The organism is Microvirga brassicacearum (assembly GCF_008757455.1).
Classification (GTDB): Bacteria; Pseudomonadota; Alphaproteobacteria; order Rhizobiales; family Beijerinckiaceae; genus Microvirga; species Microvirga brassicacearum.
This window is the reverse complement of record NZ_VCMV01000026.1, coordinates 1-55,762: the sequence shown is the minus strand read 5'-3', so window position 1 is coordinate 55,762 and position 55,762 is coordinate 1. Positions and strand designations below refer to the sequence as shown.

The 55,762-nt window shown below is 63.1% G+C and carries 57 protein-coding genes; 37 read left to right on the top strand and 20 right to left on the bottom strand.

Going from position 1 to position 55,762, the window contains the following annotated elements:
- Positions 1–347: 347 nt before the first annotated feature.
- The 4 genes from ogt to FEZ63_RS16730 form a co-directional block, all read right to left on the bottom strand.
- A complete protein-coding gene (gene ogt / locus FEZ63_RS16745) occupies positions 348–890 on the bottom strand; it encodes a methylated-DNA--[protein]-cysteine S-methyltransferase (RefSeq protein ID WP_150946544.1) in 543 nt (180 codons plus the stop codon).
- Position 891: 1 nt separating this feature from the next.
- The gene (locus FEZ63_RS26060; protein WP_150946542.1) at positions 892–2,376 is read right to left on the bottom strand and encodes a DNA-3-methyladenine glycosylase 2; all 1,485 of its coding nucleotides are present in this window, start codon (positions 2,374–2,376) and stop codon (positions 892–894) included.
- Positions 2,377–2,457: 81 nt separating this feature from the next.
- Positions 2,458–3,903: a xylulokinase gene (xylB, locus tag FEZ63_RS16735; protein WP_150946540.1), complete on the bottom strand. Its 1,446-nt coding sequence runs from the start codon at positions 3,901–3,903 to the stop codon at positions 2,458–2,460.
- Complete coding sequence (locus tag FEZ63_RS16730; protein ID WP_150946561.1) at positions 3,900–4,862, bottom strand: sugar-binding transcriptional regulator; 963 nt, start codon at positions 4,860–4,862, stop codon at positions 3,900–3,902. Before FEZ63_RS16730 ends, xylB begins: the two co-directional genes overlap by 4 nt.
- A gap of 184 nt (positions 4,863–5,046) precedes the next feature.
- Here FEZ63_RS16730 and FEZ63_RS16725 point away from each other — a divergent pair, with 184 nt between their 5' ends.
- From FEZ63_RS16725 to FEZ63_RS16700, 6 genes are all read left to right on the top strand, one after another.
- The gene (locus tag FEZ63_RS16725) at positions 5,047–6,459 is read left to right on the top strand and encodes a sn-glycerol-1-phosphate dehydrogenase (RefSeq protein ID WP_150946537.1); all 1,413 of its coding nucleotides are present in this window, start codon (positions 5,047–5,049) and stop codon (positions 6,457–6,459) included.
- Complete coding sequence (locus FEZ63_RS16720; RefSeq protein WP_244622838.1) at positions 6,456–7,778, top strand: extracellular solute-binding protein; 1,323 nt, start codon at positions 6,456–6,458, stop codon at positions 7,776–7,778. Before FEZ63_RS16725 ends, FEZ63_RS16720 begins: the two co-directional genes overlap by 4 nt.
- A 70-nt stretch (positions 7,779–7,848) precedes the next feature.
- Positions 7,849–8,760 (top strand): ABC transporter permease subunit, encoded by a 912-nt coding sequence (locus FEZ63_RS16715; protein ID WP_150946535.1) that lies wholly within the window; start codon positions 7,849–7,851, stop codon positions 8,758–8,760.
- Between the two features lie 2 nt (positions 8,761–8,762).
- Positions 8,763–9,683 (top strand): ABC transporter permease subunit, encoded by a 921-nt coding sequence (locus FEZ63_RS16710; RefSeq protein WP_150946533.1) that lies wholly within the window; start codon positions 8,763–8,765, stop codon positions 9,681–9,683.
- A 10-nt stretch (positions 9,684–9,693) separates the two neighbouring features.
- A complete protein-coding gene (locus FEZ63_RS16705; protein ID WP_150946532.1) occupies positions 9,694–10,437 on the top strand; it encodes a glycerophosphodiester phosphodiesterase family protein in 744 nt (247 codons plus the stop codon).
- 245 nt (positions 10,438–10,682) lie between these two features.
- Positions 10,683–10,976, top strand: a complete 294-nt coding sequence (locus FEZ63_RS16700) for an HU family DNA-binding protein (protein WP_150946531.1) — start codon at positions 10,683–10,685, stop codon at positions 10,974–10,976.
- Between the two features lie 82 nt (positions 10,977–11,058).
- On the opposite strand, the gene FEZ63_RS16695 is transcribed toward FEZ63_RS16700, so the two are convergent.
- Entirely contained in the window at positions 11,059–11,841 is a 783-nt protein-coding gene (locus FEZ63_RS16695) for an IclR family transcriptional regulator domain-containing protein (protein WP_150946530.1), read from the bottom strand.
- Positions 11,842–12,025: 184 nt separating this feature from the next.
- On the opposite strand from FEZ63_RS16695, the gene FEZ63_RS16690 reads away from it, so the two are divergent.
- From FEZ63_RS16690 to pobA, 14 genes are all read left to right on the top strand, one after another.
- A complete protein-coding gene (locus tag FEZ63_RS16690) occupies positions 12,026–13,204 on the top strand; it encodes an ABC transporter substrate-binding protein (RefSeq protein WP_150946529.1) in 1,179 nt (392 codons plus the stop codon).
- 81 nt (positions 13,205–13,285) lie between these two features.
- Complete coding sequence (locus FEZ63_RS16685) at positions 13,286–14,149, top strand: branched-chain amino acid ABC transporter permease (protein ID WP_150946556.1); 864 nt, start codon at positions 13,286–13,288, stop codon at positions 14,147–14,149.
- A 37-nt stretch (positions 14,150–14,186) separates the two neighbouring features.
- Entirely contained in the window at positions 14,187–15,158 is a 972-nt protein-coding gene (locus FEZ63_RS16680) for a branched-chain amino acid ABC transporter permease (RefSeq protein ID WP_420846293.1), read from the top strand.
- The gene (locus FEZ63_RS16675; RefSeq protein ID WP_150946528.1) at positions 15,155–15,919 is read left to right on the top strand and encodes an ABC transporter ATP-binding protein; all 765 of its coding nucleotides are present in this window, start codon (positions 15,155–15,157) and stop codon (positions 15,917–15,919) included. Before FEZ63_RS16680 ends, FEZ63_RS16675 begins: the two co-directional genes overlap by 4 nt.
- Positions 15,900–16,616: an ABC transporter ATP-binding protein gene (locus tag FEZ63_RS16670; RefSeq protein WP_150946527.1), complete on the top strand. Its 717-nt coding sequence runs from the start codon at positions 15,900–15,902 to the stop codon at positions 16,614–16,616. The genes FEZ63_RS16675 and FEZ63_RS16670 overlap by 20 nt, the downstream gene beginning before the upstream one ends.
- A gap of 8 nt (positions 16,617–16,624) precedes the next feature.
- Complete coding sequence (gene pcaD / locus FEZ63_RS16665; RefSeq protein ID WP_150946526.1) at positions 16,625–17,419, top strand: 3-oxoadipate enol-lactonase; 795 nt, start codon at positions 16,625–16,627, stop codon at positions 17,417–17,419.
- Positions 17,412–17,804 carry a 4-carboxymuconolactone decarboxylase gene (gene pcaC, locus FEZ63_RS16660; protein WP_150946525.1) on the top strand — a complete coding sequence of 131 codons (393 nt, stop codon included), beginning with the start codon at positions 17,412–17,414 and terminating at the stop codon, positions 17,802–17,804. The genes pcaD and pcaC overlap by 8 nt, the downstream gene beginning before the upstream one ends.
- Before the next feature lie 30 nt (positions 17,805–17,834).
- On the top strand, positions 17,835–18,560 hold the full coding sequence (gene pcaH / locus FEZ63_RS16655) for a protocatechuate 3,4-dioxygenase subunit beta (RefSeq protein ID WP_150946523.1): 726 nt from the start codon (positions 17,835–17,837) through the stop codon (positions 18,558–18,560).
- A complete protein-coding gene (gene pcaG / locus FEZ63_RS16650; protein WP_150946521.1) occupies positions 18,560–19,186 on the top strand; it encodes a protocatechuate 3,4-dioxygenase subunit alpha in 627 nt (208 codons plus the stop codon). Before pcaH ends, pcaG begins: the two co-directional genes overlap by 1 nt.
- A 17-nt stretch (positions 19,187–19,203) precedes the next feature.
- On the top strand, positions 19,204–20,049 hold the full coding sequence (locus FEZ63_RS16645; RefSeq protein ID WP_150946519.1) for a CoA transferase subunit A: 846 nt from the start codon (positions 19,204–19,206) through the stop codon (positions 20,047–20,049).
- Between the two features lie 2 nt (positions 20,050–20,051).
- The gene (locus FEZ63_RS16640) at positions 20,052–20,837 is read left to right on the top strand and encodes a CoA-transferase subunit beta (RefSeq protein ID WP_150946517.1); all 786 of its coding nucleotides are present in this window, start codon (positions 20,052–20,054) and stop codon (positions 20,835–20,837) included.
- Between the two features lie 2 nt (positions 20,838–20,839).
- Positions 20,840–22,045, top strand: a complete 1,206-nt coding sequence (gene pcaF / locus FEZ63_RS16635; protein ID WP_150946515.1) for a 3-oxoadipyl-CoA thiolase — start codon at positions 20,840–20,842, stop codon at positions 22,043–22,045.
- A 12-nt stretch (positions 22,046–22,057) separates the two neighbouring features.
- The gene (locus FEZ63_RS16630; RefSeq protein ID WP_150946513.1) at positions 22,058–23,113 is read left to right on the top strand and encodes a 3-carboxy-cis,cis-muconate cycloisomerase; all 1,056 of its coding nucleotides are present in this window, start codon (positions 22,058–22,060) and stop codon (positions 23,111–23,113) included.
- Between the two features lie 37 nt (positions 23,114–23,150).
- Entirely contained in the window at positions 23,151–24,320 is a 1,170-nt protein-coding gene (gene pobA, locus FEZ63_RS16625) for a 4-hydroxybenzoate 3-monooxygenase (protein ID WP_150946511.1), read from the top strand.
- Between the two features lie 27 nt (positions 24,321–24,347).
- Here pobA and FEZ63_RS16620 read toward each other — a convergent pair whose 3' ends face one another.
- Positions 24,348–24,593: a hypothetical protein gene (locus FEZ63_RS16620; RefSeq protein WP_150946509.1), complete on the bottom strand. Its 246-nt coding sequence runs from the start codon at positions 24,591–24,593 to the stop codon at positions 24,348–24,350.
- A 529-nt stretch (positions 24,594–25,122) separates the two neighbouring features.
- On the opposite strand from FEZ63_RS16620, the gene FEZ63_RS24850 reads away from it, so the two are divergent.
- Positions 25,123–25,299, top strand: coding sequence for a hypothetical protein (locus tag FEZ63_RS24850; protein ID WP_153245863.1), 177 nt, complete (start codon positions 25,123–25,125; stop codon positions 25,297–25,299).
- A 39-nt stretch (positions 25,300–25,338) separates the two neighbouring features.
- Here FEZ63_RS24850 and FEZ63_RS16615 read toward each other — a convergent pair whose 3' ends face one another.
- From FEZ63_RS16615 to FEZ63_RS16605, 3 genes are all read right to left on the bottom strand, one after another.
- Positions 25,339–25,563: a DUF6894 family protein gene (locus tag FEZ63_RS16615; protein WP_150946507.1), complete on the bottom strand. Its 225-nt coding sequence runs from the start codon at positions 25,561–25,563 to the stop codon at positions 25,339–25,341.
- A 149-nt stretch (positions 25,564–25,712) separates the two neighbouring features.
- Entirely contained in the window at positions 25,713–27,017 is a 1,305-nt protein-coding gene (locus FEZ63_RS16610) for an alpha/beta hydrolase (RefSeq protein ID WP_420846292.1), read from the bottom strand.
- A gap of 139 nt (positions 27,018–27,156) precedes the next feature.
- Positions 27,157–29,199, bottom strand: a complete 2,043-nt coding sequence (locus tag FEZ63_RS16605) for a sensor histidine kinase (RefSeq protein WP_150946506.1) — start codon at positions 29,197–29,199, stop codon at positions 27,157–27,159.
- Positions 29,200–29,345: 146 nt separating this feature from the next.
- Here FEZ63_RS16605 and FEZ63_RS16600 point away from each other — a divergent pair, with 146 nt between their 5' ends.
- Positions 29,346–29,795, top strand: a complete 450-nt coding sequence (locus tag FEZ63_RS16600; RefSeq protein ID WP_150946504.1) for a GNAT family N-acetyltransferase — start codon at positions 29,346–29,348, stop codon at positions 29,793–29,795.
- A 61-nt stretch (positions 29,796–29,856) separates the two neighbouring features.
- Positions 29,857–31,668, top strand: coding sequence for an ATP-binding cassette domain-containing protein (locus tag FEZ63_RS16595; protein WP_150946501.1), 1,812 nt, complete (start codon positions 29,857–29,859; stop codon positions 31,666–31,668).
- 31 nt (positions 31,669–31,699) lie between these two features.
- Here FEZ63_RS16595 and FEZ63_RS16590 read toward each other — a convergent pair whose 3' ends face one another.
- Together FEZ63_RS16590 and FEZ63_RS16585 are read right to left on the bottom strand one after the other, a co-directional pair.
- Entirely contained in the window at positions 31,700–32,485 is a 786-nt protein-coding gene (locus tag FEZ63_RS16590) for a tellurite resistance TerB family protein (RefSeq protein ID WP_150946498.1), read from the bottom strand.
- 74 nt (positions 32,486–32,559) lie between these two features.
- Positions 32,560–33,579, bottom strand: coding sequence for a fumarylacetoacetate hydrolase family protein (locus FEZ63_RS16585; protein WP_150946496.1), 1,020 nt, complete (start codon positions 33,577–33,579; stop codon positions 32,560–32,562).
- A gap of 79 nt (positions 33,580–33,658) precedes the next feature.
- Here FEZ63_RS16585 and FEZ63_RS16580 point away from each other — a divergent pair, with 79 nt between their 5' ends.
- The 3 genes from FEZ63_RS16580 to FEZ63_RS16570 all read left to right on the top strand — a co-directional run bounded on the left by FEZ63_RS16580 (position 33,659) and on the right by FEZ63_RS16570 (position 35,893).
- A complete protein-coding gene (locus FEZ63_RS16580) occupies positions 33,659–34,747 on the top strand; it encodes a TRAP transporter substrate-binding protein (protein ID WP_150946550.1) in 1,089 nt (362 codons plus the stop codon).
- Entirely contained in the window at positions 34,744–35,508 is a 765-nt protein-coding gene (locus tag FEZ63_RS16575) for a hypothetical protein (RefSeq protein ID WP_201274186.1), read from the top strand. The genes FEZ63_RS16580 and FEZ63_RS16575 overlap by 4 nt, the downstream gene beginning before the upstream one ends.
- Before the next feature lie 106 nt (positions 35,509–35,614).
- Positions 35,615–35,893 (top strand): hypothetical protein, encoded by a 279-nt coding sequence (locus FEZ63_RS16570; RefSeq protein WP_150946494.1) that lies wholly within the window; start codon positions 35,615–35,617, stop codon positions 35,891–35,893.
- A 13-nt stretch (positions 35,894–35,906) separates the two neighbouring features.
- Here the strand turns inward: FEZ63_RS16570 and hmgA are convergent, their stop codons facing one another.
- Entirely contained in the window at positions 35,907–37,271 is a 1,365-nt protein-coding gene (gene hmgA / locus FEZ63_RS16565) for a homogentisate 1,2-dioxygenase (protein WP_150946492.1), read from the bottom strand.
- Positions 37,272–37,389: 118 nt separating this feature from the next.
- Between hmgA and FEZ63_RS16560 the strand changes: the two genes are divergently transcribed.
- The 4 genes from FEZ63_RS16560 (at position 37,390) to FEZ63_RS16545 (ending at position 41,558) form a co-directional block, all read left to right on the top strand.
- Complete coding sequence (locus FEZ63_RS16560; RefSeq protein WP_201274185.1) at positions 37,390–37,887, top strand: MarR family winged helix-turn-helix transcriptional regulator; 498 nt, start codon at positions 37,390–37,392, stop codon at positions 37,885–37,887.
- Positions 37,884–38,516 (top strand): maleylacetoacetate isomerase, encoded by a 633-nt coding sequence (maiA, locus tag FEZ63_RS16555; RefSeq protein WP_150946490.1) that lies wholly within the window; start codon positions 37,884–37,886, stop codon positions 38,514–38,516. Before FEZ63_RS16560 ends, maiA begins: the two co-directional genes overlap by 4 nt.
- A 91-nt stretch (positions 38,517–38,607) precedes the next feature.
- Positions 38,608–39,723 carry a 4-hydroxyphenylpyruvate dioxygenase gene (gene hppD / locus FEZ63_RS16550; protein WP_150946488.1) on the top strand — a complete coding sequence of 372 codons (1,116 nt, stop codon included), beginning with the start codon at positions 38,608–38,610 and terminating at the stop codon, positions 39,721–39,723.
- 491 nt (positions 39,724–40,214) lie between these two features.
- Entirely contained in the window at positions 40,215–41,558 is a 1,344-nt protein-coding gene (locus FEZ63_RS16545; RefSeq protein ID WP_150946486.1) for a porin, read from the top strand.
- Between the two features lie 231 nt (positions 41,559–41,789).
- Here the strand turns inward: FEZ63_RS16545 and FEZ63_RS16540 are convergent, their stop codons facing one another.
- Both FEZ63_RS16540 and FEZ63_RS16535 read right to left on the bottom strand, forming a co-directional pair.
- Positions 41,790–42,686 carry an alpha/beta fold hydrolase gene (locus FEZ63_RS16540; protein WP_150946484.1) on the bottom strand — a complete coding sequence of 299 codons (897 nt, stop codon included), beginning with the start codon at positions 42,684–42,686 and terminating at the stop codon, positions 41,790–41,792.
- A 45-nt stretch (positions 42,687–42,731) separates the two neighbouring features.
- Positions 42,732–44,840: a lytic transglycosylase domain-containing protein gene (locus FEZ63_RS16535; RefSeq protein ID WP_150946481.1), complete on the bottom strand. Its 2,109-nt coding sequence runs from the start codon at positions 44,838–44,840 to the stop codon at positions 42,732–42,734.
- Positions 44,841–45,015: 175 nt separating this feature from the next.
- Between FEZ63_RS16535 and dapA the strand changes: the two genes are divergently transcribed.
- Entirely contained in the window at positions 45,016–45,900 is an 885-nt protein-coding gene (gene dapA, locus FEZ63_RS16530) for a 4-hydroxy-tetrahydrodipicolinate synthase (protein WP_150946479.1), read from the top strand.
- Between the two features lie 4 nt (positions 45,901–45,904).
- On the top strand, positions 45,905–46,396 hold the full coding sequence (gene smpB, locus FEZ63_RS16525) for an SsrA-binding protein SmpB (RefSeq protein WP_150946477.1): 492 nt from the start codon (positions 45,905–45,907) through the stop codon (positions 46,394–46,396).
- Between the two features lie 165 nt (positions 46,397–46,561).
- Here the strand turns inward: smpB and FEZ63_RS16520 are convergent, their stop codons facing one another.
- The 6 genes from FEZ63_RS16520 to rpoZ form a co-directional block, all read right to left on the bottom strand.
- Positions 46,562–47,221, bottom strand: coding sequence for a LabA-like NYN domain-containing protein (locus FEZ63_RS16520; protein ID WP_150946475.1), 660 nt, complete (start codon positions 47,219–47,221; stop codon positions 46,562–46,564).
- Between the two features lie 244 nt (positions 47,222–47,465).
- On the bottom strand, positions 47,466–48,050 hold the full coding sequence (pyrE, locus tag FEZ63_RS16515; RefSeq protein ID WP_150946473.1) for an orotate phosphoribosyltransferase: 585 nt from the start codon (positions 48,048–48,050) through the stop codon (positions 47,466–47,468).
- Positions 48,051–48,154: 104 nt separating this feature from the next.
- Positions 48,155–48,859 (bottom strand): gamma-glutamyl-gamma-aminobutyrate hydrolase family protein, encoded by a 705-nt coding sequence (locus FEZ63_RS16510; RefSeq protein WP_150946471.1) that lies wholly within the window; start codon positions 48,857–48,859, stop codon positions 48,155–48,157.
- Between the two features lie 6 nt (positions 48,860–48,865).
- Positions 48,866–51,037 carry a RelA/SpoT family protein gene (locus tag FEZ63_RS16505; RefSeq protein ID WP_150946469.1) on the bottom strand — a complete coding sequence of 724 codons (2,172 nt, stop codon included), beginning with the start codon at positions 51,035–51,037 and terminating at the stop codon, positions 48,866–48,868.
- Between the two features lie 86 nt (positions 51,038–51,123).
- Positions 51,124–51,669 carry a TolB-like translocation protein gene (locus tag FEZ63_RS16500; RefSeq protein WP_150946467.1) on the bottom strand — a complete coding sequence of 182 codons (546 nt, stop codon included), beginning with the start codon at positions 51,667–51,669 and terminating at the stop codon, positions 51,124–51,126.
- A 281-nt stretch (positions 51,670–51,950) separates the two neighbouring features.
- Positions 51,951–52,358 carry a DNA-directed RNA polymerase subunit omega gene (gene rpoZ / locus FEZ63_RS16495; protein WP_150946465.1) on the bottom strand — a complete coding sequence of 136 codons (408 nt, stop codon included), beginning with the start codon at positions 52,356–52,358 and terminating at the stop codon, positions 51,951–51,953.
- 160 nt (positions 52,359–52,518) lie between these two features.
- Here rpoZ and FEZ63_RS24845 point away from each other — a divergent pair, with 160 nt between their 5' ends.
- The 5 genes from FEZ63_RS24845 to FEZ63_RS16475 all read left to right on the top strand — a co-directional run.
- Positions 52,519–52,677, top strand: a complete 159-nt coding sequence (locus tag FEZ63_RS24845; RefSeq protein ID WP_153245862.1) for a hypothetical protein — start codon at positions 52,519–52,521, stop codon at positions 52,675–52,677.
- A gap of 63 nt (positions 52,678–52,740) precedes the next feature.
- The gene (fabD, locus tag FEZ63_RS16490; RefSeq protein WP_150946462.1) at positions 52,741–53,688 is read left to right on the top strand and encodes an ACP S-malonyltransferase; all 948 of its coding nucleotides are present in this window, start codon (positions 52,741–52,743) and stop codon (positions 53,686–53,688) included.
- 10 nt (positions 53,689–53,698) lie between these two features.
- On the top strand, positions 53,699–54,436 hold the full coding sequence (gene fabG / locus FEZ63_RS16485) for a 3-oxoacyl-[acyl-carrier-protein] reductase (protein WP_150946460.1): 738 nt from the start codon (positions 53,699–53,701) through the stop codon (positions 54,434–54,436).
- Positions 54,437–54,672: 236 nt separating this feature from the next.
- Positions 54,673–54,909 carry an acyl carrier protein gene (locus FEZ63_RS16480; protein ID WP_150946458.1) on the top strand — a complete coding sequence of 79 codons (237 nt, stop codon included), beginning with the start codon at positions 54,673–54,675 and terminating at the stop codon, positions 54,907–54,909.
- A 174-nt stretch (positions 54,910–55,083) separates the two neighbouring features.
- On the top strand, positions 55,084–55,762 hold a 679-nt coding region (locus FEZ63_RS16475; RefSeq protein ID WP_275552355.1), incomplete at its 3' end, for a beta-ketoacyl synthase N-terminal-like domain-containing protein.

The window sequence follows — 55,762 nt, the reverse complement described above, 5'->3', positions numbered from 1 at the left end:
AATTTTATCTTATTTTGGTCCAATTGACGCTTGGTTGTTTTCATTCCTGCGTCGCGATTATGCTAAGGCTCACAAGAACTTAGCGTGGCCGTAAGCTACCTCTTTGGGGGTAGGTGGCAGCACCCGACCGTGCCGCTCGAATAAGCGAATGACGCAATGAAATAAAGATGCATCACGCAAGGATCCGGGCCGAGGGAGCGGCAATCGGCGAGTTTTCATGTCGACGATTCGGCGATCCCTTTACGGCAGCATGCCTGACCATCTCTGCTTGCTTGCAAACAAGCAGAAAAAATGGCGGGTTTTCTGGAATCTCTTGCACCCGCGCCGTGACCGGGGCGCTATCGTGTTCAGGTGAGATCAAACTGTCCCTGGCCGGCGATCCCCTCATGGGCGAGCAGCCAGCGTTTCCGCTCGATGCCGCCACCATATCCGGTGAGGGTGCCGTTGGCGCCGATCACCCGGTGGCAGGGAACGACGATGCCGACCGGATTGGCGCCGTTGGCCAGTCCGACGGCCCTGACCGCGGCCGGCCGGCCAATTCGTCGGGCCAGTTCCGAATAGGAGATGCTGGTGCCGCACGGAATGCGCCGGAGTTCACTCCACACGATGCGCTGGAATTCCGTGCCGCCGGTCGCGACCGGAAGGGTCTCGATGGCGGCGAGTTCGCCCTCGAAATAGGCTGCCAGCGCCGCCGTGAGGCCAGCGGGGTTGCTGGCCGGTTCGAGACTGTACCGACCGGGGCCGTAATGGCGCCCGAACAGGCGGTGCAGACGGTCGTCGTGGTCGCTCCAGTCGACGGCGCGCAACTGCCCCCCGGTGTCAGCCACCACGGCAAGTTCGCCCAATGGCGTGGGAATGCGGTCGACGAGCAGCCGGAGAGGATCGGACATGTCAGTTTTTCCAGTTGAGGGCGGCGTCTGCGGCCCACAGGTGTTGCGCCGCATAGGCACGCCACGGCCGCCATAGCTCCGCGCGTTCGAGAAGTTGCTCGGGACGCGGCCGCGTCCCCGCCGCATCCGCCGCGCCTCTGAGGAGGCCGATATCGGTCGCCGGAAAGGCGTCGGTCTCGCGTAAGGCGCGAAGGGCAATGTAATGAGCAGTCCAGTCGCCGATTCCACGAATGACGCGCAGGCGCGCCACCGCCGCCTCGATGCTGCCGAGGGAGTGAAAAAGCGACGGATCGGCGATCGCCGCCTCCGCGACCGCCTTCAGGGCCGTCCGCCGGGCGCCGGGCATTCCGAGGGTGGACAGGTCGGCCGCTGCCACTTGTTCGGCCGATGGGAAACAATGGGTCAGGGCACCGGTCGTGGGCGTCGTTGCCGCGCCGCAGAGCGCGACCAGCCGCTCGGCCAAGCGCCGCGCCGCCGTGACGGTGATCTGCTGGCCCAGCACCGCCCGAACGGCCAGTTCGAAGCCATCCCAAGCGCCGGGCGCACGCAGGCCGGGCCGTTGCGCCACCAGCCCCGCGAGCGAGGGGTCGCGCGACAGGTGCGCGCCGATTGTCGCGATATCGGCACCGACATCGAAGACCCGACGCACGCGGGCGAGAATGTGGGGCAGCGCGCGCACGCAGGGAAAGCGGATTGTCACCGCAAGATTCTGCCGCGCCGGTTCGTGCCGCACCTCGACGATTCCGTAGCGATCGCCATGGGCCACCGTCCGGCGATAGATCCCATCCGTCACCTCCTCGACACCCGCAATGACCCGGGCGTCCAGGTAGGCCAGCATCGAATCCCAATCGTAGGGCGCGCGGTAGCGCAGCCGAAGCGTGACGCCCGCCTCGCCGACCGAGCCCGCGGGCAGGGCTGTGGCGGAAGCGCGGCGGAGCGCCCCAGGCGGGCGCTGATAGAGCGCCTGAAAGGTCTCGTTGAAACGCCGGACGGAGCCGAACCCGGCCGCGAATGCGATTTCGGTCATCGGCATGCGGGTTTCCTGGATCAATTGCTTGGCAAAAAGCACGCGCCTCGTCTGCGCAACGGCGACCGGAGAGGCGCCAAGGTGCTGCTTGAAAAGGCGCCGCAATTGCCGCTCGCCGACCCCCAGACGATCGGCGAGGGTCTCGACCCCGGAATTGCTGTCGAGGCGACCCTCGGCGATGAGCGCAAGCGCGCGCGAGACCGTGTTGGAGGTGCCCCGCCAGACCGCGAGATCAGGCGCGGTTTCGGGGCGGCAGCGGAGGCATGGGCGCAGCCCGCTCTCCTGCGCTGCGGCGGCGGAGGGGAAGAACCGGCAATTCTCGAAATTGGGCGTCCGCGCCGGACAGACCGGGCGGCAATAGATGCCGGTCGAGGTCACGCCCACGAAAATGCGGCCGTCGAAACGAGGGTCGCGGCTCTGCAGGGCACGGTAGCAAATCTCAGGGTCGATCATGAACATGCCGAAGAATTATTACCGGAGGCGAAGTGGCGCTCGCGGTTTTCGGACATTACCATTGGGGTGCGGTCTCGTCCCTTGCGGTCAGCCAAGTTTGAGATGGGATACGAACGCCTTGCGCTTCCCCGAGAGGGCCTCGGCGAGATCGGGCGCGGGTTCGACCGTGGCCTTGAGCTCTCGCCCTGCCTCGGCAATCAATGGCCCTCCGACGGCCACTCGCGCAAGCCTTGCCGCCCCAAGGGCTGGCCCGAAGGCGGCGGTTTTGGACAATGTGACGGGGCATCCGATGGCGCTGGCGATCAGGGTGGTCCAGAACCGGCTCCGCGAGCCGCCGCCCACCAAGGCGACGCGCTCGATTTTGACGCCACTCGACGTCAGCGCCTGGTGGCAATCGCCAAGCGCCATCGCGACGCCTTCCATGACGCCCTGCACCAGATGACGTCTCGTGGTCGCGAATGTCAGGCCGGAGAAAGCAGCCGTGAGGCGCGGATCGTTATGGGGTGTGCGCTCCCCGCCGAGATAGGGCGTGAAGACGGCGGTTTCGGACAGGGAAAGCGGGGCGGTGTCGATCGATCGAACAAGTTCACCGACATCGCCGCCGGTCACATCGGCAATCCACGAGAGGGCCGCGGTCGCGCTGAGCACCACGCCGTGCTGGGCGAACAATCCCCCGACCGCGTGGCGATGCGTATGCATGCCGCGATCACAGGCCGGGACGAACATATGGTTGGCGACGAAGTAGACGCCAGATGTTCCGAGGCTGATGAAGGCGTCTCCCGATGTGACGACGCCGGCGCCGAGTGCTCCGGCCATGTTGTCCGCGGCCCCGCCGACAACGGGAAGGCCGGGTTTCATTCGCCACCGTGTCGCGAGTTCGTCGCGCAACGTTCCGCCGATGGCATCGCTGGGGATGATCGGCGGCAATTGCGACGCGGAGACGCCGCAGGCTGCGAGGATCGCGTCATCATAGGTCCCACGGCGAGCATCGACGAGAAGCGTTGCGGAGGCGTCGGATAGGTCCGTCAGGGCATCACCGGTCAGGCGCAGGCGAACGAAATCCTTCGGCAAAAGAACGTGGCGCGCAGCATGCAGCGCACGCGGTTCGTGCTTGGACAGCCATCGCAGCTTCGGCGCGGAAAAACCCGGCATCGCCCGACTTCCGGTGATGCCGGGAAAGTCCGCAAATGCGTGTTCGAGTTCGTCGCATTCCTTTGCCGACCGGCCATCGTTCCACAGCAGGGCAGGGCGGATCGCGTCGCCATTCTGGTCGATGAGCGCGACGCCCAACATCTGGCCGGACAAGCCGATCGATTCTACCGCCGACAATGCCGCCGCGTGGTTTTTGGCCAGCGCATCCAAACTTGCAACAACGGCGTTCCACCACGCTTGCGGATCTTGTTCCGACCAGAGCGGATGCGGCCGTTGGATGGTGAGTGCGGCGCTCGCCTCCGCGCAGACGCGGTCGTCGTGATCGACGATGATCGATTTGACGCCGGAGGTGCCGATATCGATGCCGAGGAAGAAGCTCATGCGGCCGCTTCCACTTGTGCGAGATCGAACGCCGCCCGTGCGGTATCTTCATCGCAGATCAGCACGGAGGCGAGCTTTGCCCGCAGCGCACCTGCGATCGCGAGCGTCTTGTTGGCTCCGCCGGATGCCAGAACCACCGTTGGAATGCGCACGAGGTCATGAAGCGGCAGCGCGATGGCGCGGCGGTTCAGCGGATGATCGATGGGCGTTCCGCTTTGGTCGAAGAACTGACCCATGATGTCGCCGACCGCGCCATGCGCCAGCAAATCTGCCGTGCCGACATCGCGCGGCAAACCGTAACGCACAAGAAGCGAGCGCTCCGAAAGATCGCCGATGCTCAGCACCGCCACATCGTTGGTGGCGATGCGCTCGAAGGCTTCGCGGAAGACATCCTGGGCGAGGATGATGTCACGCGATTGCGGGCTTCCCGCATAGATCGGCGCCGCCAGATATTGGCACTCCGCCCCGAGCCGGTTGGCAAGGCCGCTTGCGGTCTCAAACGTGTTGAGCTCCTGTCCACGGGTCAGCCCGCCCATCATCGAATTGATGCACAGATCGGGATATCGACCTGGCCGCATATGGCGGATCGTCTCGCGCAACGTCGCCCCCCAGCCGACGCCGAAGCCCGAGATGACGTTCTCCTCCAGGTGGTTCGACAGGAAATCGCCCGCGGCCTGCCCGAGCAGCACCGGGATGAGATCGGGATCCTGCGGCGTCGGGATGATGATGGCGGCCTTCAGGCCAGCTTTCGCTACGAGCGCGCGCTCCAGTTCGATGCAGCTCGCAAAGGGAGTGTTGAGCGTGATGCCGACGAGGCCGCTGGTGCGGGCCTCCACCAGCATCCGGTTGACGCGAAGTCTGGTCATGCCGAGCTTCGCCGCGATGTCGGCCTGCGTCAGCCCCTCCATGAAGTAGAGCCAGGCGACCCGCGCTTCGATCTGTGTTTCGGCGCTCTTCATCGTGCCACCCCGAACGGCCCCATGGTGGCCATGGATGCGGTCATACTCAAGAAACCACCCCTCCGCAAAAGCAGCCGCATCGGGCGCTCTCATCCTGGCAGCCTCCCGGTGCGGCAAGCATTCTTGTCACTGTCATACATTTGTAATACAAATTATTCAAATGTAACTCCCAAGTGAGGAATTTATGGCCGCGCAGGCAAGCATTCTCGATCAGGCGGTTGGAAAAGCAGCGGTGACGCGCAACGTCGTCGTGGCTTCGGATGCGCTCTCGGCGCTGCCCGATCTCCTGCGGGACGTGCCGGGGGGCGAAGTGGTCGTGATCGCGGACGAGACCACGATGAATGTCGCGGGACGGAACGTCCTGTCCATTCTGGCGGATGCGGGTCTCAGCGTCGGCGCACCGATCGTTCTGGAGGAGACGCCGCGCCTGAAGCCGCATGCCCGCACCTCTCGCGCCATTGCGGCCGCATTGACGGATCGGGTCATCCCGATCGCGGTCGGCGCCGGAGTGGTCAACGATCTCGCCAAATACGCGGCGGAACTCGCAGGGCGGCCTTATGTTTGCGTCGCGACAGCGGCATCGATGGACGGCTACGCGGCCTCCGGCGCGGCCCTTCTGGACGATGGCTTCAAGCGTACGCTCGATTGCCGGCCGCCGGTCACGGTCATCGCCGATCTCGACATTCTCAGCGGCGCCCCGCGCCGCATGGCCGGATGGGGCTATGGTGATCTCGCCGGCAAGATCGTTGCCGGCGCAGACTGGATTCTTGCGGACGCGCTGGGCGAGGAGGCGATCAATCGCGAGCCGTTTGCGCTGGTTCAGGGCAACGTGCGCGAATGGCTTTCGCAGCCGGAAGCGGTGGCGGCAGGCGACAAGAATGCGCTCGGCGATCTCATGGGCGGTCTGCTGATCTCCGGCTTCGCCATGCAGGCTCACGGCAATTCGCGGCCGGCCAGCGGCGCCGAACATCTCATCTCGCACGTCTGGGAGATGGAGCGTCTGACGTTCCGCGGCGAGCCCGCCGCGCACGGGGCGTGCGTGGGCATCGGCACGGTGGGAATTCTGGCCCTCTACGAGTGGCTTCTCGCACAGGAGATTTCGTCGACCGCGATCGGCACGGGCGGTTCATCGGCGAACCAGATCGAAGCCGAGATTGCCGCGGGCTTTCCCGAACAGCATCTGGCCGACAGCGCGCGCGCCGAAATGGCGATCAAACTGCAGGGCGCTAAGCGCCGCACTGAGCGCCTGCGCGCGCTCGCATCGTTGTGGGCCACGCTCCGCGCGGAGTTGCGCGAGACCTGCGTTCCGGCCTCCGAAATGGAGCGCTGGCTTCGCGCGGCCGGCGCCCCGGCGCACCCGCATGATCTGGGCGTCTCGCTTACGAAGTTCGCGGCAGATTACCGCCGCGCGCGGCTGATACGCCGCCGCTACACCATCCTGGATCTTCTCGACGATCTCGGGTGGCTCGACCGGGCAATCGCCGACCTGTTTTCCGAGAATGGCTTCTGGGGACGGCGTTCCGAGACAGGCCGGATGGAAGCCGCATCCGCCTTTCGCGACGACAAGCAACAAACCACATGGGAGAAACTGCCGTGACTTTACATTCCTTCAGGGTGAAGGCCGCCGCCAGCGTCCTTGCATTGTGTCTTTCAGGCGCCTCCGCGCTTGCGCAGCCGGTCGAAGTGCAGTGGTGGCATGCGATGAACGGCGTCAACGGCGAGCGCGTCGACGATCTGGTCAAGATGTTCAACGAGTCGACCGACAAGTACAAGGTCGTGGCGGTCAACAAGGGCAATTACGATGAGGTGATCAACGGCACCATCGCGGCTTATCGCGCCAAGCGTCCTCCCCATATCGTGCAGATCTATGAGCGCGGTTTCATGACCATGCTGCTGTCGGACGCGGTGGTTCCGGTTCAGGAGCTGATGGACAAGAGCGAGGTCAAGATTGACTGGAGCGACTTCATCAAGCCGGTGGCCGGCTTCTACTCCTACAAGGGCAAGCTTGCGGCGATGCCGTTCAACTCGTCCTCGCCGATCCTCTATTACAACAAGGATCAGTTCCAGAAGGCCGGTTTCGACAAGCCGGCGGAGACCTGGGGCGAGTTCGAAAAGCAGCTTTACGCCATCAAGAAAGCGGGCGCTGCCGAATGCGGAACGGCGCTGGCGACCGACTATCACTGGAGCATGATCGAGAACTACAGCGCCATCAACGATCTGCCTTACGCAACCAAATCGAACGGCTATGACGGTCTCGACACCGAATTCGTCTACAACAAGACTCTCGTCGTGCCGCAGGTTGCACGGATGAAGAAGTGGCTCGACGACGGCGTGCTGCAGATCGCCGGTCAGGGCTTCAGCCCCGAACAGCTCTTCACCTCCGGGAAATGCGCCACCTACTTCGCGTCGACCGCGGCTCATAGCGGTATCGAGCGCAACGCAAAGATCGGCTGGAGCGCCACGTTCATGCCGTGGGAAGAGGGCAAGCAACCCAAAAACAGCACCATCGGCGGCGCCGCGCTCTGGGTCATCAAGGGCCACAAGGCGGATGAACAACAGGCGATCGTCGCCTTCTTCGACTTCCTGGCAAAACCCGAGACGCAGCTGTGGTGGCACAAGGCGACCGGCTACGTTCCGCTGACCAACAAGGCCTACGAACTCGCCAAGGCCGAAGGCTACTACAAACAGAGCCCGACGCGCGAGATCGCGGTGCTGCAGCTCAACCGCGGCACGCCGACGGCAAACTCGCTCGGGTTCCATTTTGGCAACTTCACGCAATCCATGTTCGCACAGCGTGAAGAGGTCGAGGCGGTGTTCACCGGCAGCAAGAACGCCCAGCAGGCCATGGACGATGCGACCAAGCGCGGAAACGAAATCCTGCGCCAGTACGAGCGCCTCAACAAGGGCAAGTACTGAGATATTCAAACGCGCCGCGGAGGGGGAACTCTCCGCGGCGTTTTCGTATCCGTCCCAGTGGAGCAACGATGTGGCTGCGCCCCTTCACGAGCCTGGTTTGAAGCAATCCCATTTCAAGGGCGTCCGTCTGCCGGCATTGCTGCTCCTGCCGCAGCTTCTGATCCTGCTGTTCTTCTTCTTCATCCCGGCGGTTCGCGCGCTGATGGGAGCGTTTCTGCTGAGCGACCCATTCGGCGCCACCGTCCATTTCGTATGGTTCGACAACTTCATCGCGCTCTTCCATAGCGAGAGCTATCGCAACTCGGTGCGGGTGACGATCGTGTTCACGCTCGCGCAGAATGTCATCACGATCCTGATCGCCGGTGTGCTCGCCTTTGCGACCGACCGGGTGGTCCGAGGCCAATCGGTCTATAAAGGCGTCGTGCTTCTGCCCTACGCGATCGCGCCTGCGATTGCGGGCGTGCTCTGGGCATTTCTGTTCAACCCCGCCGTCGGACCTGTCGCTTTCTTCATCAAGTCCCTTGGTTTCGCGTGGGATCCGAACCTCAATGGATCGGATGCGATGCTGCTCGTGGTTTTCGCCGCTTCATGGAAGCATATCTGCTACAATTACATCTTTCTTCTCGCCGGATTGCTGGCGATCCCAGGCTCGCTTCTCGAGGCGGCCGCGGTCGATGGGGCAGGGCCGATCAAGCGGTTCTTCCAGATTTCCGTGCCGCTGCTGGGGCCGACGATCTTCTTCCTCACGACCATGAATTTCGTCTACGGCTTCTTCGAGACCTTTGCGATCATCGATGCGGTGACCCATGGCGGTCCGGCGGGCGCGACCAACATCCTTGTCTACAAGGTCTATCAGGACGGCTTCATCAACCTCGATCTCGGCTCGTCGGCGGCGCAATCGGTGCTGCTGATGACCTTCGCACTCATCCTCACCCTCGTTCAATTCAAGCATGTTGAGCGGCGGGTCAATTACACCATCTGATCATGGTTGAACGCACACCCATTCTCACTTTCATCTGCCACCTGCTGCTCATTGGCGGGATCGCGCTCGTCTGTATGCCGCTGTATTATGCTTTCATCGCCGGTTCGCTGACGATGGAGGAAGTGCAGCAGGTGCCGCTGCCGTTCTGGCCCGGCGACCATTTTCTCGAGAACATCGAGACGGCGTGGAGCAAAGTGAATTTCGGCAGGCTCCTGTTGAATTCCTTCGTGGTTGCCGTTGGGATCACGATCGGCAAGGTCTCGATTTCCCTGCTCTCGGCCTACGCCATCACGTATTTTCGCTTTCGCTTTCGGATGCTGGCCTTCTGGCTGATCTTCATGTCGCTCATGCTCCCTGTCGAGGTCCGCATCGTGCCGACCTACGAGTCGGTGGCGAACGCCGCGCTGCCGATCCAATGGCTGATCGATCTGTTTCAGCTGTCGTCGCTGTGGGAGTGGATATCCGGCAACCGGATCGAGATTTCGGTCGAATGGAATATGATCAATTCCTATCAGGGCCTTATTCTTCCGCTCATCGCTTCTGCCTCCGCGACATTTCTGTTTCGTCAGTTCTTCCTGACCGTTCCGGAAGAACTTCTCGAAGCCGCGCGGCTCGATGGTGCGTCGGCGATGCGGTTCTTCTGGACGATCCTGCTGCCGCTTTCGCGCTCCAATATCGTGGCGTTGTCGATCATTTTGTTCCTGTATGGCTGGAACCAGTACCTGTGGCCCTTGCTCATCACGACCGACAAGGACATGACCACTGCGGTGATCGGGGTGAAGAACCTCATTCCGCGCTCGGACACAGAGCCGGCGTGGAATGTCGCCATGAGCGGGGCGTTGCTGACGATGCTGCCGCCGGTCCTGGTCGTTCTCGTCATGCAGCGCTGGTTCATCAAGGGCTTGGTCGACAGCAGCAAATAGGGTCAGGATCATGGTGAAGATCATCGGTCATCGGGGTGCGCGCGACCTTTGGCCCGAGAACAGCCTCGAAGGCTTCCGCAACCTCATCGAACTCGGCGTGGAGGGCGTCGAATTCGACATTCACCAGACGCGCGACAACGAAATTGCCGTCATTCACGATCCGACGCTGGATCGCACGACGCATGGGTCCGGACCGGTCGGCGAAAGGACCCTCGCCGAACTGCAGTCCATCGTCCTTCGCAACAGCCGCGAGCGCATCCCGAGCCTCGACGACGTGCTGGACGTGCTGGGTGAGCGCGCGCTGGAACTGCATGTGGAGATCAAGACCGATGCCCTCGGCAACAGCTATCCCGGTCTTGAGAGGCGGGTGATCGCGGCCATCGAGCGCCACGGCTTGCGCGACCGCACGATTCTCACATGTTTTGCACCGGACGTGCTCGAGACGGCGCGCCGGCTCGACCGGACCATCCGTGTCCTGGGCTCGCTCGACCGCCGTTCAGCCGAAATGATGGGCGGATTATTGCTTGCTCTCGACAGGTTCGCGGCCATCGACGGTTGCTTTCTCGCCGTCGAGAAATCCCTGCTGGCTCTCGGCATGGAGGCTTGCGTAGCAAAATTCGGCCACGAACGGCTGGGTGCCTGGGTGCCCAATGAGGAGGCTGATCTCGCGGCCTGGCTCAGTCGGCCGATTCGCCAGATCACGACGGACCGGCCGGACCTTGCCCTAAAGGTCAGGGAAGGGCTTACCTGCTGATCGCCCGTCCGCGGCTGTCCAATCTGGCCTGATTCGCAATAATCCCTGTGATTCCGTGCGATTCTTCCCGCCGTAACGTATTGGCACCCGGCGGAAGGTGACGTATCGAATCTCGGGCGGGACAGGCAAAATCCAGCAACGAGCCCTTGACGCCGGCCTTGCCGTTATGCCACGGCGGCGCACGCCCGGGCGTTACTGGGGCACGCTGTTTTGTTTGGCTTTCCAATCGGATTATGAGGACCATCATGAACAAGAACGATCTCATCGAGCATATCGCTCAGGAATACGAGCTGACCAAGACCCTCGCCAAGGATCTGGTCGAGAACCTTTTCGAGACGATCACCGACTCGATCCACAAGGGCGAAGAGGTCGCGATCTTCGGTTTCGGCAAGTTCAAGCTCGTCGATCGCAAGGCACGCAAGGGCCGCAACCCGCAGACCGGCGAGGCGATCAAGATCGCTGCTTCGAAGAACGTGAAGTTCGAGCAGGCCAAGGGCCTCAAGGAACTCGTCAACACGAAGCGCCGCGCGCGCAAGTAAAGGCGATGGCGGCCATTGCCGCCTGCCGATCTTCAACGAACCGGACGGTGCACGGCGCCGTTCGGTTCGTCGCGTTCTAAGTCTAAAGAATGTGACGCAAGCCCTCGGCCCCATCGCGCAACGCGGGCAGGAAGCGGCTCTCCATGTCTTTGGCGGCGACACGCGCCGCCTGCGTGCTGACGTTCAGCGCGATGCGCACTGAACCGTTCGGCTGCACGAGCGGAATCGCGATCGACCGCAATCCAAGTTCCAGTTCCTCGTCGATCACCGCGCAACCCTTCCGCTTCACCTCGTCCAGCGCCGCCAAAAACTCGGGCTTTCGCGTGATGGTCTTGGGCGTCCGGGGTTCGAGACGGACGCGCCGGAGATAGGCGTCGATTTCGGCCGGCGGCTGATGGGCGAGTATCGCGCGTCCGAGCGATGTGCAGTAGGCGGGGAGGCGGGTGCCGACCCCGAGACTTACCGACATGATGCGCTGGGTCGCCGAGCGCGCCACATAGACGATGTCGTCGCCATCGAGCATCGCCGCCGAACTCGATTCGCCCGTGAGGCTGGAGATCTTCTCAAGCGCCGGCTGCAGCCGTTCCGGCAGCGACGAAGATGACAGATAAGCATAGCCAAGCCGCAGGATCCGCGGGCGCAGGCTAAAATAGCGCCCGTCGAAATCGGCGTAGTTCAATTTTGCCAGCGTGTGCAGGTAGCGCCGCGCGGCAGCCCGCGTGATGCCGGTGCGCTTGGCGACATCGGTGAGGGTCAGGCGCGGCTGATCGGGGCCGAAAGCCTCGATGACCGCAAGGCCCTTTTCGAGGCTCGCCACAAATTCCCGCGATTCCCCCTCTGGCGATTTCGCCGTCCGCTCTTCCATCCGACACCTACCTGTGACTTTGGCGGGATTGACACGTTGCGGCCCGATAGTACTACATGTTCGATAAGAGTTTCAATGTTCGATATGCGAACAAATGAAACCACGGCCGGATGGGTTCATAGGGCAGCCCGGAAAGCCTAAGATCAAACGGCACGCTGTCGTCGAACAGCACGGAGGAAATGCCATGGTTGGAAGGAAGCTCCTGGGGGCGGCGCTTGGCGCGTTGCTGCTCGGTACGGTCTCGGCGTCGGCCGATACGATCAAAATCGGCATCATCGGGCCGTTCTCGGGCCCGTTCGCTCTTCAGGGCAAGAATTTCCAGGCCGGCGTCGAAGCCTTCATGGCGCTCAACGGCAAGAGCGTGAAGGGCCACGACGTCGAAATCATCTACCGCGATCTGCCGGCCGCCAACCCGGCACAGTCGCGGGCGCTGGCGCAGGAACTCGTCGTCAAGGACAAGGTGCAGTATCTCGGCGGGGTGTATTTCACGCCGGACGCCATGGCGATCACGCCGCTACTGAAGCAAGCCAACACGCCTCTGGTGATTTTCAACGCCGCTACCTCGGCGATCATGAACACCTCGCCTCTCGTGGTGCGCACCTCGTTCACCACCGCGCAAACCACCACACCGCTCGGCAAGGTGGCGTTCGACCGCGGCATCAAGAAGGTGATCAGCGTCGTGAGCGATTACGGTCCGGGCGTGGACGCCGAAGTGGCGTTCAAGAAAGCCTTCGAGGCCGCGGGCGGTCAGGTTGTCGAGGCGGTGAGAATGCCGCTCAACACCAACGATTTCAGCCCGATCATGCAGCGCATTCGCGACTCGAAAGCCGATGCGGTGTTCGCCTTCCTGCCATCGGGCCCGACGACGCTGGGCTTCGTGAAGGCCTATAATGACACCGGTGTGCGGCAGGCAGGGGTCAAGTTCCTGGCGCCCGGCGACCTGACGCAGGAATCGGACCTGCCGGCTCTCGGCGACGGCGCTGTCGGATTGCTGACGTCGTTCCATTATGCGGTGTCGCATGACAGCCCGGAGAACAAGACCTTCGTCGAGGCCGCCGCGAAGGCGATTGGCTCGCCCGAGCAGCTCTCGTTCCCGTCGGTCGGCGCTTATGACGGCATGCACGTCATCTACAAGATGATCGAGGCCACGGATGGAAAGCAGGACGCCGAGAAGGCCGTCAACGCCGTGAAGGGCCTGACTTGGACGAGCCCGCGTGGGCCCGTCGGCATCGACCCGGAGACCCGCCACCTGACGCAGAACATCTACCTGCGTGAAGTCGCCAAGGATGCGGCGGGCAAGAGCTACAACAAGGAAATCCAGACCTTCGCCAATCAGAAGGATCCGGGACTCGCCGCGCCTTAAACACGCGTCGCTCGTCGGCGAAGGAGCGCTGTTGATATGCGCTCCGTCGCCGGCTTCGGCACAGCCGAACGGGACACGTCCATGCAGACTGTTTTCAGCATCGCGATCGATGCGCTGGCCTACGGCATGGCGCTCTTCATCATCTGCATCGGCCTGTCGTTGACGATGGGGCTGATGCGGGTCGTGAATCTCGCCCATGGCGCCTTCGCGATGATCGCGGGCTACATTGCCTCCTACGCGGTGCGCGATCTCGGTATCGGATATGTGGTGGCAATCCTGCTCGCGATCGCCGGAACCGTTGCGATCTCGATCCCGCTGGAACGGCTGCTGTATCGGCGCATCTATGGCTCTCCGCAACTCACGCAGGTGCTGATGACCATCGGCATCACGTTCTGCGTGATCGGCATCACGAACTATTTCTTCGGCCCGACGCTGAAGACGATCCCGCTGCCGGCGGCGCTCTCGCAGCCGGTCGATCTCGGCTTTCGGTCGGTTGCCGCACACCGGCTTTTTGTGATGGCCTGCGGCGCGGTCGTTGCCCTCGGCCTGTGGTTTTTCATCGAGAAGACCGCTTTCGGCATCCGGCTGCGCGCCACCGTCGACAATGCGTCGATTTCGGAGGCGCTCGGCATCCGGACGCAGGCCGTCTACACGATCAGTTTCGCCATCGCCATGGGGCTCGCAGCGTTCGGCGGCGTGGTGGGGGCGGAGTTTCTGCCCATCGAACCCTATTATGCGTTGCGCTACATGGTGACCTTTCTGGTCGTCGTCTCCGTCGGTGGCGCAGGATCCATTCCGGGCGCGCTGATCGCGTGCCTGGTTCTCGGCGCGGTCGACACGACCGGCCGCTATCTCATGCCGGAATTCGGCAACTTCTTCTTCTATGCGGCCGTGATTGCCATCGTGTGGGTGTTCCCGCGCGGACTTCTCGGAAAGGCGCAGTAACGTGCAGCTTGTCGCCAGAACCAACCCGGTGAAGACGCTGCCCGCAACCGGCGGGCAGGTTCTGCGCGACGTCGTCGGCGTGGTGGCGATCGCGGCACTCGGCGTCGCCGGTTACTTCCTGTTTCCCGACAATCTCGCGCTTCTCACCCGGTTGATCGCGTTGGCATTGCTGGCGCTTTCGCTCGATCTTGTGGTGGGTTATTGCGGCATCGCGACGCTCGGACATGCGGTCTTGTTCGGCGCAGGCGCCTATGCGGCGGGAATCGCCTGCGTCAACGGCATGACCGAGCCGCTGACCCTCATTGCCATCGGTGCGATTGCCGGTGCTGGGGCGGGGCTGGTGATGGGGACGATCATGCTGCGCGCCCACGGCCTGGCGCAACTGGTGTTATCGATCGCCATCGTGCAACTTTTCCATGAGGCTGCCAACAAGGCCTCCGCCTATACGGGCGGCAGCGACGGTTTGGCGGGGCTTTCCGTCGGGCCGCTCTTCGGGGTTTTCGAGTTCGATCTGTGGGGCCGCACCGCCTACCTCCTCGGCCTCGTGCTGCTGGTCGTCGTCTTCATCGGGCTGAAGTTTATCGTCGCGTCGCCGTTCGGCATGTTGTGCCGCGGCATCAAGGAAGATCCGATTCGCATCCGCGCCATGGGGGCGTTCGTCGCGCCAAACCTCCTTAAGATGTTCGTCATTTCCGGTTTCGTTGCCGGGATTGGCGGCGCGCTCGCGGCGATTTCCACGCAGGTTGTCGGTCTCGACAGCATCAGCTTCGAACTCTCGGCAAACGCCCTCGTGATGCTCGTTCTCGGCGGCATCGGGACGCTCTACGGCGCCATCGTCGGCACGATCATCTTCATGGGGTTTGAACATATCGTGTCGGCCATCAACCCATTCCACTGGATGACGATGGTCGGCGTCTTGCTGATCGCGGTTGTCATTGCAGCGCCACAAGGCGTCAGTGGATTATTCGACCGGCTTTGGAGCCCGGCTGGGCGCGGTGGCCGGTCATGAACGGCGTCTTTCAGGTCGACAACCTGTCAAAGGCGTTCGGCGGCCTGACCGTCAGCCGCGATATCTCGATCACCATGAAAGAGGGTGCGCGGCTCGCGTTGATCGGTCCCAACGGCGCGGGAAAAACCACTTTCGTCAATCTCGTCACCGGGCAGCTTCGCCCGGATTCCGGCACGATCCTGCTCGGGGGAGAGAACGTGACGCGATTGGGTTCGGTGCGCCGGGTCCGCAAGGGCCTGGTGCGGACGTTTCAGGTCACGCGCCTGTTCTCCGACATGACTCCGGAGGAGCATGTTACGCTGACCGTGTTGCAGCGCGAGGGCAGGGCCTCGCGCATCCTCAGTCGCTTCTTCAACGATTCCGCGGTGGCGGGCGAGGTCGAAAGCCTGCTCGATGCGCTGGGCCTTCTCGAGGTGGCGAGGCGAAAGGTCGGCGAGATCGCCTATGGTCAGCAGCGTTTGCTCGAGATCGCCATTGCGCTCGCGCTGAAACCCAGGGTGCTGCTCCTCGATGAGCCGGCTGCAGGCGTGCCGCAAAGCGAAACTCCGCGCATCGAACAGGCGCTCGAGCGGCTGCCGCCGAGTCTCGCGGTTCTGATGATCGAGCATGACATGGATCTCGTATTCCGCTTTGCCAGGCATGTCGTCGTGCTGGCCGCTGGCGAAATCATCTTCGAAGGGTTGCCGGCCGAAGTCGCCGCCAACAGCAAGGTTCGCGAAGCCTATCTGGGAAGTTATGCCAATGCCCGCCAGCACGCTTGACGTTCGCGGCCTCAGCGCCGGCTACGGTCCGACGATCGTTCTCGAGGATCTCTCTTTCGCCGTGAGGGCTGGTGAACGCCTGGGCATTCTTGGCCGCAATGGCATGGGCAAGACGACGCTTCTGTCGAGCATCATGGGCCTTACCAGGCATTACGGCGGTGCGATCGCGCTGAACGGCGAGGACATCTCGTCCTTTCGCGGTTCGGAACGCGCGCGACGCGGTGTCGGGCTGGTGCCGCAGACGCGCGACATTTTCCGGTCCCTGACGGTCGAGGAAAACCTCCTCGCCGGCATCAAGGATCGGCCGCGAAACGTCATCCAGGAGGCCTATGAGATGTTTCCGCGCCTCAACGAGCGCAGGCGCAATCTCGGCTGGCAACTGTCGGGCGGCGAACAGCAGATGCTGTCCACAGCGCGTGCGATCCTCGGCCGCCCCTCCGTTCTGCTCCTCGACGAGCCTCTGGAGGGGCTGGCGCCGGTCATCTGCGACGAATTGATGGCAGCGTTCACGCGGCTTGCCTCGAGCGGCGACATGACCATTCTTCTCGTCGAGCAGCGCCTCGAAGCGGCCCTTGCTTTCGCCGACAACGTGCTGATCCTCGAACGCGGTCGCGTCGTCTGGAAAGGCAGCAGCGCGGAGTTGCGAGCGGATGACCGCTTGATTGAAAATTACATCGGCGTCGGTACGCTGCATTGAGATCGATCATGGCATTCACACGCGCAAACAAAATCGTTCTCCATCATCAGGTCGTCGGGCGCGAGGGAGCACCCGTCCTCGTCTTCGCCAACTCCCTCGGCAGCGATTTTCGCATCTGGCAGGAGATCGTCCCGTCATTCGCCGACCGCTACCGCATCGTGCTCTACGACAAGCGCGGCCACGGATTATCGGACGCTCCGTGCGGGCCTTATACGATCGACGATCACACAGAGGATCTTCTGGCGCTGCTCGACCATCTGCACGTCGAGAATGCCGCCCTTGTCGGTCTCTCCGTCGGCGGCATGATCGCCCAGCGCATCGCCGTGAAGGCTCCGGCGCGCGTGCGGGCGCTGGTGCTCTGCGACACCGCGGCAAAAATCGGAACGCCTGACAGCTGGGCGGAGCGTATCGCGGCCGTCGAGGCATCCGGCATCGAGGACATTGCCGACAGCGTCATGCAGCGCTGGTTCACGCCGTCATTCCGCGCCACGCGGCCGGCCGAATGGAAAGGCTGGCGCAACATGCTGGTGCGCACGCCAGTGCAGGGTTATGTGGGAACCTGTGCGGCCATCCGCGACGCGGATCTGACGACGGACGCCGCCCGGATTACGGTGCCGACGCTTTGCCTCGCAGGAGACCAGGATGGCTCGACGCCGCCGGATCTGGTGCGCCACACCGCGGGCCTCATCCACGGCGCGCGATTCAACATCGTCGAAGAGGCAGGGCATATCCCCTGCATCGAACAGCCGCATGCGACGGCACGGCTCATCGACCAGCATTTGCGGGAGGCCGGCCATGTCTGACGACGACCGTAGCGAGCGCTACAAAACCGGGATGAATGTCCGGCGCAAGGTGCTCGGCGACGCCCACGTGGATCGCGCGAGCGCGCAGATGACCGATCTCGACGCGGATTTTCAAACCTTCATCACCGAGGGCGCCTGGGGTTCGGTCTGGTCGCGCCCCAATTTCACGCTTCGCGAGCGCTCCATCGTGACCATCGCGCTGCTGGCGGCCTTGGGCCAGGACGATGAGGTTGCGATGCATGTGCGCGCGACCGCAAATACCGGCGCGACGAAGGACGATATTCGCGAGGCATTGATGCATGTGGCGGTCTATGCCGGCGTGCCGGCCGCCAACCATGCTTTCAAGATCGTCAAGAAGGTTTTTGCCGAAATGGAATCCGCCTGAGCCTCGCGCTCACAAGGTCGAGGAACGAGAATGTCCGATCAGGGATCCTACTACCAACGCGACCGGGGCTGGCATCCGCCAGCCTACACGCCGGATTACAAGACATCGGTGCTGCGAGCGCCGCGATATCCCTTGCTGTCGCTCGACAACACGATTTCGGAGACAACCGGGCCCGTCTTTGGCCACTCCATGCTCGGCCCGCTCGACAACGATCTGATCCGCAACTACGCGAAAGACGGCGATGCCATCGGCCAGCGCATTGTCGTCTATGGTCGGGTGCTCGATGAGAATGCGCGGCCGGTTCCCGGCGCGTTGCTGGAGGTCTGGCAGGCCAATGCGGGCGGACGGTATCGTCACAAGAAGGAAACCTATCTCGCGGCGATCGACCCTAATTTCGGCGGCTGCGGACGCGCGATCACCGATTCCGAGGGACGCTATTCGTTCCGCACCATCAAGCCGGGCGCCTATCCGTGGCCGAACGGCGTCAATGACTGGCGGCCCGCGCATATTCATTTCTCGGTGTTCGGTCACGCCTTCGCGCAGCGTCTCATCACGCAGATGTATTTCGAAGGCGATCCGATGATCTGGCAATGCCCGATCGTGCGGACAATCCCCGACAAGGCGGCGATCGAGCAGCTTGTCGCCGCCCTCGATCGCGAAGCCGCACTTCCGATGGATGCGCTGGCCTACAAATTCGACATCGTGCTGCGCGGCAGGCGCTCGACCCTGTTCGAGAACCGGCCGGAGGGGAACTGATGGTCCAGAAACTCGACCGACTGAAGGAATCGCCGTCGCAGACGGCCGGGCCATACGTGCATATCGGCACCAATCCCAATTGGGTCGAGATCACGGGCGTATGGGACAAGGATCTCGGCCTCGTGCTCGTCGATCCCAAGACGCTCGGCGAGCGCATCGTGCTGAAGGGCCGCGTCATCGATGGCAGCGGAACGCCGCTCAAGGATGCGCTGGTCGAGATCTGGCAGGCGGATGCGCAAGGTCTCTACAACTCGCCGCAGGAAAAGCGCGGCAGCGCCGATCCGCACTTTGCCGGCTGGGGTCGCCAGCCGGTCGATTCCGTGACGGGCGAGTACCGCTTCGAGACCATCAAGCCTGGCCGCGTGCCCTATCGCGACGGCCGCGTGATGGCGCCGCACGTCACTGTCTGGATCGTCTCGCGCGGCATCAATATTGGGCTCCACACGCGCTTGTATTTCGGCGACGAGGAAGCGGCGAATGCCGAGTGCCCTGTGCTGGCGCGTGTCGAGCACAAGGTGCGGGTGCCGACGCTGATCGCGCCGCGCTCGGATGAGAACGGCATCGCCACCTACACGTTCGATATTCGCCTTCAGGGCGAGAACGAAACCATCTTCTTCGACATCTGATCGACCGAAAGAGTGATATGGCCAGGTTTCAAAGCCTCAGCGAGGCTGTCGCGGACAATCTCAACGATGGTGATACCGTCGCGTTCGAGGGGTTTACCCATCTCATTCCTCATGCGGCCGCGCACGAGGCGATCCGTCAGGGCCGGAAGGACCTGACGCTGATCCGGATGACGCCGGACATCATCTACGACCAGTTGATCGGCATGGGGCTCGCCAGGAAGGTGGTGTTTTCCTATGCGGGCAATCCCGGTGTCGGCCTGCTGCGCCGCATGCGCGATGCCATCGAGAACAATTGGCCGCGCGCGCTCGAAACCGAGGAACACAGCCATGCGGCGATGGCCAACGCCTATGAGGCGGGCGCCGCCGGGTTGCCGTGCGCGATCTTCCGCGGCTATCGCGGCGCAGGCTTGAAGGACGTCAACCCGGCGATCAAGAGCGTGACCTGTCCGTTTACGGGCGAAGAACTCGCAGCCGTTCCCGCGCACCGGCCCGATGTGGCGTTCATTCACGCCCAAAAGGCCAACAGGCGCGGCGACGTGCTGATCGAGGGCATTGTCGGCGTGCAGAAGGAGGTCGTGTTGGCAGCAAAACGCGCCGTTGTGACGGTGGAGGAAATCGTCGATGATTTCGAAGGACTGCACCCGAACCTCTGCGTGCTGCCGCACTGGACCGTCACCTCGATCGTCGAGGTGCCCGGGGGAGCGCACCCGTCCTACGCGCATGGCTATTATCCGCGGGACAACAGCGCCTATCTGGAATGGGACAAGATCTCGGCGGATCGTGATGTGTTCACGCGCTGGATGAAGGAAAACGTGCTCGATTCCACTCCGGATGTTTTTGCCGCGCGGGTGAAGGGGCTGTGACGATGACCGATCTGTCCAACGTAACGCCCACCGAAATGATGACGATTGCCGCCGCGCGCGCGCTGTCGAACGACGATGTCTGCTTCGTCGGCATCGGTGCCCCGTCCGCCGCCTGCAACGTGGCGCGGTTGACGCATGCGCCGGGCATCACCCTGATCTATGAGAGCGGCACCATCGGCACCGCACCGGATGTGCTGCCCTTGTCCATCGGCGACGGGGAGTTGTGCGAGACGGCCGTCACGACGGTCTCCGTGCCGGAGATGTTCCGCTACTGGCTGCAGGGCGGGCGCATCTCGGTCGGGTTTCTCGGTGCGGCGCAGCTCGACCGCTTCGGCAACATCAACACGACCGTCATCGGCGATTATCGTCACCCCAAAGTTCGCCTGCCGGGTGGTGGTGGTGCGCCGGAAATCGCCACGTCCTGCCGGCAAGTCTTCATCACCATGAAGCAGGCGACGCGCGGCATGGTGGAAAAGATCGACTTCTATACCTCATTCGGCCACGGCGAAGGTGGCGATCACCGCAAGCGCCTCGGCATCGACACCGAAGGGCCGACGCTGCTCATTACCGACTTGGCGTTATGGAAACCGGATCCCGACACGAAGGAGTTCACCGTCGTGTCCATGCATCCGGGCGTCACACGCGAGCGGGTGCAGGAAACCTGCGGCTGGAAGGTGCGCTTCGCGGAACGCGTCGAGGAGACGCCGCCTCCGAGCAAACAGGAATTGACGGCGTTGCGCGAGCTGCAAGCACGCACCGAGCGTGCTCATGGAAAAAAGGGAAACTGACCATGCGAAACGCTTATATCTGCGCCTATCTGCGCACGCCCATCGGTCGATATGGCGGGGTGCTGTCGAGCGTTCGCGCGGACGATCTCGGAGCGGTGCCGCTGCGGGCGCTCATGGAACGCTTTCCGTCCGTCGATTTCGAGGCGATTGACGACGTGATCTTCGGCTGTGCCAACCAGGCCGGTGAGGACAATCGCAATGTCGCGCGCATGTCGCTGTTGCTCGCCGGACTGCCCGGTAATGTGTCGGGCACCACCATCAATCGTCTCTGCGGATCCGGCATGGACGCGGTCATCGCCGCCGCCCGCGCCATTCGTTCGGGTGATGCGGATCTGATCATCGCAGGCGGCGTCGAATCCATGTCGCGGGCGCCTTTCGTGATGCCGAAAGCCGAGACGGCGTTTTCGCGCAATGCCGAGATTTTCGACACGACCATCGGCTGGCGCTTTGTCAATCCGCTGATGAAACAGCAATACGGCATCGATTCCATGCCTGAGACCGGCGAGAATGTTGCGGCGGATTTTTCCATCTCGCGGCAGGATCAGGATGCGTTCGCGCTGCGCTCGCAGCAGAAGGCAGGCGCGGCGCAGAAGAATGGACGGTTCGAGAAGGAGATCGTTCCCGTCACAATCAAGCAGCGTAAGGGCGATGCGCTCACGGTCGCGGCGGATGAACATCCGCGCGGCGACACGACGCTGGAGATGCTGGGGAGGCTTCCGACGCCGTTCCGGAAAAACGGCACGGTGACGGCCGGCAATGCCTCCGGCGTGAACGATGGTGCAGCCGCACTCATCATCGCGTCCGAGGAGGCGATGAAAAGATACGGGCTTGCGCCTATCGCCCGCATTCTCGGCGGAGCCGCTGCGGGCGTTGCGCCGCGCATCATGGGGATCGGCCCGGTTCCGGCAACACAGAAGCTCTGTGCGCGGTTAGGATTGAAGCCGACGGATTTCGATGTGATCGAATTGAACGAAGCCTTTGCAAGCCAGGGCATCGCGGTGCTGCGTCAACTCGGCATTCCCGAGGATGGCACTCACGTCAATCCCAACGGCGGCGCCATTGCGCTGGGCCACCCGCTTGGCATGTCGGGCGCGCGCATCACCGGTACGGCGGCGCTCGAGTTGAAAATAACCGGGAAGAAGCGGGCGCTTGCGACCATGTGCGTGGGTGTCGGACAGGGTGTTTCCATCGCTCTCGAGGCTGTCTAGGCGCGCCGCATCATGACAACGAACCCCACATCGCCTCTTCTTCACGCGCTCGTCGGCGATGAAGAAGTGGGCGCGCTTTTTTCCAACGAGGCCGAGCTCGCGGCAATGCTTCGCGTCGAGGCAGCACTCGCGGAGGCAGAGGCCGAGTCCGGTCTGATCGCGCCCGCGGCAGCGCGCGCCATCGGCAAGGCCTGCCAAAGTTTTCAAGCCGATTGGCGGGCGCTTGCCGAAGGTCTGGCGCAGGATGGTGTCGTGGTGCCGGCATTGGTCACGCAATTGCGGGCGGCGGTGGGCGAGCCCCATGCCGGCGCGGTCCATCTGGGTGCGACCAGTCAGGACGTCATCGACAGCAGCCTGATCCTCCGGCTGAAAGACGTGACGGATGTTTTTCTCCAGCGTCTCGATCATCTGATCTTGGCTCTCGAGGCCCTGAAAATTCGCGACGGGACGATCCCGTTGATGGCGCATACGCGCATGCAGCAGGCACTGCCCTTCACCGCCGCCGACAAACTCGACACCTGGATCGCACCGCTGAAGCGCCATCGCGCACGACTGCTCGAACTGATGCCGCATCTGCTGGTGGTCCAGCTTGGCGGCCCGATCGGAACGCGCGCCGAGCTCGGAGGTAAAGGTGACGCGGTGGCGGCTGTCCTGGCGGCGCGGCTTGGCCTTCGCCTCGCCCCCGCCTGGCACTCGCAGCGGGACCGCCTCGCTGAATTCGGCGCGTTTCTATCGCTGCTGTCGGGAACGCTCGGAAAGCTCGGTCAGGATATGGCGCTGATGGCACAGAATGAGATCGGGTCGCTGCGTCTCTCGGGCGGCGGCGGCTCGTCGGCCATGGCGCATAAATCGAATCCGGTTGGCGCGGAGGTTCTCGTTGCGCTTGCGCGCTTCAATGCGGGGCTTCTCGGCACCCTGCATCAGGCATTGGTGCACGAGAACGAACGTTCGGGCGCCGCGTGGACGCTGGAATGGATGGTGCTCCCGCAAATGACCATCGCTGCCGCCGCCGGGTTGCAGAGGGCGCAAACGCTGGTCGCAGGCGCGACTTTTATCGCTTTGGAATAACCCGCAGTTCGTGGGCTGCGGACGGAGGAAATAGACAATGCGCGTGCAGGTCGCGATCATCGGTGCAGGGCCCGCGGGGCTCCTGCTCGGACGGTTGCTTGAAAACCATGGCATCGAGACTGTCATCCTCGAACGGCGAAGCCGCGACTACGTGCTCGGCCGGGTCCGGGCCGGCGTGCTCGAACAGGGCACTGTCGAGTTGCTCGATGAGGCCGGTGTGGGCGGCCGCATGCGCGCCGAGGGCCTGATTCATGATGGTATCGAGTTTTGCTTCGATGGCGATCGTCACCGGTTCGACTTTCACGACCTGATCGGCCGCAGCGTGATGGTCTACGGTCAGACCGAGGTCACGCACGATCTCATGGATGCGCGCGACGCATCTGGCGCGAAGACGATCTATGAGGCGCAGGACGTCTCGTTGCACGATTTCGACGGAGAGAGGCCAAAAGTCCGCTACACGAAGGATGGCGTGACGCATGAGATCGCCTGCGATTTCATCGCCGGATGCGACGGTTATCACGGGGTGTCGCGGCAAAGCGTGCCGGAAAATTCCATCCGCATTTTCGAGCGTGTCTATCCGTTCGGCTGGCTCGGTGTTCTGGTCGATCGTCCGCCGGTCGCCCACGAGTTGATCTACGCGCATCACAGCCGCGGCTTCGCATTATGTTCGATGCGGTCGCCGACGCGCAGCCGCTACTACGTCCAGTGTGCGGCAGGCGAGACGATCGCCGAATGGTCGGATGACCGGTTCTGGGATGAGCTTCGCAGCAGGCTCGATCCTGAGACCGCCGGAAAACTCATCACCGGGCCCTCGCTCGAGAAATCGATTGCTCCGCTCAGAAGCTTCGTTGCCGAGCCGCTTCGCTTCGGCCGGCTCTTTCTCGCCGGCGATGCGGCCCACATTGTGCCGCCGACGGGCGCCAAGGGGCTGAACCTCGCCGTCAGCGACGTGCGTTATCTCGCCCAAAGCCTGGTGGAGTTTTATGGGGAGCGCTCTCAGGCCGGCATCGCGGCCTATTCGGCCCGCGCGCTGGCGCGGGTCTGGAAGGCCGAGCGCTTCTCCTGGTGGATGACGTCGCTCCTTCACACCTTCCCGAACACCGATGATTTCGGTCGGCGGATTCAGCGTACGGAGTTCGAGTATCTCGCGGCCTCACGTGCGGCAGGGCAATCTCTTGCGGAGAACTACACGGGCCTGCCGGTCTAGGAAACTCGCCGCCTGACGCGGCGAGGCTCAGTTGACCGCGTAGGACGGCGCGTCGCCCATATTCGCGGCGGCGGCGGCCATCAACAGGGCCTCGCCCAGTTCGCGCGCGCGTTCAGGCGTCATCGCCACGGGCATCTTGTGCCGGATGCCTTGCGCGAAATCCTCCGCATTGGCTGCAATCTCAATCACCATCATGGCGTCGCGGCCATCGAGGGTGCCGACGGAGAATCCGGTCAGGGCGCCGATGAGGTCGAGGTTTAGGTCCGGGGGCATCTGTGTCTTCCACTTCATGACTGAACGTCACGCAGATGTAGCCGAATCGGCGAACCCCGTCTGCTCTACAACCGGAGAGTGGATAGTGTTGCTGAGGTCAAACGCCTCTGGGCCGGGATTTCGGCGCCGGGGGCGCGATGCCATTTCGAAGCCGCCGGGTGTGCCATCCCCTTTGGTAACTGGCGGCGACGCAACCACAATGGGCGGCGGTCCCGGATGGCGAGCGGGGCAGGCGGGTCATTCCGCAAGAAAAGTCCGCCTCCGCTTCAACTCGTCCGATCATCCCGAAGAAGCGCGTTAACAAAACTGCAGGTTAGCGGTGGTTCCGGGCGGTTGGGAGCGCGATTATACTTGACCGTATGCGTTGCGGAGTGGTTTTGTCGGGCGCAATCGTTGCGGAGTGAGGGCGATAATCCGGCTCTCGACGAGCAGGCGCAAGCGGTCGGCCCGTGTGGCTCGCACCGATTTCCCCTGGGACCGAAACACCTTGTCCGCCGGCGTCGTGCCGCGGGCTTTCCTAGGACCGACTATGAAACAGATAGCCCTCACGCTGGTCGCCGCCGCTCTCATGGCCGGCTGCGTCTCCTCGAACACGACCAGCCAGGAACCCAATTACGTTCAGGCTCAGATCTATCAATCCCCGGCGCCCATCGGAAACACGCTCGGCGACAACAGCATGTCGCCTGCCGTCGGCGGCCCGCGTTAAGACAACAAACGAAGCGGGGCGGCGTTTCAGGCGCCCCGTTCAGGCATGAGCGTTGCAGAACGGCACGATCGCCACGACGCTGCCGTCCGAATCGTACACATTCACCAGCCAGTCGGACCAATCCACCAGGTCGGGCAGACCGCTCATGAGCGATCCGGCCACGTGGGCGGCGGCGCGTTCGAGCCTCTGCGGGTGAACGCGTCTTCCGCGTCGGTCGACAACGAGATCGACGCCGTTGGTGCAGTGAAAATAATGACGCGGCATTACCGATCTCCCGCTGATAGCTCCTCCCGGCACAACGAGACAAAGATCGGCTGGGTGACCGGGTTCCGTCGCCTGGCGGAACGAACGCCGATACCCCCGCTATCCCCTCGATTCACAGGCTGTGCACAACCAGCCTGGGGATAAGCGCGTCAGGGCGCTGGGCGTGCAGCGTCGGCTGGCGCCCTGACCACCAGATCGCCCGTCGCGGCCGCGCTGTTGCTGATATGGTTGCCGAATTCTTCCATCTGGCCGCCAAAATTGTTGCGGGTCCGCGGATCGACCACCGCCACCGGCGCCGTGATGATCAGGCCCGCTGCATTTCCCACGGTCGCTGCCGCCCCGGTGGTCACCTGAACGATGCGCTCGCCCAACCCGACGCGGGAATCGGTGATCGTATCCTGGTTGGCGAGACGCTGGCCGATGAGTTGCACCACGTCCGGGCTTTCGGCAAATTTCGCATGGTTGAGACGATCGCCGGTGCTGAGCTTCGTCAGGTCCAGAACCGTGATCTTCTCCTGTGCGAGCTGGCTCCGGTAGGGCTCCTGCTCCGGATCGATGGCGCCGAGGCGGGATGTGCTGCCCCAGACACGCCGGGACACGGCGAGCGCACGGTCGTCCTGCGATACGAAAAGCGTGAAATTCGGACGGTTCGGGCCGAATTGGGAGAATTGCGCGCGAAACACGTCCACATCCACGTCCGGCGCCGCCAGCATGACATTCTTGATCTTCGGCGCGATCTGCTTGTTGCGGATCGCCATCTGGCGGAGCGCCTCGATGGTCACCCAGTTGCCCATGGAATGGGCCAGGATCGAAATCTCCCCGACCGCTGGATCTCGCGCAAGGCTGGTCAGGAGGCTTTCCAGCGAATCGCGGGAATAGTTGGCGCTCTCCCGGTCATAGCCGTAGGCGAAGAGCGAGCCGCGAGACGGCCACGTGAAGAGGATCGGGACGATGGGTGTGCCGGAATCGTGGACGATCTGGGCGAACCGGAAGACCGCGTCCTCGAACCGATTGTTGAAGCCGTGGATGAAAACGAGAACGCGCCGCTGGGGCGTGCGCACCACGGAGCGGTTGAACCACTTCAGCGCCGCGGCCTGATCGAGCGGATCGGCCTTCAGGGCCACGAAATCGGTGGCGGGGTTGCCGGGCAGCGAGCGCGGCCATTGCACCTCGCCGATCTGTCGCGCGTGGGTGGGCGGGATGGACACCGTGATGTTGGCGAAGCTAGCCTTGGCCCCGCCGCGCTCGCCGCTGAACATTTCGCCGGGAGAGAGCGCCTTGTCGCGGGTGGTCGCCACCAGCATATCGACCTGTGCGGTGCCGGGCGCGCCATGAGCAACGGGGAGCAGCACGCCCTTGGGCGTCCCCGCGCAGGCTGCCAGCGCGAACGCCATGGCAATGCTGACAGCGATCCTCTGAAAGCGACGGGCGGCGGAGGCGGACACATCTGACATTGCAAGCCGTTGAACTCTAGACTGCCGAGCGCACGCCCTGCTTCCGTCGGGAAACTGGACTATGGCGCGCCATTTCGCAACGTAAAGGTACCGCTGCCTCTCGCGGGAACGCTGGTGTTCCGAAGGAAATGATGATGAATCACAGTGGCACGGCAATCACATAGGACACGCCCACAGGCGCGAAATGCGCCGTGACGACCCCCGTCAACTCGCCCTCGATGCTCCGGCGGATCAGGCGCGTGCCGAAACCGTGATGCTTCGACGGCTTGACGACGGGGCCATCCATCTCACGCCAGTGCAGCCGCAATTCCGGCGCCAGCGCCTCCGATTGCGAGACGATCGACCAGCGCAATTCCAGGCGGCCCGCCGCGGTTGAAAGCGCGCCATACTTGACGGCGTTCGTCACGAGTTCGTGCAGCACGAGCCCGAAATTGATGGCGTGACGTGACGGCAGGTTCACCATCGGGCCCTCGATCGTCACGCGCTCATCCTGATCTCGCCGATAGGGCGCGAGCTCCTGCTCGGCGATGTCATGCAGGTCGGCGTCGCGCCACGAATTGCGGGTGAGGAGGTCGTGGGTCTTCGAGAGGGCCATGAGCCGGCCTTCGAAGGCCTGGCGGAACTTCTGCGGATCGGGGGCGGTGCGTTGCGTCTGGGCCGCGATAGATTGAACGGTTGCGAGCGTGTTCTTGACCCGGTGATTCAACTCGTCGAGGAGCAGCCGCTGCTGGTTTTCGGCCTGCTTGCGGGCTGTGATGTCTTGAAAGATCCCGACGAAATAGACCGGCCGCTTGAGATTGTCGAAGAACACGCGGCCTTTCGAGTTGATCCAGCGCGCGTCGCCGTTCGGGCGAACCACCCGGAACTCATCCTCATAATCCCCGTCCCCCAGCGCCGAGATGCGGAGATTTGCCAGGACCTTTTCGGCATCGTCGGCATGGACAAGGCTCAGCCAGGCGGGGAGCGTCGTGGTGGTTTGGTCGGGTGACAGCCCCAGCAACAGGGCGGCCTGGCTCGACCAGCCTCCTGTCCCTTTCAGGTGGTCATACCACCATGTGCCCATCTCGCCTGCCTCAAGCGCGAGGCGAGCATGTTCCTCACTTGCCTGGAGGGCGCGTTGGCGCTCGGCGAGATCGTCCATCAGGTCGTTGAATGCGCGCGCCAGCACGCCCAGCTCTCCGGGCGCACCGCGGAGGTCCATGCGGGCGTTGTAATCGCCCCGCCGCCACGCCCTGACCGCGTGAGTCATGGCCTCGAGCGGTTTGGCAATGAATGCTCGACTGGCGAGCCACGATGACGATAGGGCGAGAACCAGCGCGGCCGCGATGATCATGAAGCCGCGATTGGCGGCGCGGTTGATGGCGCTGAAAGCCTCCTTCGACGAAAACCCCGCGCTGACGAACATCCCCGCCGATGAGGCACCCGCCGGAATATAGCCGAGGATGCGCTTGACGCCGTCCTGGCTCACGGTTTCGAACGATCCGACCCCGCTTCCCTGAACATATTTCATGAACGGTTCCGGGATGCGGGTTCCGACGAAGCGGTCGGGCAAGGGTTCCCGCGCGATGATGACACCATTCCGATCGGCGATGGTGACCGAGCCGCCCGAGGGCAGAACCCGTTCCGCCAGCTTGACGTCGAGCCATCGCAGGTCGAGCGCCGCGGCGATCGTTCCGACGATTTTTCCATCGTCGCCCCAGATCGGAAGGGCCAGCGGCAGCACGGGATGCGGGCCGAGACCACCCTCGACGAATTCCGACGTGAACTCGCCGACCGCAAATCCCTGCCGCGCCAACGAATCCTTGAAATAGGAGCGCTCCGTGAAGCGGGTACCATCATCCGTCGGCTCGCCCGACCGGCAGCGCACGAGACCATTGAGATCCAGTGCCACCAGGGACAGGATGTGCGGAACTTTCCGCTGAAGGGATTGCAGATAGGTGCTGCAGAGGGGCGCGTTGAGCGTCTTGATCGACAGGGTCTCGTCCACGGCGAGCAGCAGGCTTTGGACGCCGTCGAAGATCCGCTCCAGTTCCGAGGCCGCAAGGCGCGCCTGACGGATCGCCAGGTCGGTCACTTCCGCCTCGCGGGCGCGCCGCAGCGAGACTTCCGTGTACGTCCAGATGATGATCGCCGGCAGAACCGAGATCAGCGCCAGGAGGAGCAGGCGTCTCGTAAGCGTCATGCAAGGGTCCAGCCGATGGAATCGAAAGGGATCACAAAGATCGACACGCGTCCACCCTTAGGAGGTAGCACCTCGGCGCGAATATCCCGCTGGCGGTGCCGGATTGTCGGGCTTCCCTCCGGCATGATCGGCTTTAATATCGATGGATGAGTGAAACCGTTATCCGCCCGGCATCGCAGAGTGACCTGGGCCAAATTCTGGACCTTTACCGGCACCTGAACCCCGACGATCCGCCCCTCGATACAAAGCGGGCCGAACAGGCCTGGTCGGCGCTGCTCGCCTCGGGCTTCGTCACTGTGATCGTAGCGGACGCAAAGGGATCCCTGGTATCCTCCTGCGCATTGGCGATCATTCCTAATCTCACCCGAGCAGCAAAACCCTATGGGGTGATCGAGAACGTCGTGACGCACCCGGAGTATCGTCGCGCCGGGCTGGGCCGCCGCGTTCTCACTGCGGCACTTGACGCCGCATGGCGGGCGGATTGCTACAAAGTGATGCTGGCGACGGGCTCGAAGCTGGAATCCACGCTGCGCTTTTACGAGGGCGCTGGCCTTGTTCGGGGCGGCAAGACCTTTTTTCAGGCGCGCCGCCCATAGGGCTGATCTGACCGGCCGGCTGGCCTTGCATCCGTGGCCGGGAGGTGTCACGGAAGCGCAAATGGCTGCACCTCCTCTTCTGACACTCCAAGACGTTGCTCTTACGTTCGGCGGAACGCCCCTCATCCAAAGTGCCGAACTGGCGATCGCGCCGGGCGAGCGCGCATGTCTCGTCGGGCGCAACGGCTCGGGCAAGTCCACACTGCTGAAAATCGCGGCGGGCCTCATCGAGGCCGATCGCGGCATCCGTTTCGTGCAACCGGGCGCGACGATCCGATATCTCGCGCAGGAGCCCGATCTCGGCGCGTTCGAAAACACGCTCGCCTATGTGGAGGCCGGCCTCGGGCCGGGCGATGATCCGTATCGCGCCCGCTACCTCCTGGAGCAACTGGGCCTCACGGGTGAGGAAGAGCCGGCATCGCTTTCGGGCGGGGAGGGCCGCCGCGCAGCCTTGGCGCAGGCCCTGGCGCCCGCGCCCGATATCCTGCTGCTCGACGAGCCCACGAACCACCTCGACCTGCCGGCCATCGAATGGCTGGAGAGCGAACTGAAAGGCCTCCGCTCGGCGATGGTCCTCATCAGCCACGACCGGCGCTTTCTCGAGAACCTGTCGGAAGCGACGATCTGGCTCGATCGCGGCCTGACCCGGCGCATGGATCGCGGGTTCGCGCATTTCGAGGCATGGCGCGACGAGGTGCTCGAGCAGGAAGAACTCGATCGGCACAAGCTCGACCGCAAGCTTGCCGCCGAAGCCGACTGGCTTCGTTACGGCGTCACGGCGCGCCGCAAGCGCAATGTGCGGCGGCTCGGCAACCTCCATGCCATGCGGCAGGAGCGGCGCGAACACCGAGGCGCGGTCGGGACCGTCAACATGACGCTCGCGGAAAGCGAGCAATCCGGCACGCTGGTCGTCGAGGCCGAAAAAATCTCGAAGGCCTATGGCAGCCGCGTGCTCGTCTCGGATTTGTCGCTGCGCATCCTGCGCGGGGATCGGCTCGGCATCGTCGGGCCGAACGGGGCCGGCAAGACCACCCTCATCAATCTTCTCACCGGCACGGCCAAGCCCGATGAGGGCCGGGTTCGGCTCGGGTCGAACTTGCAGATGATCACGCTGGACCAGCGGCGCATGAGCCTCGATCCTGCGGCGACGGTCGCCGAAACCCTCACCGGCGGGCGCGGCGACACCGTGTCGATCGGCGGGCAGACCAAGCACGTTGTCGGCTACATGAAGGATTTCCTGTTTGCGCCCGAGCAGGCGCGCACGCCTGTGAGCGTGTTGTCAGGCGGTGAGCGCAATCGGCTGATGCTGGCCCGGGCTCTCGCACAGCCCTCGAACCTGCTCGTCCTCGACGAGCCCACCAACGACCTCGATCTCGAGACGCTCGACCTGCTGCAGGAAATGATCACCGATTATTCCGGCACCGTCATCCTCGTGAGCCACGATCGCGATTTCCTCGACCGGACCGCCAGCTCGGTTCTGGTCTCGGAGGGGGAGGGCGTCTGGATCGAATATGCGGGCGGTTATACCGACATGGTGAACCAGCGCGGGCAGGGCGTGCAGGCCCGAGTGGTCGCCAAAGAGGAGAAGCCAAAGGCCGCCGCGAAGGCTCAGGTGGCGCCTCCGTCTTCGTCCAGGCGCAAGATGAACTTCAACGAGCAGCACGACCTGAAGACGCTGCCGGCGCGGATGGCGGAAATCGAGGCGAAGATCGGAAAGCTGCAAGCCGTTCTCGACGACCCGCAGCTCTATGGCCGCGATCCCGAGCGCTTTCAGAAAGCATCATCCGCACTCGGCGCCTTGCAATCCGAACTCGCGGCGGCGGAAGATCGCTGGCTCGAGCTCGAAATGCTGAAGGACGAAATCGAAGGGTAGGGGTTGCGGCAATCGGCAACCCCCTGTCGGATCAGGCGGCGACCGCGCCGCGCACGCCGTCGACCTGCGCATCGAGATGCGCCACGAGATCGGGCGGCAGATTCATCAGGCTCACGAGCCGGTCGAGATAGGCCTTTTCCTCCGGCGTGTCGGCGTCTCCGATCACCAGCCGGGACGCCACGTACAATTCCGATGCCTGTTCGGTCGTCGTGGCGAGCCGCGCGATGCTGGCCGCGTCGGCGGGCTTCGCGATCACGTCCATCAGGAAGCCTTTTTCGGTAGCGCCGAGGCCGAGCTGCTCGATCTGCTCCTGGATACGGGTGCTCTCCATGCTATCGAGATGGCCGTCGGATTTGGCGGCGGAAATCATCGCCTGTACGAGCGCGATCCCCAACTCGTTGCCGTTCTTGTCTTTTTCCTCGGTGGGGTGGAAGCCGCTGCCGGTTGGAACCTGCGCGGGGATCTGATCGAGGGAACCCGCGCCGGGCGTCTGCCTCTTCTTCCAATCCTCGTAAGCCTTGAAGGCGACCGCCGACAGAACTGCAAGTCCGCCTGCCTTCAGCAGCGAGCCACCGGCGGACCGTCCGCTCTTCGATCCCAGAATCAGCGAGAGCAGGCCGCCGCCTGCGAGGCCGCCCATGCCGCCGGGGATTTTCGCCACGATGTCGCTCAGGCTGCCCTGGAGGTCGCCCAATCCGCCCGGGCCACCTTGCCCCCCGAAACCGCCTTGCGACGGCCGGTTGCCGCCCAGTGGGTTCTGGCCGCGTTGCTGACCCTGGCCTTGCATGAGGCCTTCGAGGATGCTGCCGAGATTCATGGTTCACGCTCCCTGTGCTTGCGATGTTGTCCGCTTAAATGGCAGCAGAGCGAAAAGGGTTCCGCAAATATACGTCAGGTTTTCCGTTCATGACGCGCGACGTCCTGCTCGATGGCGCCGAAGATGGATTGGCCCGCTTTGTCCTTCATCTCGATGCGAACGGTGTCGCCGATCTTGAGGAATGGCGTCTTCGCCTTCCCGTCCCTGATCGTTTCGACGGTTCGGAGTTCGGCAATGCACGAATAACCGACGCCCCCGTCCGCAATGGATTGGCCGGGTCCGCCATCCGCCCCCTTGTTCGAGACGGTGCCGGAACCGATGATCGCGCCGGCCCCAAGGTTCCGGGTTCGTGCCGCGTGGGCGATCAGGGTTGCAAAATCGAACGTCATGTCGACGCCCGCATTCGGCTTGCCGAAGAGCGTTCCGTTGAGACTGGAGAGCAGCGGGAGGTGCAGTTTACCGCCGTCCCACGCCTCGCCCAGCTCATCCGGCGTGACGGCGACGGGGGAGAGAGACGAGGCCGGCTTGGACTGGAAGAAGCCGAAGCCCTTGCCCAGTTCCGTCGGCACCAGGTTGCGCAAAGAGACATCGTTGACGAGGACCACCAGCCGGATGGCCGCCGCTGCTTCCCCCCGGGTCGCGCCCAGCGGGACGTCGCCGGTGATGACCGCCACCTCGGCCTCGAAATCGATCCCGTGCGCCTCGTCGATGGCCGGGATTGGATCGCGCGGGTTGAGGAAGCCGTCGGAACCGCCCTGATAGATCAGCGGATCGGTCCAGAACGTGTCCGGCATGTCGGCGCCGCGAGCTTTGCGCACCAGTTCCACATGGTTCACATAAGCCGACCCGTCGGCCCACTGATAGGCGCGGGGCAAAGGGGAGGCGCAATCGTGCTCGTGAAAACGGAACGACGGCACGGAGCCGAGTTCGAGCTGCTCGGCCAGGTCGGCGAGCAGGGGGGCCACCTTTTCCCATTGATCGAGGGCTTGCTGGAGCGTTGGAACGATGAAAAAAGCGTCCGTCGCTCGCGTGAGGTCTTTCGACACCACCACAAGACGGCCGTCTCGACCTTGCTTTAGGGAAGAAAGCTTCATAGCCACCAGCCTGTTTGTTATGCTTAGACGAGCTTGCAACAAAACAATTCGCGGGGAAACGCTTATGACGTCCACAGCCATGAAAAGAAGAAGCTTCCTCACCGGAGCGGGTCTCGTCGCCGCAGCCGGAACGGTCGCGGCCCCGGCGATCGCGCAATCGGCGCCGGAAATCCGATGGCGGCTGACCTCGAGCTTCCCCAAGGCGCTCGACACCATCTACGGCACCGCCCAGACCTTCGCCAAATACATGGCCGAGGCGACCGACAACAAATTCCAGGTCCAGACCTTCGCCGCGGGCGAGATCGTGGGCGGCGGACAGGCCCTCGACGCGGTCCAGAACGGCACCGTCGAATTGGCCCACACCCCGAGCTACATGTATATCGGCAAGGATCCGACGCTTGCCTTCGGCACCGGCGTCCCGTTCGGCCTCAATGCGCGCCAGCAGCATTCCTGGTGGCACTTCGCCGACGGCGCCAAGATTACCAACGAGGTGCTGGCGCGCTACAACGCCATCGCGCTCGCATGCGGCCAGTCGGGCACGCAGATGGGTGGTTTCTTCCGCAAGGAACTGAACACCGTCGACGACCTGAAGGGCCTCAAGTTCCGCATCGGCGGTCTCGGCGGCGACGTGCTGGCGAAACTCGGCGTGGTGCCGCAGCAGATTCCGGCGGGCGACGTGTTCCCGGCCCTCGAGCGCGGCACCATCGATGCGGCTGAATTCGTCGGGCCTTACGACGACGAAAAGCTCGGTCTGGTGAAGGTCGCCAAATATTACTACGCGCCCGGCTGGTGGGAAGGCGGAGCGATGCTGCACCTGATGGTCAACCTGCAGAAATACAACGAGCTGCCGAAGAGCTATCAGGTGATCATGGCGAACGCCTGCGAGGCCGCCAATAACTGGATGCTGGCCAAGTACGATTACGTCAATCCCGGCGGCCTGCGCCGTCTTCTGGCGCAAGGCGTCGAGCTGCGCTCGTTCCCGCAGCCGATCATGGAAGCGGCGCTCAAGGCGGCGAACGAACTCTACGGCGAGATCTCGGCCAAGAACGCTGATTTCAAGCGCGCGTACGATTCGATGGTCACCTATCGTGGCGAGGTGCTGCCGTGGTGGCAGCTCAACGAATACGCCTACGACACCTTCATGATCCGCACGCGCGGGCGCTCATGATCTGCAAATCGTCGGGCGCGAGGCGGCGATGCATCATCGCCGCTTCAACCTTGCTTGCGTTGTATGGCGAGATTTCACGGCCTGCGGCGAGTGAACTCACCATCCCTGACGTGATCTATCCCCGTCTGCCGGCGCGCGCCGCATCGGCGGGCGGATTTATACCAGCCGGATGGGCGATGGAATCGCAAACCTTCGGCGACCTCAACCGGGATGGGATCCCTGATGTTGCGGTGGTTCTCCGTCAGCAAGATCCAAGGAATGTCGTCGCCAATGACGCCGGACTCGGCGCGAACCCACTCGACACTAACCCGCGGATCCTCGCGATCGCTTTCCGCAGCGGGTCATCCGGAGACTATATCCTGCGATTCCAGAACCATACTCTGATCCCCCGTCGCGTCGATCCGGTGTTGGATGATCCTCTCGAGGAGACTGGTGGAATTGCGATCGAACGGGGGGCGCTGGTTGTAAGCCTGCATTCATTTGCGAGCGCCGGGGGATGGACGATGTCGTCCGTCACCTACCGGTTCCGATTCCGGGAAGAGCGCTTCGCGCTGATCGGCTACGATCGTCACTCGGTCACCCGCAATTCCGGCGAGACCGCCGACGTCAGCATCAACTATCTGACCGGCAAGATAAGAGTTGAGCGCGGCGATATCAGTCATGATAAGAAGGAGGTTGTCTGGAAGAAGCTCCCCATTCCGTCGCTGCCGATGACCATCGACGCGATTGGCGATGGATTGGAATTTCATCCCGAAAACTGATTTGCAAGCGAATGGGGTAGGCCGGTTGACCTCAACATGCTGCCAAGACAGTGTCATGCTGTACCGTTCGAGGATTGCAGCATGATTCGAAAGATCGGAACGGTGCTTGGATGGGGGGCTGGCCGGAGCGGTGATCGCGCCCGTGCTCGGCTTCCTCACCGTGCTCGGGTTTATTGTGCTTAACCCGATCTGCCGCAGCCCCGGCGACAGCGGCGGCTGTTACATGAGCGCGGTGACCGTTCCGATCATGCTCGTTGTACCGGGCGCAATGACATTCGCGCTCGCAGGGATGATCCGCCTTCTGGTCCCTACCTTGAGGGGCGTCAGGCCCGTGCAACTCGCACGCGATCTGTGGCGCCGCGGACGGGCTTGGCCATACGATTGAACGGACGACGCCTTCAACGCGGCTCGCGCTGCCCCGGATCAAACATCTTTTTTAAATCGCGCCAGCAATCGATGTAGTCTCTCTGCAGCGTCGGCAATTCGGCGGCGTACTTCGTTACGCGCTGCGGAAAGCGAGTCTCGAACATGAACGCCAGCGTGCCGGTGAGTTTCACGGGCTTGAGTTCGACATTGCTCGCATGGTCGAACGCCGATGCGTCGGGACCGTGCGGCAGCATCTGGTTGTGCAGCGAGAATCCGCCCGGCACGAAACCCTCGGGCTTGGCGTCATAGACGCCATAGACCAGCCCCATGAATTCCGACATCAGGTTGCGGTGATACCACGGCGGCCGGAACGTATTCTCGGCTACCGACCACCGTTCGGGAAAGATGACGAAATCCACATTGGCGGTGCCGGGCGTTTCCGACGGCGCCGTCATCACCGTGAAGATGGACGGATCGGGATGGTCGAACATGATCGCGCCCACCGGCGAGAAATGGCGCAGGTCGTATTTGTAGGGCGCGTAGTTGCCGTGCCATGCCACCACATCGAGCGGCGATTGGCCGATCTCGGTCTTGTAGAGTTCGCCGCCCCATTTGACGAAGAGCCATGACGGTTCCTGCCGGTCCTCATAGGCCGCGACGGGGGTGAGAAAATCGCGCGGGTTGGCAAGGCAATTGGCGCCGATGGGACCGCGATCGGGCAGGGTGAAAGAGCCGCCGTAATTTTCGCAGACGAATGCGCGCGCCGCACCGTTCAGCAACTCGACCGTGAAGATGACGCCGCGCGGAATGATGCAGATCTCACCCGGCTCGATATCGATGATGCCGAACTCGGTGCGGAAGCGAAGCCCATTCTCCTGCGCGACAATCAGGTATTCGCCGTCGGCATTGAAGAAATACGCGTTCGTCATGGAGGCCGTGACGACGAGCACATGCGCCGCCATGCCGACCTGCGTGTCGGAATCTCCGGCGGTCGTGATCGTCCGCAAGCCTTCGAGAAACGTGACGTCCTCCTCGGGCAGCGGTGTCGGATCCCAGCGCAATTGGCCGATGGGAAGATCGGTATCCTCGCGCGTCGGCGCTGTTCTCATCAGGCCTTTGTCGACCTTCACATAGCGGCCGGAATGCTTGACGCTCGGACGGATGCGGTAGAGCCACGAGCGCTGGTTGGTCGCCTGTGGCGCCGTGAAGGGCGAGCCCGACAATTGCTCCGCATAGAGTCCGTAATTGAGCTTCTGCGGTGAGTTTCTGCCGATCGGCAGCGCGCCCTCCAGAGCCTCGGTCTCGAAGCTGTTGCCGAAGCCCGACATGTAGCCGGCGACGATGGCGCTTTTTCGGTGTTCGCGGGAGTGAATATTCGAAACGCTCTGAACGTTCATGGTCCTCTCCTTCGCATGGCGCGGGCGGCCTCGCTTGCCGGTGCGATCCGCGTGCCGAAAGTAGTTGTCAGTGCAACGAATATCGCTTATTGGTTGCAGGAGCAACGGTTAATCGGCGATGGCAACACGTTCCACGGCCCGCAAGGATGAATTCGACGCACTGGTGGTGCTGGAGCGCTTCCTGCCCTATCGGCTGAACGTCCTTGCTGCCTTGAGTTCCAACGCCCTGGCGCAAATTTATGCCGAACGGTTCGGTCTTTCGATTCCGGGCTGGCGCGTCATTGCCACGCTCGGACAATATGATGTGCGGACCGCGCGCGACATCGCAGCCCACGGCATCATGCACAAATCGACGGTTTCGCGGGCGGTCTCCGCGCTCGAGGAGCGGGGCCTGGTGGTGCGCCGGGCAAACCAGCAGGACCGCCGCGAGGAGCTTCTTGCACTCACCGCGCAAGGGCGTGCGATCTATGCGTCGCTCGCGCCCCAGGCGCTCGCTTTCGAAGAACAGCTGGTATCCGTCCTGAGCCGCGAAGAACAGAGGACGCTGTCCTCCCTCATGGACAAGCTGACGCGGCATGCACGCGCGATGGCGCCGGACGGGGAGGCGGGACAGTGAAGCTCTACACCTATTTCAGGTCGTCGGCCGCATACCGGGTCAGAATCGCCTTGAACCTGAAGGGCGTGTCTTATGAATCCGTCGCGATCAACCTGCTGAAAGGCGAGCAGCGTCTGGCCGAATATGGCGCGATCAATCCGCAGCACCGCCTGCCCGCGCTCGATATCGGCGGCTCCATTCTCACCCAGTCGCCGGCGATCATCGAATATCTCGACGAGGCCTATCCGGACCCGCCGTTGCTGCCCGTCGGCGCGGTCAATCGCGCGAAGGTGCGCGCGGTCGCGAGCATGATCGGTTGCGACATCCATCCGCTCAACAATTCTGGCACGCTTGCCTATCTCAAGAACCGTCTCGGGCACGACCAAGTGACAGCCGATGCCTGGTATGCGCATTGGGTCCGCGCTGGTTTCGACGCCATCGAGGCGCTGATCGAGCCGGGGCCGTTTGCTTTTGGATCACGCCCGACAATGGCCGACATCTACCTGGTTCCGCAGGTTTTCAACGCCCGGCGCTTCGACATTTCGCTTGCCGATTACCCGAAGATCGCGGGCGCCGATGTCGCATGCTCCAAACTGCCTGCGTTTGAAAGGGCGGCGCCGGCGCGCCAGCCCGACGCCGCCGAGAGCTGATCAGGGTTCGATCACGAAACGCGTCGCCGTGCCGCCGCGTTTCAAGACCATCGTTCGGCTGCCGGCCGGACATGCCAACAGGAGAAAAGCCATGGGTCCGTTCCCGCACGACGCACCGCCCCCTGCCATTTCGGACGAAAACCCGATGGGTACGGACGGCTTCGAATTCGTGGAATTCTGTCATCCCGATCCGCAGGTGCTCGACCGGCTGTTCAAGATGATGGGCTTCTCGCTCGTGGCCAGGCATCGATCCAAGAATGTGATGCTTTACCGGCAGGGCGACATCAACTTCATCGTCAACGCGCAGCCGGGATCCTTTGCCGAGCAGTTTGCGCGCCAGCACGGCCCTTCGGCACCCGCGATGGCATTCCGCGTGGTCGACGCGAAGCACGCCTATGACCGCGCAATTTCACTCGGTGCCAAGCCGGTGCGGACGCAGACCGGTCCGAACGAGCTCGAGATCCCGGCCATCGAGGGCATCGGCGGTCTGCAGATCTACCTTGTCGACCGCTACGGCGAAAAAGGCTCGATCTACGACGTCGATTTCGAGTGGCTCGGCGAGCCGGATCCAAAGCCTGAGGGCGTCGGCCTCTATTATCTCGACCACCTGACCCACAACGTGGTCCGCGGCCGGCTGGCGGAATGGGCCGGGTTCTACGAGCGGCTCTTCAATTTCCGCCAGATCCGCTATTTCGACATCGCCGGCAAGATGTCGGGCCTCCATTCCCGCGCCATGACGAGCCCGGACGGCAAGATCCGCATCCCCATCAACGAGGATGCGGGGGAGAGCGGCCAGATCGAGGAATATCTGCAGGAATATAAGGGCGAGGGAATCCAGCACGTGGCGCTCGGCTCGACCGATCTCTACGAGTCGATCGAAAAACTCATGGCGCGCGGGGTGGATTTCATGCCGGCGCCCAACGAGATCTATTATTCGCGCATCGACAAGCGCCTGCCGAGTCACGCGGAGCCCGTCGAGCGCCTCAAGGCCGACGGCATCCTGATCGACGGGGAGGGCGTGGTCGAAGGCGGGTTCACGAAAGTTCTGCTGCAGCGCTTCGGCAAGACGGCGATCGGACCGATCTTCTTCGAGTTCATCCAGCGCAAGGGCGATGACGGCTTCGGCGAAGGAAATTTCAAGGCGCTCTTCGAATCGATCGAGGAGGACCAGATTCGGCGTGGCGTTCTCAAGCCCAAGGTAGCCTGACCTGCGGCAGGCCCCGAATCTCGGCCGATTCGGTGCGATCGGGGCCTTCCGCCTCAATTTTTTCCAGTTTCCCCGCCAGATGGACGCCTCCGAGACTGGCCGCCCTCCCATTCGTTCGCACAGGCTCCGACCCTGCTTTCGGGATGCTTCGGAGCCTCCACGGCGGGCGAGCGACGATGCCAAGCCCTTTTGCCGCAAGGGTTTGTTAAGAAACTGCGGCCGTTTCTTTACGGGTCGTAAAGATCAGTCGGTCGAACGTGGCCATTGTGCAACACGCCTCTGAAAAGCCCCCTCTGCGGCCCCTTTTGCGCCTTCATTCGATTGCGCACCGGGCCGCTCGCAGTAATGTGACTTCAGCGGCGGGGGCACCCCAGTCGTATTCGGTTCCACCCAATGGGGGGTGGCTCCGCGAATTTCTAGGGGAAATGGGACGCGCTTCACTGGAGCGCTAACCCGGGCCCCCCAGGGTCTCGAAACTTTGGAGGTCAACTATGAAGCTCGTTAAGAGCCTTCTTCTCGGAACGGTCGCGGGTCTCGCCGCCGTTGCCGGCGCTCAAGCTGCCGATCTTCCCTCGAAGAAGGCTGCACCTGTTGAGTACGTTCGCGTTTGCTCCACCTACGGCGCAGGCTTCTTCTACATCCCCGGCACCGAAACCTGCCTCCGCGTTGGCGGCCGTGTTCGCGCCGACTACCTGTGGAACACCCCGAACCGTCAGGGCCTCATCCGCGGTCGTGACATCGACAGCGTCGGCTTCCGCGCTCGTGGTCGTATCCAGCTCGATGCCCGTACGGCAACGGCTTACGGCCTGCTCCGCTCGGTCGTCCGCTTCGAGATCACCCGCTCGTCGGCTTCGCCGTTCGGTGCTACTGGCAACATCGCCACCAGCCCGAACGTCGCTCAGGCGTTCATTCAGTTCGGCGGCCTCACCGCTGGTCGCGTGACCTCGTTCTTCTCGAACGGCGATCTCCCGACCGGTCACATGGGCACGCTGCGTTTCGACGACGCGCCTGACGTCGATCTGTTGGCCTACACCTTCTCGTTCGGCAACGGCTTCTCGGCCACCCTCTCGGTGGAAGACGGCCTCGAGCGTCGCAGCAATAACTTCATCGCTGGCGGTCCTTTCGCTACCGGCCTCGACTATGCTGGACAGCGCGCTCCTGACGTGGTTGCCAACCTGAAATACGCTGGCACCTGGGGCACGGCACAGTTGTCGGGTGCGGTTCACCAGATCCGCTCGAACAACCTGTTCACGAACGCAGCTGGCTTCTCTGACTTCCCCGATACCGAGTACGGCTTTGCCGTTGCGGCTACCGTGGGCGTCAACCTGCCGGCGCTTGCTCCCGGCGATGCTCTGTGGTTCGCCGCAACCTACGCTGACGGCGCTCTGACCTACCTCGACGGTGGTAACTCGGGCTCGATCATCAGCCCCCGCACGGACCTCCTTGGCAACAACATCGGCCTTGTTGATGCCTACGTGAACACGCTGTCGGGCGATCTCAAGAAGGGTCGCGGCTGGTCACTCGCCGGTGGCCTGCGCCACTACTGGACCCCGCAGATCCGTTCGAACTTCTTCGGTTCGTACCTGCGGGTTAACTACTCGGGCGGTGCGGCGTTCGTCGATGCTTTCGGCACGACGGTCGGCTTGCCTGACTTCAGCGAATACCGCGTCGGCGCCAACATCTTCTGGCAGCCGGTCAGCGGCCTCGACCTCGGTGTGGAAGTCATCTACGCCAACGTCGATCCGCGCGGACGTCTCGCAGTCCCGGGCTTCGTGAACACGATCAGCTCGTCTGACTCGTGGGAAGGTCGCCTGCGCGTACAGCGCGACTTCTAATCGGCTAAACCCGATTGGTTAAAGGAAACCCCGGTGGCAACACCGGGGTTTTCTTTTTTGGGCAGACGCCATTTCATGGGACGGGTCGCCGTTCTGAGAAGAGGTTGCCGGCTCTGAAGGCGGGTGCCCGGCGAGGCAAACATCGGGAGCGTCGCGGCAGGTTTTCAAATCAACCGGCAGTCTCTGCAAGACTGGGGTTCCACGCGACCGATACGAGATCTCGTCTGCGCCTTACGCCGCTCTTGATCGCGGTGGACGTTCCACATCCCGGATGAATTCGATGATCGCCCCGGCGATTTTGCCTTCGATCGCCGGCGCATGGCCTTCATCAGGAGCGGTGAGGGCGGTGAGGCGTGGATGAGCTTCCGCCATCAAGCGAAGGGTTTGGGCCGACAGCATGTCGGAATTCGCCCCTCGGATCGCGAGAACCGGAAATTTTCCCAGACCCTCGAAGAGAGGCCACAGGTCGGGCAGCGGCATGCCGAGGTCGATCGCATCCAGCATCTTCATCAGCGCCGGATCGTAGCGCAGCACGAGGCGTCCCTTTTCCTCGCGCCAGGTTCCCTCGGCAAGATGCCGCCATTGGGCATCGGTGTATTTCGGAAACTGCGCCTCGGATATCTGTTTCAGGATCTGTCCCGCCTCACCGAGGTTCCGCGGCGGCGGCAGCTTGCCCACATAGCCCTTGATCCGCGCAACACCCTTGCCCTCGATCACCGGCCCGATATCGTTGAGAACGACGCCCCTGATGAGGCTCGGCTTGATGGCGCCCAGCGCCATGCCGATCAGCCCGCCCCGGGACGTGCCGATGAAAATGGCCTCGGTGATGCCCGTCGCGATCAGCACTTGCAGCAAATCGTTCGTCTCGACGCGGACGTCGTAATGGCTCCAGTCCCTGTCCCAGTCGGAGCGCCCACGCCCGCGATAATCGATGGACAGGACCCGACGCGGGTGGGTTGCCTCGGTACTCAGCACCGTGGCGAGTTCATGAAAATCCCCCGACGTCCGCGTCAGGCCCGGCAGGCAGATGACCGGAATCGTCGGGGCGAAGCCCGGCCCATAATCGCGAACATAGAGCCGCAAGCCATCGGCACTGGAGACGAAAAGGTCCCGAAAGCCGCTGCTCATCCCGCTCCCTGCGCTTGCCGATTCCTGCCCCATCGCTGACAAGGATTATTCGCCCGGCACCGCATCGGCGGTGGCGCCCAGCGTCGATCCGGCCACGGCCTCCGCGGTGGCGGGCGCGGCGTTGGTCAGGCGCTCCCGATAAACCGTGAGATTTTCCATCACGCGCTGGACGTAGTTTCGCGTCTCGTAGAACGGAATGCGCTCGATCCAATCGACGAGGTCGATCCCGGGCTGGCGCGGATCGCCGTAGGCTCTGACCCATTTAATCACGTTGCCGCCGCCTGCGTTGTAGGAGGCGAAGGCCAGAATGTGGGAGCCCTTCCAGTCTTCCATCAACTCGCCGAGATGGGCGGAACCGAGTTTGGCGTTGTAGGCGGGATCCTCGACCAGCCGGTTGAGGTCGAACCCGACGCCGAAGCGCTGCGCCGTCCTTTTGGCGGTGGCGGGCATCAGCTGCATCAGGCCGCGCGCGCCGGCGCTCGATACCGCCCGCGGGTTGAACGCGCTTTCCTGACGGGCGATGGCGTAGATCATCGCGGGCTCGACCTCGTCGCCCACCGGCGAGAAATCCGGGATCGCCGCGAGGGGATAGGCATGGAGATCGAGAGGAAATCCACGCTGCGACGCAACCTTGCCGACGAGAAGCACGGCGCGCGGATTTTGCTGGGCCGCCGCAATCGACGCCAGGGCGTCGAGCTGACGGGGATCGTCCAGGGTCTGGGCGAGGTCGTTGTAGAGCCCGAGCAGCAGTTCCGGCTCGCTGGTCTGGCTGAGCAATTTCAGGGCCCGGATCGGCGTGCGTTCCTCGAAGACGGCCCGGTCTTCCGCGAGCAATGGTTCGACCTGCCTCAGGGCGACCGGCTGTGCGAGCTTCGAGGTTGCCAATTGGCCGTAATAGGTGGTCGGCTTCCCGGCTGCGAGAGCGTAGAATTTGTCGGCCTCCTCCCGCTGGCCCGCAGCCTCCGCCGCCCGGCCCTGCCAGTAGGCGACGCGCGCGGTTGAAATGGGTGTCGAGCCGGTCGTGGCGATGGCGGCAAAATGGCGGGCTGCGGCTGTCGGATCGTTGAGGAAACGAAGGGCGATCCAGCCGGAATGGAATTCGGCCTCGATTTGCTGCGCCGGCGACTCGGCCCCGTGATGGCTTGCCACCGCATAGGCTGTTTTGGGATCGTTCCTGTCCAGCAACTCCCGGGTGATCAGTCGCCGCTCGGCCCACCATTCATCCCCGTCGACCAACAGCTCGGGATCACGCGGCGCCTCGGCCATCACCGCGGCGGCCTCCAGGAACTGATTGCTGCGACGCAGGTAGAGCGCGCGCGAAAAGATATAGGAAGAATCCTTGCGCAAGGCGGCTGGCACTGCCGCAAAGGCCTTCTCGGCATTCTTCTTGCCGCGATAGAGACCCATCCGCGCCTTGACGAGCGTCGTGTAGTCCTTGCCGGCGAAGCCCGCGGCCCGGGTCGCGGCCGACCAGTTCTCCTTCAGAAGATACCGCTCCATCCGAAAGCGGTGATCGGCCTCCTTCAGCACACCCGGGAATCGATCGAGAATGCGGCTTTCCAACCCGTCGCCAAAGGTATCCTCACGCCAGACCTTGCGGATCTGCTCGTTCGCCTGCGCGTCGAGACCCTCCGCCTTCAGCGCGAAGGCGAGGGCGATCCGGCCCGAACCGGTTGTCGGCGGCTGATCGGCGAAGAACGCGCGGACCTCCTCGGCGGGCCTGCGTTCCACGAGAAGCGCTTCTTCCATCCGCCGCCGCAGAAGCGCGGTTGCGGGCCAATCCGGGTAACCGCGCGCGAACGCCGCCAGGCGTTCCCAGCCCACGGGAATCGCGGCGCGGATGGCGAACCACTCCGACAGGGCCACGGCCGCGGGCGCGGTCAGCTTGCTTTTGAGGATATGAGCCTCCGTCCAGTCGCCGTTGCGGTAGGCCCGGAAGATCAACGGCAGGGTCTCCACGTCGCTGCTGGCCGGCGCGACGGGGACGATCACCTCTAAATTGTCGGTCTCGCCAGGAGACTCCGCACTTGCCAGAACCGGGCGCGGCGGCGGGAGGGCGATGGTGGGGGCGGCTGCGGCGGGCAGGATCAGCAACGCGGGGAGGAGCGCTACGGAAGCCAGGAGGCCCGTCACAAGGCGTGTCTTGAGGTTCATCAGGCCCCCAATTCGTCACTGGTTGCGAACATGTGACGATGATTTCCTTGAAGAAACACTAACTGGAGGGTTAGGACAACCTCTGGCGGGCTGGTTTGCGCCGATGCGCCGCAGCCCTTATGTCTTACCGCTAACCCAGATAGCCGACCCGGCATCCCATTTGGGAGGAATATCGATGTCTCCATTCGCAGGCTCCATCACGGCGCTCGTAACACCTTTCAAAGACGGAGCTGTCGACGAGGCGAGCTTTCGCAAATTCATCAACTGGCAGCTCGAAAACGGCACCCACGGCGTCGTGCCGGTCGGCACAACGGGTGAGAGCCCGACCTTGAGCCACAAGGAGCACGAGCGCGTCATCGAGGTCACGGTCGACGAGATCAAGGGCCGCGTGCCGGTGATCGCCGGCGCCGGATCGAACAGCACCGCCGAGGCGGTTGCATTCTCGCAGCATGCGGAGCGGGTTGGCGCGGACGCGGTTCTGGTCGTGACGCCCTATTACAACAAGCCCACCCAGGACGGCCTGTACGCGCATTTCAAGGCCATCAACGATGCGATCGGCATTCCGATCATTATCTACAACATCCCCGGCCGGTCGGTGATCGACATGTCGGTCGATACGATGGCGCGGCTCTACGAACTCAAGAACATCGTCGGCGTGAAGGATGCGACGGCCAATATTGCCCGGGTCAGCCAGCAGCGCCGGGCCATGGGCCCCGATTTCCTGCAGCTTTCCGGCGAGGATGCGACCGCTCTCGGCTTCATGGCCCATGGCGGGCACGGGTGCATTTCGGTGACGGCGAACGTCGCGCCGCGCCTTTGCGCCGAGATGCAGAATGCCTGCCTCAAGGGTGATTACGCGGCGGCGCTGAAAGTACAGGACCGTCTCATGCCGCTGCATGATTCGCTGTTCATCGAGACCAATCCGTCGCCGGCGAAATACGCCGCTTCGGTTCTGGGCTTGATGCAGGCCGATGTGCGGCTGCCGCTTCTGCCGGTCTCGGAAGGGGCGAAGACGATCGTTCGCTCCGCAATGGCGCATGCCGGATTGGTCGACGCGTAACGCCATGGCAAAAGATCCCAACAAGCCGAGCGGACCCAATCGCCCCAACAAGGTCGTGGCGGATAACCGCAAGGCCCGGTTCAATTACGAAATCGTCGACACCTTCGAGGCCGGAATCGCATTGACCGGCACGGAGGTGAAATCCCTGCGGCAGGGCAAGGCCACCATCGGCGAGGCCCATGCGGGTCCGTCGGGCTCCGAGTTCGTGCTCTTCAACGCGTATATTCCCGAATACCTGCAGGCGAACCGGTTCAATCACGAAACCAAGCGCCCGCGGCGGCTGCTGTTGCACAAGCGGCAGATCAACCGGCTCATCGGTGCGACTCAACGCGACGGCATGACGGTGGTGCCGCTGAAGATCTATTTCAACGAGCGCGGACGGGCGAAGATCGAGCTGGGACTGGGGCGCGGCAAGAAGCTTCACGACAAGCGCGAGGCCGACAAGGAACGCACATGGAACCGGGAAAAGTCCCGGCTGCTCCGCGACAAGGGCTAAGCCGGAATAAAGTCCGGAAAGCCGGAGTTTCCTATCGCCACCTCATCCCGAGGAGCCGCGCAGCGGCGTCTCGAAGGATCGTCCGGAGATCACTGGAGACGCCTCGTGCTTCGAGACAGGCCTCTCGGCCTTCCTCAGCATGAGGCTCGGGGCCGATCAGACATCTCACACGTCGATGTCGTCATCCTGCGTTTGCCGGATGCCGTAGCGGCGTTCGAGGCCTGGGGCCGGAGCGGGCGGGCGTGGCCCTGAGCGATCGGTCCGGTCAGTACCGTCTGCGGCAGCGCGTTGAAGCCGGTCCGACGGATCGCGTCCGATTTTCGACGCCATATGCGCCAGTTCGAGAAACTCGTCGGCCTGGCGACGCAGTTCGTCCGCCACCATGGGCGGCTGAGTCGTGACCGTCGAGGCTACCGACACGTGCACGCCGCGGCGCTGGAGGGCTTCGACCAGAGACCTGAAATCCCCGTCGCCCGAGAAGATCACCATCTGGTCGACGTAAGGCGCGAGTTCGAGCGCATCGATGGCGAGCTCGATATCCATGTTGCCCTTGACCTTGCGGCGGCCGGCGGAATCGACGAATTCCTTGGTGGGCTTCGTAACGACACGGTAACCGTTATAGTCAAGCCAGTCGATCAGGGGACGAATCGAGGAGTATTCCTGATCTTCGACGAGCGCTGTATAATAAAACGCCCGGACCAGCGTACCGCGACTTTGAAATTCCTTGAGCAAGCGCTTGTAATCGATGTCGAAGCCGAGCGTCTTTGTCGTAGCGTAAAGATTTGCACCGTCGATAAAAAGGGCAATCCGTTGCTGGCTGGCCATAAACATTCTCTGGTTTTAATCTGTCGGGTTATGAAAACAGCCCCAACTGCACATCGGCTTCAAAATTATCTACGCTTGAAATACTATGGCGAGATCAGTTTGCGACGTGCCTGAAAACAGGCTGCTCTATTTCCCAAAAGACGAGTAAAAGCGATAACATCACGAGTAGAGCCGCGACCTCGTAACGTGTCAAGAATGTGGCAGGCCTATAACCGAGTTTAAACGCAATCGTGATTTTTGAGTTCTATGCTGTAACGTTCCGGCTGCCCGGCTTTGTTGCGGGAATCGCCGCGAGTTCGGGTGGCAACTGATCTGCCGGGTAGGCCGGAATATCGAGCTGCAGCAGGGACACCAGCGGCGCCCCGAGATCCGCCTTTCCGCCCGAGCGATCGATCAGGCAGGCGGCGCCCAGGAGCTCACCCGGATGCTCGCGCAATGCAGCGAGGCATTCCCGCGACGACAGGCCCGTGGTGACGATATCCTCCACCATGACGACGCGCGCGCCCTCGGGAATCGTGAAACCGCGACGCAGCACGAATACGCCGTTTTCGCGCTCCACGAAGATTGCCTTGCAGCCGAGATGCCGTGCGGTCTCGTATCCCGGCACGATCCCGCCGATGGCGGGCGACACGACGTAATCCACCGGCCCATAAGCCTCGCGGATTTTGTGCGCGAGCGCGCGGCAGACGCGCTCGGTCCGCACCGGATCCTGGAAGATGAACATCTTCTGGAGGAACACCGGCGAATGCAGCCCCGACGACAACACGAAATGCCCTTCCAGCAAGGCGCCGGCGGAACGGAATTCGTCGAGAAGGTCGTTGGGGGTCATGGGCGTTTCTCCTGCACGGCCGCTGTTTGGCAGGCGACCTTCCATTGCGCAAGCCGCAATCCTCCTGACGGCCTCGAGACGCAGCCTCCGGCTGCTTCTCGGAATCAGGCAGCGCCGCGTCCGGCTTCCTGCACGAATGCGCTGAAAATCCGATTTCCTGGATTGTCGGTGGTGGCGAAGGCCTCCGGGTGCCATTGCAGGCCGATGGCGAAGCGGTGGGCGGGAACTTCGATGGCCTCGATCGTTCCATCCGGCGCGAAGGCGCTCGCAACGACATGTTTCGAGAGATCGACGACGGCTTCGCGATGGTGCGTGTTCACGTTGATTTCCGACACGCCGACGATGCGCGACAAAGCGGTGCCGGCTTTGATCGTTGCAGGGTGCAGCACCTCGCGCTCGTCGTGCTGCAGAATGTCGGGTCGAAGGGAGCGCACGTCGGACACCATGCGGCAGCCGTTGAGGCAGGCGAGCATCTGCATGCCGTTGCAGATCCCAAGCACCGGCTTGTCGCGGGCGAGAAAGCCGCTCATCAACGCCCGATCGACATCGAGCCTGTCGGAGAGCGGGAATCGGGAGCGGTCGCCGTCCACGTACCATTCGGTCGGAAAGTTGATGCGGCCGCCGACGCTGACGAAGCCGTCGAACTCGTCGATGACGGTTTCAACGAGGTCGGAAAAATACGGGATGCCGAAGGGCAGGCCGCCGGCGCGGTGGATGGCGACGAAATAGGTTTTCTTGACCTCGTAGCGGGTGCCGTCGTCGCTGGTGTTCTCGTCCATGATGATGGCGATGCGGGGTTTATGGCTCATGCGTTTTCATCCGGTGACGCGGTCGACGCGGCTGATCGTGCGCTTGGCACGCAGTTCCGCGATGATGGCGTTGAGGTGTTTGAGATCCCAGACGCCGAGGTCGATAGTGACGTCGGTGAAATCCTGGGTGCGGCGCTTCATGGTGATGTTGTCGATATTGCCCTCGTGGTCGGCGATCACCTGCGTGATCTGGGCCAGCGATCCGGGTTCGTTGATGGATTGCAGTTTGATGCGCGCGGGATAGCGCTGCGGCTCGGCCTCGAAATCCCAGCGCACGTCGATCCAGCGATCCGGTTCGTTGTCGAAATCGGCGAGCGAGGCGGACTGGATCGGGTAGATGGTGACGCCTTCGCCCGGCGTCAGGATGCCGACGATGCGGTCCCCCGGCACTGCGCCGCCTTCCGGCGCGAAACGCACCGTGAGATTGTCGCTGAGGCCGCGGATCGGTATGCCCTCGGTGACGGTCTCCCCCGCTCCGTCGGGGCGCGCCGCCGGTTGGCTCGCCATCGAGCCGTCCAGCAATCCGGCGCGGCGCTCCTCCTTGTAGTCGGGATAGACGGCCCGCACCACGTCGCCGGAAAACATCTCGCCGCGGCCGACCGCGGCCAGCACATCCTCGATGGAGAGGCGCGCCAGCCGGGGCAGGGCGCCCTTGAGCTTCTCGTGCGAGTAGGCGCGTTTGGCGCGCTCGAAAGCTCGCTCGAGAATCTGCGTTCCGAGCCCGGTATATTGCTGCCTCACGGCAGCCCGCGTCGCGCGCCGGATCGAGGCTCGGGCCTTGCCCGTGACGACCAGCGATTCCCATGCGGCGGGCGGCGTCTGGCCCTCCGCGCGGATGATCTCGACCTCGTCGCCGTTCTGAAGCTCGGTCAGAAGCGGGGACATGCGTCCGTTGATCTTGCAGCCCACCGCCGTGTTGCCGACATCGGTGTGCACCGCATAGGCGAAATCGATCGGCGTCGCGCCGCGGGGCAGGGCGATGAGGCGCGCCTTCGGGGTGAAACAGAAAACCTGATCGTGGAAGAGTTCGAGCTTGGTGTGCTCGAGGAATTCCTCCGGGTTGTCGCCTTCGGCCAGAAGGTCGATGGTCCGCCGCAGCCATTGATAGGCGCGGCTCTCGACGGCGAGGCGCGAATTGTCGTTGACGCCTTCCTTGTAGAGGGCATGCGCGGCGACGCCATATTCCGCCACTTCATCCATCGCGACAGTGCGGATCTGCAACTCGACGCGTTGGCGGCTCGGACCGATTACGGTGGTGTGGAGCGAGCGGTAATCGTTGCCCTTGGGGGTCGAGATGTAATCCTTGTAGCGGCCGGGAATCATCGGCCAGCTCGTATGGACGACGCCGAGCGCCCGGTAGCATTCGTCCACCGTGCCGACGATCACCCGAAAGCCGAAGATGTCGGAGAGCTGCTCGAAGGAGACGGATTTGCGCTCCATCTTGCGCCAGATCGAATAGGGGCGCTTCTGCCGCCCGGTCACCGTCGCCTCAATCCCCTGGGCATGCAGCTTGGCGGTGAGGGTCCGCTCGATCTCGTCGACCAGCTTCTCGCTCTTGGTCGTGACTTCGTGCAGGTGCCGGCTGATCGCCTCATAGGCCTCAGGGTCGAGGTTGTGGAAGGACAGATCCTCCAATTCCTCGCGCATTTCCTGGATGCCCATGCGGCCGGCAAGCGGGGCGTAGATGTCGAGGGTCTCCTCGGCGATCCGCTGCCGCTTCTCGGGCGGCATGAATTGCAGCGTCCGCATGTTGTGGAGGCGGTCGGCAAGCTTGACGAGAAGCACCCGGACGTCATCGGCGATGGCGAGCAGAAGCTTGCGAAAATTTTCTCCCTGGGCCGCCCGTTTCGACACGAGGTCGAGGCGCTTGATCTTGGTGAGACCGTCGACCAGGGCGCCGATCTGCGGCCCGAAGGACTTGTTGATCTCCTCGAGCGTCGCCTGCGTATCCTCGACCGTGTCGTGGAGGACGGCCGCCGCGATGGTGGCGTCGTCGAGCTTCAGGTCGGTGAGAATGGCAGCGACTTCAAGGGGATGGCCGAAGAACAGGTCGCCGGACGCCCGCTTCTGGTTGCCATGGGCCATCATGGCATACACATAAGCGCGGTTGAGAAGCGCCTCGTCGGTCGAGGGGTTATAGCGCTTCACCCGCTCGACAAGTTCGTACTGGCGCATCATCCGGCGGCGTTCTCCTTTGGTCTCTTTAACGGGCTGAAGTTAAAAGGATATTGTGGAACGGCAGAAAACCGCAAGGATTCTGTTGATCAGCCCGCTTCGCGTTTCAGGCGGAGTGGCTGCCGATAATGCCATGTTGCGCCATCGAACCGGAGCGACGTACGACCGGTGAGAAAGATGCTGCGAAACCTGTCGGCACCGACCACGCCCGGACCCTTGTCTATGACCAGATTGCCCCGGCCTTCAAGGATAACCCGATTGTTGCCTGCCCACCGCTCGACGCAATACGACCATTCGCCCTCAGGCCGATCAGTGGCGAAATCGTAGCCCCATTCCTTGGCAATTTCTTTCTGCTGCAGCTTCCAGATTGCCAGTATAGGGAGGTCATAGGGCTCGTTAGAAACCGTGATGAATCGCCGGCCGTCCGGAGAAAATAACGGGAAGCCGCCCACGTCGGTCACCTTCCCGGTTTTGATGTCGACGAGGATGTAACTCCCGCCTTCGTAATAACCGAGATAAACGACCCAGAGATTATGGTCGGGCAGCGCAGCGACGAGCGAGTATCGCTCGCATTCCACAACAGGAACCTCTTCGCAGCCCTTGTCCTTGAAATCGACAGGACCGGCCTCAGTCATGACTCGCAGGATCGATCTGTCTCTCAGCGCCCGGCCCTTTGCTTTTTTGAGGGCGGGAGCCTCATCCGTTCGGCTCGACGGTTTCGGAAGACACGCGGCAACGGCCGCACAGGACATTGCGGCGGCCATCGAAACGATTGTTACGGGAATGATGATTGCGCGGGCCGCGCGCCGGGACAAAATTTTCCTCATACGCAACTTTATATCACGCCGTTGAGCAGGCGCAAAAAAGCCCGGCATCAAGCCGGGCTTTTTCTAAAGAAATTCAGATCGGAAAGCGCTTATTCGCGCTCGTCGTCATCCGCGCTGCTGCTCGGGGGAACGAGGCCTTCGAGGCCGCGGAGGAGGTCTTCCTCGCTCATGCGATCGAAGGTGACATCCGTGTCGCTGTCGTTGCGCGCGGTGGCGGCAGCCGCCGTGTTGCCGAGAAGCGGAACGGTCTCGGCCTCCGGCTCGTCCACTTCGACGTATTTCTGCATCGAATGAATGAGCTGCTCTTTCAGATCGTCCGGCGCAATCGTCTCATCGGCGATCTCGCGCAGGGCGACGACGGGGTTCTTGTCCCGGTCGCGATCGATCGTGAGCGGCGAACCCGAGGAAATCAGACGGGCGCGGTGGCTGGCGAGCAGCACAAGCTCAAACCGGTTGTCGACCTTGTCGATGCAATCTTCGACGGTCACACGAGCCATGAAGCGGCTCCTTTTCGTGGTTCAAGGAATATCGGAAGCGGGGGTGATTACACCGATTGGGGCGGAATGACAAGAGAAGAGGACATTCCGACGCGTGCGTTATGGCACCGAGGCCTGGAATCCGGCTGTTAGGCTGCCGTCCTTACCTAGGGAGAGGCACATGACGGCAGGTTGGTTTTTCCTCCTCGTGATTGGCCTGATTGCGGTCATCGTCTGGGTCGTGACCCGTCTCACGGAATTCCGCGAGGGAGATCCCCGCCGCAACAACGCCAGTGTTCGTATCTATGAACACGGCAAGTGCGGGAGCACCGGGTCGTAATCTTGACTCCTCCGGCTCCCGGTGCGAGTCCCGCCCTCGATCAACAGAAGAGGGCGGCTGCCGATGAAGCGCGCATTCGTATTTCCGGGTCAGGGCAGCCAGGCCGTCGGCATGGGCAAGGCTCTGGCCGAGGCCTTTCCGCAGGCCAGGGCGGTGTTCGACGAGGTCGATGACGCCCTGTCGCAGAAGCTGTCGGCCATCATGTGGGATGGCCCCCTCGCGGACCTGACGCTCACCGCCAACACCCAGCCGGCCCTGATGGCCGTCAGCCTTGCCGCCTTCCGGGTGCTCGAGGCGGAAGCCGGGCTTGATCTCAAGCAGCACGCAGCTTTTGTCGCCGGCCATTCGCTCGGCGAATATTCGGCGCTCGCCGCTGCCGGCAGCCTCTCCATTGCCGAGACGGCCCGGCTGCTGCGGATCCGCGGCAATGCCATGCAGGGCGCGGTGCCGGTGGGGCAGGGCGCCATGGCGGCGTTGATCGGGCTCGAATTCGACGCGGCCCTCGAGGTCGCCCGCGCCGCCGCTGAAGGAGATGTCTGCGACGCAGCCAATGATAATGGCGGCGCGCAGGTGGTGGTCTCCGGTCACAAGGCCGCGGTGGAGCGCGCCATTGTCATCGCGCAGGAAAAAGGCGCCAAGCGCGCCGTCATGCTGACCGTCTCCGCCCCCTTCCACTGCGCCCTCATGCAGCCGGCGGCCGACGCCATGCGCGAGGCGCTGGCGGCGGTGACCGTGAAGCCTCCCGTCGTGCCGCTGGTGTCGAATGTGACGGCCGGCCCGGTGACGGATGCGGCGGCGATCCGCGACGGCCTCGTGCGGCAGGTCACCGGCACTGTCCGCTGGCGCGAAAGCGTCGCCTGGATGGCCTCCCAAGGCGTTGAATCGTTTTATGAGGTCGGGTCGGGCAAGGTCCTGACGGGATTAGCAAAACGCATCGCGCCTTCTGCCACCGGCGCGGCGATCGGCACGCCGGACGATATCGCGGCCTTCACAGCCTCTCTCCAGGGATAAGGATAGACCCATGTTCGATCTCACTGGCCGAAAGGCTCTCGTCACCGGGGCAACGGGCGGCATTGGCGGCGCGATCGCCCGGGCGCTTCATGCACAAGGGGCGATTGTCACTCTTTCCGGCACCCGGCGCAGCGCGCTGGATGAACTCGCCGCGGCGCTGGGTGAACGGGTCCATGTGGTCGAGGCGAACCTGTCCGACAAGGATTCAGTCGAAGCGCTTGTGCCGGCTGCTGAATCGGCGATGGAAGGCCTCGATATCCTGATCAACAATGCGGGCGTCACGCGCGATAACCTGTTCATGCGCATGAAGGACGAGGAATGGGATACGGTGCTGGCCGTCAATCTTACCGCCGCCTTTCGGCTCTCGCGCGCCGCCGTCAAGGGCATGATGCGCCGCCGCTACGGCCGCATCGTCAATATCGGCTCGGTGGTCGGCGCCACGGGCAATCCCGGTCAGGCGAACTATGCGGCCTCCAAGGCGGGCCTGGTGGGAATGACCAAGGCGCTCGGGGCCGAGGTCGCGAGCCGCAACATCACGGTCAATTGCGTGGCGCCGGGCTTCATCGCCTCGCCGATGACGGACGCGTTGAATGAAAAGCAGCGCGAGGGGATCCTGGGGACGATTCCCATGGCGCGACTGGGCGAGGGCGAGGAAATTGCTGCCTCGGTGGTTTATCTGAGCTCGTCGGAGGCCGCTTACGTCACCGGGCAGACGCTGCACATAAACGGCGGAATGGCGATGTTCTAGAACGGGTTGGGGGGAGCGGCGCAATCCGGATCTGATCCGTTTGCCGCCTCTCGCCAGAGCCGACAAGCTTGTGTTAATCATGGTCCGGTTCCGCTCGGAGGGGTTGACCGGCGCTGAAAAATGCGGCTTTGCACGACACAAGGCAGTCGTTCCAGCGTTATCGGCTGAGCAGCTGATCTGAGTTTCCATTTTTAGACCGCCCATATCCTGAGGCGGCAGCCACTGAGGAAAAAACGATGAGTGACGTCGCTGATCGCGTGAAGAAGATCGTTGTCGAACACCTGGGTGTCGAAGCCGACAAGGTGGTCGACAATGCGAACTTCATCGATGACCTGGGCGCGGACAGCCTTGATACCGTCGAGCTCGTCATGGCGTTCGAAGAAGAATTCAATGTCGAGATTCCCGACGATGCCGCCGAGACCATCGTGACGGTGGGCGACGCGATCAAGTTTCTCGAGAAGAACGCGGCGTAATCACGCCTTCGGGCGCCGGACCTTCGCGTTCGGCGCCCGATTTTCGTCTGGAGCGTTTCCCGGTCGCGTGGGTCATGCGGCGGAGGACTCGTTCTCAATCATAAGCCAGGGCATGTCGTCCAACGAAGGGTCCGTCAACTTTTCGCCGGCATGCTTCAGAAGGCAGGAAACAGCATGAGGCGGGTAGTCGTCACGGGTCTTGGCATGGTCACTCCGCTCGGTTGCGGGGTCGAGCCGACATGGTCGCGTGTTCTCGAGGGCCAGAGCGGCGCAAACCGCATCGAAGGCTTCCAGATCGACGACCTCGCCTGTCAGATCGCCTGCCAGATCCCCATGGGCGACGGCACCGACGGCACGTTCAACGCCGATCAGTGGATGGAGCCCAAGGAGCAGCGCAAGGTCGATCCGTTCATCGTCTATGCGATGGCGGCGGCGACCCAGGCGCTCGAGGATGCCGGCTGGAAGCCCACATCCTACGAGGATCAATGCGCCTCCGGGGTGCTGATCGGCTCCGGCATCGGCGGCATCGGCGGCATCTATGAGGCATCGGTCACGCTGATCGAGCGCGGCCCGCGCCGCATCTCACCCTTTTTCATCCCCGGTCGCCTGATCAACCTTGCGGGCGGCTACGTCTCCATCGAACACGGTCTGAAGGGCCCCAACAACTCCGTCGTGACCGCCTGCTCGACCGGCTCGCACGCCATCGGCGATGCGGCCCGGCTGATTGCCCTTGGCGACGCGGAAGTGATGGTCGCGGGCGGCACCGAGTCGCCCATCAACCGGCTGTCGATTGCGGGCTTTGCGGCCTGCCGGGCGCTGTCGACGAACTTCAACAACGACCCCACCCGAGCCT

Bases quoted from the DNA above. Each gene is read 5' to 3' on its own strand.
- FEZ63_RS16705 (WP_150946532.1), top strand. From the start codon at position 9,694: ATGGTGAAGATCATCGGTCATCGGGGTGCGCGCGACCTTTGGCCCGAG.
- FEZ63_RS16730 (WP_150946561.1), bottom strand. From the start codon at position 4,862: ATGAAGAGCGCCGAAACACAGATCGAAGCGCGGGTCGCCTGGCTCTAC.
- pyrE (WP_150946473.1), bottom strand. From the start codon at position 48,050: ATGACCCCCAACGACCTTCTCGACGAATTCCGTTCCGCCGGCGCCTTG.
- FEZ63_RS16695 (WP_150946530.1), bottom strand. From the start codon at position 11,841: ATGGAAGAGCGGACGGCGAAATCGCCAGAGGGGGAATCGCGGGAATTT.
- FEZ63_RS16540 (WP_150946484.1), bottom strand. From the start codon at position 42,686: ATGAGCAGCGGCTTTCGGGACCTTTTCGTCTCCAGTGCCGATGGCTTG.
- pcaD (WP_150946526.1), top strand. From the start codon at position 16,625: ATGGCATTCACACGCGCAAACAAAATCGTTCTCCATCATCAGGTCGTC.
- FEZ63_RS16630 (WP_150946513.1), top strand. From the start codon at position 22,058: ATGACAACGAACCCCACATCGCCTCTTCTTCACGCGCTCGTCGGCGAT.
- pcaF (WP_150946515.1), top strand. From the start codon at position 20,840: ATGCGAAACGCTTATATCTGCGCCTATCTGCGCACGCCCATCGGTCGA.
- pcaG (WP_150946521.1), top strand. From the start codon at position 18,560: ATGGTCCAGAAACTCGACCGACTGAAGGAATCGCCGTCGCAGACGGCC.
- FEZ63_RS16620 (WP_150946509.1), bottom strand. From the start codon at position 24,593: ATGCCCCCGGACCTAAACCTCGACCTCATCGGCGCCCTGACCGGATTC.
- FEZ63_RS16545 (WP_150946486.1), top strand. From the start codon at position 40,215: ATGAAGCTCGTTAAGAGCCTTCTTCTCGGAACGGTCGCGGGTCTCGCC.
- FEZ63_RS16500 (WP_150946467.1), bottom strand. From the start codon at position 51,669: ATGACTGAGGCCGGTCCTGTCGATTTCAAGGACAAGGGCTGCGAAGAG.
- ogt (WP_150946544.1), bottom strand. From the start codon at position 890: ATGTCCGATCCTCTCCGGCTGCTCGTCGACCGCATTCCCACGCCATTG.
- rpoZ (WP_150946465.1), bottom strand. From the start codon at position 52,358: ATGGCTCGTGTGACCGTCGAAGATTGCATCGACAAGGTCGACAACCGG.
- FEZ63_RS16535 (WP_150946481.1), bottom strand. From the start codon at position 44,840: ATGAACCTCAAGACACGCCTTGTGACGGGCCTCCTGGCTTCCGTAGCG.
- hppD (WP_150946488.1), top strand. From the start codon at position 38,608: ATGGGTCCGTTCCCGCACGACGCACCGCCCCCTGCCATTTCGGACGAA.
- FEZ63_RS16610 (WP_420846292.1), bottom strand. From the start codon at position 27,017: ATGTCAGATGTGTCCGCCTCCGCCGCCCGTCGCTTTCAGAGGATCGCT.
- hmgA (WP_150946492.1), bottom strand. From the start codon at position 37,271: ATGAACGTTCAGAGCGTTTCGAATATTCACTCCCGCGAACACCGAAAA.
- xylB (WP_150946540.1), bottom strand. From the start codon at position 3,903: ATGAGCTTCTTCCTCGGCATCGATATCGGCACCTCCGGCGTCAAATCG.
- pobA (WP_150946511.1), top strand. From the start codon at position 23,151: ATGCGCGTGCAGGTCGCGATCATCGGTGCAGGGCCCGCGGGGCTCCTG.
- FEZ63_RS16585 (WP_150946496.1), bottom strand. From the start codon at position 33,579: ATGAAGCTTTCTTCCCTAAAGCAAGGTCGAGACGGCCGTCTTGTGGTG.
- FEZ63_RS16670 (WP_150946527.1), top strand. From the start codon at position 15,900: ATGCCCGCCAGCACGCTTGACGTTCGCGGCCTCAGCGCCGGCTACGGT.
- FEZ63_RS16560 (WP_201274185.1), top strand. From the start codon at position 37,390: ATGGCAACACGTTCCACGGCCCGCAAGGATGAATTCGACGCACTGGTG.
- FEZ63_RS16645 (WP_150946519.1), top strand. From the start codon at position 19,204: ATGGCCAGGTTTCAAAGCCTCAGCGAGGCTGTCGCGGACAATCTCAAC.
- FEZ63_RS16640 (WP_150946517.1), top strand. From the start codon at position 20,052: ATGACCGATCTGTCCAACGTAACGCCCACCGAAATGATGACGATTGCC.
- FEZ63_RS16725 (WP_150946537.1), top strand. From the start codon at position 5,047: ATGGCCGCGCAGGCAAGCATTCTCGATCAGGCGGTTGGAAAAGCAGCG.
- FEZ63_RS16595 (WP_150946501.1), top strand. From the start codon at position 29,857: ATGGCTGCACCTCCTCTTCTGACACTCCAAGACGTTGCTCTTACGTTC.
- FEZ63_RS16510 (WP_150946471.1), bottom strand. From the start codon at position 48,859: ATGAGCCATAAACCCCGCATCGCCATCATCATGGACGAGAACACCAGC.
- smpB (WP_150946477.1), top strand. From the start codon at position 45,905: ATGGCAAAAGATCCCAACAAGCCGAGCGGACCCAATCGCCCCAACAAG.
- FEZ63_RS24850 (WP_153245863.1), top strand. From the start codon at position 25,123: ATGAAACAGATAGCCCTCACGCTGGTCGCCGCCGCTCTCATGGCCGGC.
- FEZ63_RS16605 (WP_150946506.1), bottom strand. From the start codon at position 29,199: ATGACGCTTACGAGACGCCTGCTCCTCCTGGCGCTGATCTCGGTTCTG.
- FEZ63_RS16710 (WP_150946533.1), top strand. From the start codon at position 8,763: ATGGTTGAACGCACACCCATTCTCACTTTCATCTGCCACCTGCTGCTC.
- FEZ63_RS26060 (WP_150946542.1), bottom strand. From the start codon at position 2,376: ATGTTCATGATCGACCCTGAGATTTGCTACCGTGCCCTGCAGAGCCGC.
- fabD (WP_150946462.1), top strand. From the start codon at position 52,741: ATGAAGCGCGCATTCGTATTTCCGGGTCAGGGCAGCCAGGCCGTCGGC.
- FEZ63_RS16675 (WP_150946528.1), top strand. From the start codon at position 15,155: ATGAACGGCGTCTTTCAGGTCGACAACCTGTCAAAGGCGTTCGGCGGC.
- FEZ63_RS16615 (WP_150946507.1), bottom strand. From the start codon at position 25,563: ATGCCGCGTCATTATTTTCACTGCACCAACGGCGTCGATCTCGTTGTC.
- FEZ63_RS16590 (WP_150946498.1), bottom strand. From the start codon at position 32,485: ATGAATCTCGGCAGCATCCTCGAAGGCCTCATGCAAGGCCAGGGTCAG.
- FEZ63_RS16520 (WP_150946475.1), bottom strand. From the start codon at position 47,221: ATGGCCAGCCAGCAACGGATTGCCCTTTTTATCGACGGTGCAAATCTT.
- FEZ63_RS16690 (WP_150946529.1), top strand. From the start codon at position 12,026: ATGGTTGGAAGGAAGCTCCTGGGGGCGGCGCTTGGCGCGTTGCTGCTC.
- FEZ63_RS16480 (WP_150946458.1), top strand. From the start codon at position 54,673: ATGAGTGACGTCGCTGATCGCGTGAAGAAGATCGTTGTCGAACACCTG.
- FEZ63_RS16575 (WP_201274186.1), top strand. From the start codon at position 34,744: ATGATCTGCAAATCGTCGGGCGCGAGGCGGCGATGCATCATCGCCGCT.
- FEZ63_RS16685 (WP_150946556.1), top strand. From the start codon at position 13,286: ATGCAGACTGTTTTCAGCATCGCGATCGATGCGCTGGCCTACGGCATG.
- FEZ63_RS24845 (WP_153245862.1), top strand. From the start codon at position 52,519: ATGACGGCAGGTTGGTTTTTCCTCCTCGTGATTGGCCTGATTGCGGTC.
- FEZ63_RS16580 (WP_150946550.1), top strand. From the start codon at position 33,659: ATGAAAAGAAGAAGCTTCCTCACCGGAGCGGGTCTCGTCGCCGCAGCC.
- pcaC (WP_150946525.1), top strand. From the start codon at position 17,412: ATGTCTGACGACGACCGTAGCGAGCGCTACAAAACCGGGATGAATGTC.
- fabG (WP_150946460.1), top strand. From the start codon at position 53,699: ATGTTCGATCTCACTGGCCGAAAGGCTCTCGTCACCGGGGCAACGGGC.
- FEZ63_RS16600 (WP_150946504.1), top strand. From the start codon at position 29,346: ATGAGTGAAACCGTTATCCGCCCGGCATCGCAGAGTGACCTGGGCCAA.
- pcaH (WP_150946523.1), top strand. From the start codon at position 17,835: ATGTCCGATCAGGGATCCTACTACCAACGCGACCGGGGCTGGCATCCG.
- FEZ63_RS16700 (WP_150946531.1), top strand. From the start codon at position 10,683: ATGAACAAGAACGATCTCATCGAGCATATCGCTCAGGAATACGAGCTG.
- dapA (WP_150946479.1), top strand. From the start codon at position 45,016: ATGTCTCCATTCGCAGGCTCCATCACGGCGCTCGTAACACCTTTCAAA.
- FEZ63_RS16505 (WP_150946469.1), bottom strand. From the start codon at position 51,037: ATGATGCGCCAGTACGAACTTGTCGAGCGGGTGAAGCGCTATAACCCC.